55 protein-coding genes (1 of these 55 cut by a window edge) are annotated in these 56,639 nt (G+C 49.8%); 26 read left to right on the top strand and 29 right to left on the bottom strand.

Annotated elements, in window-relative coordinates:
• On the top strand, positions 1-757 hold the 3' portion of the coding sequence (locus AB2U10_RS03155) for a M1 family metallopeptidase (RefSeq protein ID WP_367914139.1). Its footprint begins 1,559 nt before the window's first position; only the last 757 of its 2,316 coding nucleotides appear in the window; its start codon lies beyond the left edge, outside the window; the stop codon is at positions 755-757.
• Between the two features lie 60 nt (positions 758-817).
• The gene (locus tag AB2U10_RS03150; protein ID WP_367914138.1) at positions 818-1,624 is read left to right on the top strand and encodes a restriction endonuclease; all 807 of its coding nucleotides are present in this window, start codon (positions 818-820) and stop codon (positions 1,622-1,624) included.
• Position 1,625: 1 nt separating this feature from the next.
• Here AB2U10_RS03150 and AB2U10_RS03145 read toward each other — a convergent pair whose 3' ends face one another.
• Positions 1,626-2,465 (bottom strand): LysR family transcriptional regulator, encoded by an 840-nt coding sequence (locus tag AB2U10_RS03145; protein ID WP_367914137.1) that lies wholly within the window; start codon positions 2,463-2,465, stop codon positions 1,626-1,628.
• 188 nt (positions 2,466-2,653) lie between these two features.
• On the opposite strand from AB2U10_RS03145, the gene hppD reads away from it, so the two are divergent.
• From hppD to AB2U10_RS03125, 4 genes are read left to right on the top strand one after another with little or no spacing between them, the layout of a single operon-like run.
• Positions 2,654-3,778: a 4-hydroxyphenylpyruvate dioxygenase gene (hppD, locus tag AB2U10_RS03140; RefSeq protein ID WP_367914136.1), complete on the top strand. Its 1,125-nt coding sequence runs from the start codon at positions 2,654-2,656 to the stop codon at positions 3,776-3,778.
• A gap of 21 nt (positions 3,779-3,799) precedes the next feature.
• A complete protein-coding gene (locus tag AB2U10_RS03135) occupies positions 3,800-4,957 on the top strand; it encodes a homogentisate 1,2-dioxygenase (RefSeq protein WP_367914135.1) in 1,158 nt (385 codons plus the stop codon).
• A 51-nt stretch (positions 4,958-5,008) separates the two neighbouring features.
• Entirely contained in the window at positions 5,009-6,205 is a 1,197-nt protein-coding gene (gene fahA / locus AB2U10_RS03130; RefSeq protein ID WP_367914134.1) for a fumarylacetoacetase, read from the top strand.
• Between the two features lie 30 nt (positions 6,206-6,235).
• Entirely contained in the window at positions 6,236-7,108 is an 873-nt protein-coding gene (locus AB2U10_RS03125) for a flavin reductase family protein (protein ID WP_367914133.1), read from the top strand.
• 142 nt (positions 7,109-7,250) lie between these two features.
• Here the strand turns inward: AB2U10_RS03125 and bla are convergent, their stop codons facing one another.
• From bla to AB2U10_RS03105, 4 genes are all read right to left on the bottom strand, one after another.
• On the bottom strand, positions 7,251-8,120 hold the full coding sequence (gene bla, locus AB2U10_RS03120; RefSeq protein WP_367914132.1) for a class A beta-lactamase, subclass A2: 870 nt from the start codon (positions 8,118-8,120) through the stop codon (positions 7,251-7,253).
• 206 nt (positions 8,121-8,326) lie between these two features.
• Positions 8,327-9,190: a cation diffusion facilitator family transporter gene (locus tag AB2U10_RS03115; RefSeq protein ID WP_367914131.1), complete on the bottom strand. Its 864-nt coding sequence runs from the start codon at positions 9,188-9,190 to the stop codon at positions 8,327-8,329.
• 68 nt (positions 9,191-9,258) lie between these two features.
• The gene (locus AB2U10_RS03110; RefSeq protein WP_367914130.1) at positions 9,259-9,999 is read right to left on the bottom strand and encodes a glycosyltransferase family 2 protein; all 741 of its coding nucleotides are present in this window, start codon (positions 9,997-9,999) and stop codon (positions 9,259-9,261) included.
• Positions 10,000-10,096: 97 nt separating this feature from the next.
• Entirely contained in the window at positions 10,097-10,813 is a 717-nt protein-coding gene (locus AB2U10_RS03105) for a pyridoxine 5'-phosphate synthase (RefSeq protein ID WP_367914129.1), read from the bottom strand.
• A gap of 69 nt (positions 10,814-10,882) precedes the next feature.
• Here AB2U10_RS03105 and AB2U10_RS03100 point away from each other — a divergent pair, with 69 nt between their 5' ends.
• The 3 genes from AB2U10_RS03100 to AB2U10_RS03090 are packed head-to-tail and all read left to right on the top strand — an operon-like array spanning position 10,883 to position 13,151.
• Positions 10,883-11,332: a GatB/YqeY domain-containing protein gene (locus AB2U10_RS03100; RefSeq protein ID WP_367914128.1), complete on the top strand. Its 450-nt coding sequence runs from the start codon at positions 10,883-10,885 to the stop codon at positions 11,330-11,332.
• A gap of 3 nt (positions 11,333-11,335) precedes the next feature.
• Entirely contained in the window at positions 11,336-11,878 is a 543-nt protein-coding gene (locus AB2U10_RS03095) for a CvpA family protein (RefSeq protein WP_367914127.1), read from the top strand.
• A gap of 43 nt (positions 11,879-11,921) precedes the next feature.
• The gene (locus AB2U10_RS03090; RefSeq protein WP_367914126.1) at positions 11,922-13,151 is read left to right on the top strand and encodes a porin; all 1,230 of its coding nucleotides are present in this window, start codon (positions 11,922-11,924) and stop codon (positions 13,149-13,151) included.
• A gap of 13 nt (positions 13,152-13,164) precedes the next feature.
• Here AB2U10_RS03090 and AB2U10_RS03085 read toward each other — a convergent pair whose 3' ends face one another.
• Entirely contained in the window at positions 13,165-14,037 is an 873-nt protein-coding gene (locus AB2U10_RS03085; protein WP_367914125.1) for an ATP-grasp domain-containing protein, read from the bottom strand.
• An 88-nt stretch (positions 14,038-14,125) separates the two neighbouring features.
• The gene (locus AB2U10_RS03080; RefSeq protein ID WP_367914124.1) at positions 14,126-14,281 is read right to left on the bottom strand and encodes a hypothetical protein; all 156 of its coding nucleotides are present in this window, start codon (positions 14,279-14,281) and stop codon (positions 14,126-14,128) included.
• Positions 14,282-14,323: 42 nt separating this feature from the next.
• On the opposite strand from AB2U10_RS03080, the gene AB2U10_RS03075 reads away from it, so the two are divergent.
• Positions 14,324-14,587 carry a DeoR/GlpR family DNA-binding transcription regulator gene (locus AB2U10_RS03075; protein ID WP_367914250.1) on the top strand — a complete coding sequence of 88 codons (264 nt, stop codon included), beginning with the start codon at positions 14,324-14,326 and terminating at the stop codon, positions 14,585-14,587.
• 143 nt (positions 14,588-14,730) lie between these two features.
• On the opposite strand, the gene alaS is transcribed toward AB2U10_RS03075, so the two are convergent.
• The 3 genes from alaS to AB2U10_RS03060 all read right to left on the bottom strand — a co-directional run bounded on the left by alaS (position 14,731) and on the right by AB2U10_RS03060 (position 18,884).
• A complete protein-coding gene (gene alaS / locus AB2U10_RS03070) occupies positions 14,731-17,403 on the bottom strand; it encodes an alanine--tRNA ligase (protein WP_367914123.1) in 2,673 nt (890 codons plus the stop codon).
• Positions 17,404-17,564: 161 nt separating this feature from the next.
• Positions 17,565-18,479 (bottom strand): ribonuclease Z, encoded by a 915-nt coding sequence (locus AB2U10_RS03065; protein ID WP_367914122.1) that lies wholly within the window; start codon positions 18,477-18,479, stop codon positions 17,565-17,567.
• Between the two features lie 3 nt (positions 18,480-18,482).
• A complete protein-coding gene (locus tag AB2U10_RS03060) occupies positions 18,483-18,884 on the bottom strand; it encodes an STAS domain-containing protein (protein WP_367914121.1) in 402 nt (133 codons plus the stop codon).
• A 154-nt stretch (positions 18,885-19,038) separates the two neighbouring features.
• On the opposite strand from AB2U10_RS03060, the gene glgB reads away from it, so the two are divergent.
• The gene (gene glgB, locus AB2U10_RS03055; protein ID WP_367914120.1) at positions 19,039-20,973 is read left to right on the top strand and encodes a 1,4-alpha-glucan branching protein GlgB; all 1,935 of its coding nucleotides are present in this window, start codon (positions 19,039-19,041) and stop codon (positions 20,971-20,973) included.
• Between the two features lie 109 nt (positions 20,974-21,082).
• On the opposite strand, the gene AB2U10_RS03050 is transcribed toward glgB, so the two are convergent.
• The 4 genes from AB2U10_RS03050 to AB2U10_RS03035 all read right to left on the bottom strand — a co-directional run bounded on the left by AB2U10_RS03050 (position 21,083) and on the right by AB2U10_RS03035 (position 25,445).
• A complete protein-coding gene (locus tag AB2U10_RS03050) occupies positions 21,083-21,964 on the bottom strand; it encodes a DMT family transporter (RefSeq protein ID WP_367914119.1) in 882 nt (293 codons plus the stop codon).
• Positions 21,965-22,162: 198 nt separating this feature from the next.
• Positions 22,163-23,842 carry a GMC oxidoreductase gene (locus AB2U10_RS03045; RefSeq protein WP_367914118.1) on the bottom strand — a complete coding sequence of 560 codons (1,680 nt, stop codon included), beginning with the start codon at positions 23,840-23,842 and terminating at the stop codon, positions 22,163-22,165.
• Between the two features lie 11 nt (positions 23,843-23,853).
• Positions 23,854-25,017 carry a mannonate dehydratase gene (gene uxuA / locus AB2U10_RS03040; RefSeq protein WP_367914117.1) on the bottom strand — a complete coding sequence of 388 codons (1,164 nt, stop codon included), beginning with the start codon at positions 25,015-25,017 and terminating at the stop codon, positions 23,854-23,856.
• A gap of 8 nt (positions 25,018-25,025) precedes the next feature.
• Positions 25,026-25,445, bottom strand: coding sequence for a hypothetical protein (locus AB2U10_RS03035; RefSeq protein WP_367914116.1), 420 nt, complete (start codon positions 25,443-25,445; stop codon positions 25,026-25,028).
• A 169-nt stretch (positions 25,446-25,614) separates the two neighbouring features.
• Here AB2U10_RS03035 and AB2U10_RS03030 point away from each other — a divergent pair, with 169 nt between their 5' ends.
• The 6 genes from AB2U10_RS03030 (at position 25,615) to infC (ending at position 32,821) form a co-directional block, all read left to right on the top strand.
• Complete coding sequence (locus tag AB2U10_RS03030) at positions 25,615-26,025, top strand: EVE domain-containing protein (protein ID WP_367914115.1); 411 nt, start codon at positions 25,615-25,617, stop codon at positions 26,023-26,025.
• A complete protein-coding gene (locus AB2U10_RS03025) occupies positions 26,015-27,514 on the top strand; it encodes a hypothetical protein (protein WP_493820143.1) in 1,500 nt (499 codons plus the stop codon). The genes AB2U10_RS03030 and AB2U10_RS03025 overlap by 11 nt, the downstream gene beginning before the upstream one ends.
• Positions 27,515-27,524: 10 nt before the next feature.
• Positions 27,525-28,994 (top strand): hypothetical protein, encoded by a 1,470-nt coding sequence (locus AB2U10_RS03020; RefSeq protein WP_367914113.1) that lies wholly within the window; start codon positions 27,525-27,527, stop codon positions 28,992-28,994.
• Between the two features lie 75 nt (positions 28,995-29,069).
• Positions 29,070-30,245: a tetratricopeptide repeat protein gene (locus AB2U10_RS03015; protein WP_367914112.1), complete on the top strand. Its 1,176-nt coding sequence runs from the start codon at positions 29,070-29,072 to the stop codon at positions 30,243-30,245.
• A 5-nt stretch (positions 30,246-30,250) separates the two neighbouring features.
• Entirely contained in the window at positions 30,251-32,203 is a 1,953-nt protein-coding gene (gene thrS, locus AB2U10_RS03010) for a threonine--tRNA ligase (RefSeq protein ID WP_367914111.1), read from the top strand.
• Positions 32,204-32,275: 72 nt separating this feature from the next.
• Positions 32,276-32,821 (top strand): translation initiation factor IF-3, encoded by a 546-nt coding sequence (gene infC, locus AB2U10_RS03005; RefSeq protein ID WP_493820141.1) that lies wholly within the window; start codon positions 32,276-32,278, stop codon positions 32,819-32,821.
• Between the two features lie 27 nt (positions 32,822-32,848).
• Here infC and AB2U10_RS03000 read toward each other — a convergent pair whose 3' ends face one another.
• Both AB2U10_RS03000 and mgrA read right to left on the bottom strand, forming a co-directional pair.
• Entirely contained in the window at positions 32,849-33,376 is a 528-nt protein-coding gene (locus AB2U10_RS03000; RefSeq protein ID WP_367914109.1) for a hypothetical protein, read from the bottom strand.
• Positions 33,377-33,402: 26 nt separating this feature from the next.
• On the bottom strand, positions 33,403-34,389 hold the full coding sequence (gene mgrA, locus AB2U10_RS02995; RefSeq protein ID WP_367914108.1) for an L-glyceraldehyde 3-phosphate reductase: 987 nt from the start codon (positions 34,387-34,389) through the stop codon (positions 33,403-33,405).
• Between the two features lie 81 nt (positions 34,390-34,470).
• Between mgrA and AB2U10_RS02990 the strand changes: the two genes are divergently transcribed.
• Positions 34,471-35,739 carry a replication-associated recombination protein A gene (locus AB2U10_RS02990; RefSeq protein ID WP_367914107.1) on the top strand — a complete coding sequence of 423 codons (1,269 nt, stop codon included), beginning with the start codon at positions 34,471-34,473 and terminating at the stop codon, positions 35,737-35,739.
• Positions 35,740-35,824: 85 nt separating this feature from the next.
• Here AB2U10_RS02990 and AB2U10_RS02985 read toward each other — a convergent pair whose 3' ends face one another.
• From AB2U10_RS02985 to AB2U10_RS02950, 8 genes are all read right to left on the bottom strand, one after another.
• A complete protein-coding gene (locus AB2U10_RS02985; RefSeq protein ID WP_367914106.1) occupies positions 35,825-36,343 on the bottom strand; it encodes a hypothetical protein in 519 nt (172 codons plus the stop codon).
• Between the two features lie 41 nt (positions 36,344-36,384).
• Positions 36,385-37,332, bottom strand: coding sequence for a glycosyltransferase family 2 protein (locus AB2U10_RS02980; RefSeq protein WP_367914105.1), 948 nt, complete (start codon positions 37,330-37,332; stop codon positions 36,385-36,387).
• 2 nt (positions 37,333-37,334) lie between these two features.
• A complete protein-coding gene (locus tag AB2U10_RS02975; protein ID WP_367914104.1) occupies positions 37,335-38,036 on the bottom strand; it encodes a tRNA1(Val) (adenine(37)-N6)-methyltransferase in 702 nt (233 codons plus the stop codon).
• Complete coding sequence (locus AB2U10_RS02970) at positions 38,036-38,650, bottom strand: ribonuclease H1 domain-containing protein (protein ID WP_367914103.1); 615 nt, start codon at positions 38,648-38,650, stop codon at positions 38,036-38,038. Before AB2U10_RS02970 ends, AB2U10_RS02975 begins: the two co-directional genes overlap by 1 nt.
• Positions 38,650-40,413, bottom strand: a complete 1,764-nt coding sequence (locus AB2U10_RS02965; protein WP_367914102.1) for a D-alanine--D-alanine ligase family protein — start codon at positions 40,411-40,413, stop codon at positions 38,650-38,652. The genes AB2U10_RS02970 and AB2U10_RS02965 overlap by 1 nt, the downstream gene beginning before the upstream one ends.
• Before the next feature lie 93 nt (positions 40,414-40,506).
• Positions 40,507-40,758 (bottom strand): NifU family protein, encoded by a 252-nt coding sequence (locus tag AB2U10_RS02960; protein WP_367914101.1) that lies wholly within the window; start codon positions 40,756-40,758, stop codon positions 40,507-40,509.
• A 40-nt stretch (positions 40,759-40,798) separates the two neighbouring features.
• The gene (locus tag AB2U10_RS02955; protein WP_367914100.1) at positions 40,799-41,257 is read right to left on the bottom strand and encodes a CAP domain-containing protein; all 459 of its coding nucleotides are present in this window, start codon (positions 41,255-41,257) and stop codon (positions 40,799-40,801) included.
• A 195-nt stretch (positions 41,258-41,452) separates the two neighbouring features.
• Entirely contained in the window at positions 41,453-42,637 is a 1,185-nt protein-coding gene (locus AB2U10_RS02950; RefSeq protein ID WP_367914099.1) for an OmpA family protein, read from the bottom strand.
• A 162-nt stretch (positions 42,638-42,799) separates the two neighbouring features.
• Between AB2U10_RS02950 and AB2U10_RS02945 the strand changes: the two genes are divergently transcribed.
• The 4 genes from AB2U10_RS02945 (at position 42,800) to AB2U10_RS02930 (ending at position 47,488) form a co-directional block, all read left to right on the top strand.
• Positions 42,800-43,777 (top strand): GSCFA domain-containing protein, encoded by a 978-nt coding sequence (locus AB2U10_RS02945; protein WP_367914098.1) that lies wholly within the window; start codon positions 42,800-42,802, stop codon positions 43,775-43,777.
• A gap of 106 nt (positions 43,778-43,883) precedes the next feature.
• Positions 43,884-44,987: an Mrp/NBP35 family ATP-binding protein gene (locus tag AB2U10_RS02940; protein ID WP_367914097.1), complete on the top strand. Its 1,104-nt coding sequence runs from the start codon at positions 43,884-43,886 to the stop codon at positions 44,985-44,987.
• A gap of 55 nt (positions 44,988-45,042) precedes the next feature.
• Positions 45,043-46,110: a helix-turn-helix domain-containing protein gene (locus AB2U10_RS02935; protein ID WP_367914096.1), complete on the top strand. Its 1,068-nt coding sequence runs from the start codon at positions 45,043-45,045 to the stop codon at positions 46,108-46,110.
• A 97-nt stretch (positions 46,111-46,207) separates the two neighbouring features.
• The gene (locus AB2U10_RS02930) at positions 46,208-47,488 is read left to right on the top strand and encodes a DUF2268 domain-containing putative Zn-dependent protease (RefSeq protein WP_367914095.1); all 1,281 of its coding nucleotides are present in this window, start codon (positions 46,208-46,210) and stop codon (positions 47,486-47,488) included.
• Between the two features lie 51 nt (positions 47,489-47,539).
• On the opposite strand, the gene AB2U10_RS02925 is transcribed toward AB2U10_RS02930, so the two are convergent.
• Positions 47,540-48,235: an ABC transporter ATP-binding protein gene (locus AB2U10_RS02925; protein ID WP_367914094.1), complete on the bottom strand. Its 696-nt coding sequence runs from the start codon at positions 48,233-48,235 to the stop codon at positions 47,540-47,542.
• Positions 48,232-49,716, bottom strand: a complete 1,485-nt coding sequence (locus tag AB2U10_RS02920) for a DUF5687 family protein (protein WP_367914093.1) — start codon at positions 49,714-49,716, stop codon at positions 48,232-48,234. The genes AB2U10_RS02925 and AB2U10_RS02920 overlap by 4 nt, the downstream gene beginning before the upstream one ends.
• Before the next feature lie 263 nt (positions 49,717-49,979).
• On the opposite strand from AB2U10_RS02920, the gene AB2U10_RS02915 reads away from it, so the two are divergent.
• Positions 49,980-52,283 carry a ChbG/HpnK family deacetylase gene (locus tag AB2U10_RS02915; protein WP_367914092.1) on the top strand — a complete coding sequence of 768 codons (2,304 nt, stop codon included), beginning with the start codon at positions 49,980-49,982 and terminating at the stop codon, positions 52,281-52,283.
• A 7-nt stretch (positions 52,284-52,290) separates the two neighbouring features.
• Positions 52,291-52,800, top strand: coding sequence for a DUF1905 domain-containing protein (locus AB2U10_RS02910; protein WP_367914091.1), 510 nt, complete (start codon positions 52,291-52,293; stop codon positions 52,798-52,800).
• 88 nt (positions 52,801-52,888) lie between these two features.
• Here the strand turns inward: AB2U10_RS02910 and AB2U10_RS02905 are convergent, their stop codons facing one another.
• The 3 genes from AB2U10_RS02905 to AB2U10_RS02895 form a co-directional block, all read right to left on the bottom strand.
• Complete coding sequence (locus tag AB2U10_RS02905) at positions 52,889-53,779, bottom strand: serine hydrolase (RefSeq protein ID WP_367914090.1); 891 nt, start codon at positions 53,777-53,779, stop codon at positions 52,889-52,891.
• Between the two features lie 143 nt (positions 53,780-53,922).
• Entirely contained in the window at positions 53,923-55,161 is a 1,239-nt protein-coding gene (locus AB2U10_RS02900; protein WP_367914089.1) for an RNA polymerase sigma factor, read from the bottom strand.
• On the bottom strand, positions 55,154-55,486 hold the full coding sequence (locus AB2U10_RS02895; RefSeq protein WP_367914088.1) for a YciI family protein: 333 nt from the start codon (positions 55,484-55,486) through the stop codon (positions 55,154-55,156). Before AB2U10_RS02895 ends, AB2U10_RS02900 begins: the two co-directional genes overlap by 8 nt.
• A gap of 219 nt (positions 55,487-55,705) precedes the next feature.
• Here AB2U10_RS02895 and AB2U10_RS02890 point away from each other — a divergent pair, with 219 nt between their 5' ends.
• Complete coding sequence (locus AB2U10_RS02890; protein ID WP_367914087.1) at positions 55,706-56,083, top strand: MauE/DoxX family redox-associated membrane protein; 378 nt, start codon at positions 55,706-55,708, stop codon at positions 56,081-56,083.
• A gap of 33 nt (positions 56,084-56,116) precedes the next feature.
• A complete protein-coding gene (locus AB2U10_RS02885; protein WP_367914086.1) occupies positions 56,117-56,461 on the top strand; it encodes a TfoX/Sxy family protein in 345 nt (114 codons plus the stop codon).
• Positions 56,462-56,639: the final 178 nt, after the last annotated feature.

Below are 56,639 nucleotides of genomic sequence, written 5' to 3'. Positions count from 1 at the left end.
TATGGGAAGGGAGCTGTTCGACTTTGCCTTTAAAGAATATGCTACCCGGTGGGCCTTCAAGCACCCTACACCGGCCGATTTCTTCCGCACCATGGAAGATGCATCTGCAGTTGACCTCGACTGGTTCTGGAGAGGGTGGTTCTATGACATTGAGCCGGTAGATATTTCCATAGAAGATGTGAAGCATTACATGCTGAACGATAAAGACCCGGAAAGGGTCGCGAAAGAAAAATCAGCTGCTTTTGACCGCGACCTGGACGATATTTCCCGGAAAAGGAATAAGGAAGAAGGACTGAAATATGCGGTGGAAGCCGATACCAGCCTGCTGGATTTTTACAACAAATGGGATCGCTTTGCCGTAAGTGAAAAAGAAAAAGCCGACTTTGCCCGCTCAAAAAGCAATGAGCAGCAATACCATTTTTACGAGATCAACTTCAAAAATATCGGCGGGCTGGTGATGCCGCTGATCATTGAGTGGGAATATACCGACGGTACGAAAGAAGTAGAGCGGATTTCTGCCTATATCTGGAGGAAAAACGAGAACGAAGTGACCAAGGTATTTGCCAAAGCCAAAGAAGTGAAAGCCGTGAAGCTGGATCCTTACCGGGAAACAGCCGACATTGATGAAGACAACAATGTATGGCCGAGAAATACATCAAAGGTAAGCCGCTTTGAAGCTTTCCGGATGTCGGGTGTTCCTAGAGGCGCCTCTACAGGCGGTAACCCGATGCAGCAGGCAAAAGCTGCCCAAAAATAAGGAAGGACAACCGGGGCTTTCAGTGATAAGGCCCCGGTTACCTGAACCTGTTCAATTCCAATGAAATTACTGAAAGATAACGGGGAAGAAACCGTCTTTGATGAAAGCCGGTTCAAAACGTCTCTCCTGAAATCAGGAGCCCCCGAATACCAGGTAGATCATGTCCTGGAAGAGATCCTGGGCAGGATGTACGAAGGCATGAGCACCCGCCAGCTGTACCAGTGGGCGCATGAGCTGCTCCGGAATTACTCCAATGCCTATGCCGCCCGCTACAGCCTGAAAAAAGCGCTCATGAAGCTGGGGCCTGCCGGCTATTACTTTGAAAAGTGGATCGCCAAATTCCTGGAAAACCTGGGATACAAAACCCTGCACAGCAAGCATATCCCCGGGCATGCGGTCACCCATGAAGCCGATGTGATCGCCGCTAAAGACGGGCAGCTGATATGGATAGAATGTAAATTCAGGAATACCAGTGAGGCCCGGATATCGGTTACTACCCCCATGTATGTGCTGTCGCGGGTGAAAGATATTTCGGACAAAAAATACCGGTTCTGGGACGAGGAAATGGAGTTTACATCGGGCATGCTGGTGACCAATTCCTACTTTACCCAGGACAGCATCGATTTCAGCAGGTATTACGGGCTGGAGCTCCTCTCGTGGGATTACCCCGCCGGCCATAGCCTGAAGAACCTTATTGACCAGAAAGGGCTCTACCCAATCACCTGCCTGACTACCCTTAACGAAGAGCAGATTGCTGCTTTGCTGCGTAAAAACATTATCCTGGTCAAAGAGCTGCAGGAGCAGCCTGACCTGATCCGTAGCGCAGCCCTGCGCGAGGAGATCGCCGGCTTGCTGAATCCTTCCTGAATCAGGTCCGGGCCAGGATATGGCAGATCCGGATATCACCGAAAACGGTATTCTCCAGTGATTTCACCAGGATACCCGGCTCAGCGCTGAAATCAAAGAGCGAAGGGGCAAAGCCTATGCCGTTATTGAGGCCTACCAGGCTGATAAGCAGGTTAAGCGAGCTGACCTCCTGGATGATCTGCCGCTGGATGCCCAGTGCGTGGCACCGGTCTTCTATCTCTTTGTATACGGGGTGAACCTTCCGTGAAAGCTCTATCCATTTCCCGTTCTTCAGAAGATGCTCTACGGGCACCTCCCGGCCGGCCATAGGGTGGTTTTTGGAGAGGATAAGTGACAGTCCGCCGGTTTTCAGTATTTCATACTTCAGCGTGGGATGAATAACCGGGTAAAGGGTAAGTCCCTGGTCAATTTCCCGGTCCAGGAGCGCATCCTGAACTTCCAGGTAATTGTCGTACTCATGGATTGAGATCTCCGTATAGGGCCGGGCACGGCTGAAGGCTTCTATAAACTCCACGATCCGCTCTTTCAGTAAAGCCTTGTAAACGCCCAGCCGCAAAACCTGGTTCTGCCGGGCTATCTGCCTTGTGGTTTCTTCCAGCCTGCCGGCCTGCAGCAGGAGCTTCCTGGCTTCGGCCAGGAAATGTTCGCCTGCCGGGGTCAGCTTTACCTTGCGGTAGTTTTTCCGGGCGGTGGTGTCCAGTAGCTCCACGCCCAGGTTCTCTTCCAGCAGCCGGATCTGCTGGCTCAGCGCGGGCTGGGAAATAAAAAGCTGCTCGGCGGCCCGCCCGAAATGCTGCTTATCTGCTACCTCAACAAAATATTTCAATTGCCGTAGTTCCATTGGTTTAAACCATATAAGGCATATAAGTTTGTTAAAACCATAAAGTCATATAAGGCATATCAGATTAACTATATATGACTTATATGCCTCGTATGGTTTATCATAAGTAAAACTTATTACAAAGTAAGTAAATTATATTGGACAAATACCATAATATGTGGGAATTTTACAAGAAAATTCAATCTCCAATGGAAACTTTAGCAGCCGAAGAAGCACCTGTAACCACCGACTTCCTGCCCTTGAAAGGCACCGATTACGTAGAATTGTACGTAGGAAACGCCAAGCAGGCGGCTTTTTACTACGAAATGGCTTTTGGCTTTAAAACGGTGGCCTATGCCGGGCCCGAAACAGGACTGAAAAACAAGGTCTCTTACGTGTTGCAGCAGGGCAAGATCCGGCTGGTGCTCACCGGAGACCTGAAAGGAAATACGGAGATTGCCGAACATGTTAAATGCCACGGCGACGGGGTAAAAGTGCTGGCCCTTTGGGTAGACGATGCCCGGAAGTCGTTTGAAGAAACCGTGAAGCGGGGTGCTGTGCCGGTGCATGAGCCCCGGGTGCTGAAAGATGAATACGGTGAAGTGGTGACGGCTTCGATCCGTACGTATGGCGATACCGTACACACATTTGTAGAGCGAAGCCGGTATGACGGCCCTTTCCTGCCGGGGTATGAACCCTATGAAAGCCTGACCTTTAAAGGTGATGTGGGCTTGCAGTACATTGATCACTGCGTGGGAAATGTGGAGCTGGGCGAAATGAACGAATGGGTGAAATTTTACGAAGACGTGCTGGGCTTCAGGTTGCTTATTACATTTGACGACGAAGATATATCTACCGAATACTCCGCCCTGATGTCGAAGGTGGTTTCGAACGGCAACGGGTACGTGAAATTCCCGATTAACGAGCCGGCCGACGGCAAACGGAAGTCGCAGATTGAAGAATACATTGAATTTTACAACGGTGCAGGGGTACAGCACCTGGCGGTAGCTACAAACGACATCGTGGAAACCGTATCCCGCCTGAGAGCCAACGGGGTGGAGTTCCTGGAAGTGCCCGATACCTACTACGAAGACCTGACCGAAAGGGTAGGGATCATCAGGGAAGACCTGAAAGAGATCAGGGACCTGAATATACTGGTAGACCGCGATGAGGAAGGTTACCTCCTGCAGATCTTTACGAAACCCGTTACCGACCGGCCCACCATGTTTTTCGAGATCATCCAGCGCCGCGGGGCTACTTCTTTCGGTAAAGGGAACTTTAAAGCCCTGTTTGAAGCCATTGAAAGAGAGCAGGCGAGAAGGGGAAATTTGTAAAACGTTTGTCATAGAATTCATATGCCTGTCTATCATAAATCAGGAAAAATACCGGCCAAGCGCCATGTACAGTTCAGGAAACCGGACGGCGGCCTGTATTACGAACAGCTGTTCGGCACCATCGGGTTTGACGGCATGTCTACCCTTATGTACCAGGTTTACCGGCCTACCATGGTAAAGGAGATCCTGGGGGAAAAAGATGTCAGGCCCCAGGTCGCCATAGAAAAAGGGATCAAAGCCCGCCTGCTCAAAGGATTTGAGGTCAGCCCGGAAGACGATTACCTCGACAGCCGCAAAGCCCTGCTCGTGAATAAGGATATCCATATCGGCCTGGCTGCTCCACGGAAGTCGCTCCGCAATTATTTTTACAAGAATGCAGATGCTGACGAGCTGCTTTTCATTCACCAGGGGAGGGGTACCCTGCGTACACAGCTGGGGAACATCCCTTTTGAATACGGGGACTACCTGGTCATTCCGCGCGGAATTATATACCAGGTAGACTTTGATACGGAAGATAACCGCCTGCTTTTTGCAGAAAGCTTCCACCCCATATATACGCCCAGGCGCTACCGGAACTGGTTCGGGCAGCTGCTGGAGCATTCGCCTTTCTGCGAGCGTGATTATAAGCTTCCGCAAGACCTGGAGACCCACGACGAAAAGGGTGATTTCCTGATAAAGATCAAAAAAGAAGGCGTTTTGTATGACATGCTTTACCCTACGCATCCTTTTGATGTGGTAGGGTGGGACGGCTACAATTATCCTTACGGTTTTTCGATTCATAATTTTGAACCCATTACCGGCAGGATTCACCAGCCGCCTCCTGTTCACCAGACATTTGAAACATCGGCATTTGTGGTTTGCTCGTTTTGTCCCCGCATGTACGACTACCACCCGCAAAGTATTCCGGCACCCTATAACCATTCCAATATTGACTCAGACGAGGTGCTGTATTATGTAGACGGCGATTTTATGAGCCGGAACAATATCGAAAAAGGGCACATCACCCTGCATCCGGGCGGGATTCCACACGGTCCCGCACCGGGTGCCTATGAGCGGTCTGTGGGCCAGACCGAAACACACGAGCTGGCTGTGATGATTGACACTTTCCGCCCCCTGAGCCTGACCGCTGAAGCGCTCCGGATTGACGACGGGAAATATTATCGGTCATGGTTGGAGTGATTCGGCCTTCTTTTTCGTTATATATTTACCAGCTATGTCTCAAACCCGTCTATGAATTTTTCTACGGATACTATTCCCTTTGGGATTTTTTCTTTCGGAGAGTCTAAAAAATGCCTGGCTACGGCCGTGGATGATAAAGTGGTGGACCTCTCTTTCCTGGCCAATGAGGGCCTCTTTGATGACCTCGATATTCCACGGCCCGTTTTCAGCCAGCCTTACCTCAATGACTTTATTGCCTTGGGCAGGAAAAAGACCAATGCGGTGAGAAGCTTACTTCAGAAGCTGCTGAAAAATCCTACCCCGGAGATTATGGAGGCCTATTTTTACTACCAGCGGGTAGACCTGCACCTCCCGGTAAAGGTGGGCGACTATACCGATTTCTACTCTTCCGAGCAGCATGCCTATAACGTGGGAGTGATGTTCCGCGACCCGGAGCAGGCGCTTTTACCCAACTGGAAACACCTGCCCGTGGGTTACCACGGCCGGGCCAGCTCTATCTTTGTATCGGGGACCCCGTTTCACCGGCCGAAAGGACAGATCAAACCTGCCGGAGCGGCTTCGCCGGTCTTTTCTGAAACCCGCCGGCTGGATTTTGAGCTCGAAATGGCCGCTGTTATCGGGAAGGCCAATGCACATGGCGAACCGATTCCTGTAGATGAGGCGGAAGAATATGTTTTCGGGTTCCAGCTGTTTAACGACTGGTCGGCCCGCGATATACAGGCCTGGGAATACGTGCCGTTAGGGCCTTTCCTGGCCAAGAACTTTTTTTCCTCCGTTTCACCCTGGGTGATCCCTGTAGAAGCGCTTGAACCGTTCAGGGTGGAGGCGCCACAGCAGGACCCCGAAGTGCTGCCGTACCTGCAGGCTAAGAACCGCAACCAGTTTGACATTCACCTGGAAGTGCTGCTTACTACCGCCAATGGAGTAGAGAAAGTAATCAGCCGCTCGAATTTTAAGCACCTGTACTGGACCGTCCCCCAGCAGATTGCCCACCATACCGTTACCGGCTGTAACCTGCAGGTTGGTGACTTGCTGGCCTCCGGCACGATCTCGGGCAGGGAGCCCGGCAGCTTCGGATCTATGCTGGAGCTGACCTGGGGCGGAAAGAACCCTATTGTGCTGGAAGACGGCACGGAAAGGGCATTCCTGGAAGACGGCGATACGCTGACGATCCGCGGCTATGCGGAAAAAGGCAATATACGCGTAGATTTCGGCGAGGTAAGCAATACCGTTTTGCCGGCCAGGTAAGACGGTTGCTCCTAATAACCCAACATTTTTATGAAAACCATAGACCCCAAAGAGGTTTCCACGGCTGAATTTCATTCGTACCTGCTCAGCTCTGTGGCTCCCCGGCCCATTGCTTTTGCCAGTACAACAGACCGGGAAGGAAACGTTAACCTGAGCCCTTTCAGCTTCTTTAATGCATTTGGAAGTAACCCGCCCACCCTGGTGTTTTCTCCCAACAAGCGGGTGCGGGATAACAGCGGGAAAGATACGCTGAATAACGTTTATGAAGTAGACGAGGTGGTCATCAACATGGTTGACTACAGCATGGTGGAACAGGTTTCACTGGCCAGCTGCGAATATCCCAGGGGCGTGAACGAATTTATCAAGGCCGGGTTTACCCCGGTGTCTTCCGTAAAGGTAAAACCGCCCCGGGTGGCTGAATCAAAAGTAGCTTTTGAATGCAGGATCAGGCAGATTGTAAGCCTGGGTGACCAGGGCGGGGCTCCCAACCTGGTGATCTGCGAAGTGCTGCTGGCCCATGTTTCCGAAGAGCTTTTGGATGAAAACGGCCGGATAGATCCGCTGAAAACCGACTGGGTGGCACGAATGGGCGGCGACTGGTATTGCCGGGCTTCGGGAGAGGCTGTTTTTGAGGTGGCAAAGCCCAATGTTCAGGTGGGAGTAGGCGTAGATTGTATCCCGGCGTTTATCCGGGATAACCCGCTTTTTACAGGAAATGACCTGGGCCGGCTGGGCAATATCCACCGTTTACCGGATAGCAATGAAGTAGGCTCCTTTAAGCAGGAGCATGCCTCGGGAGAGTATCTTGCCCTGGCGAAGCAGCTCCTGGAAAAACAGGAAGTCAGGGCCGCCTGGTGCGCGATCCTGGCTTTACAATACGAACAGGGAAAATCCCAGGCATAGAATGGACGTTTTCATCATTATTCCTGTTTAAAGTCTGAAGATTGATCCTGTAAACATATACTAATGTAGATTTAAAATCCAGGCAACAGAGCTTCCCACTCTCATTTTTAAGGGTAATTTAATCTAGCGGGTCGCCAGGAAATTATCGGGCGGTAATAACCTTCGCAATATCCGCTATTATCTTTTCATTGACCTCGTCGCTTTCCTGTGACTCAGTGACGAAGACGGCAATGATGTACGTGTGACCGTCAGGAAGCAGGATAATTCCGGCATCGTTGGTAGCGGCAGACAGGCCTTCGGCATTGCGGCCGGAAGTTCCGGTTTTGTGGGCTACCGTTGCATCCGCCGGTACCCCGGCTTTAAGGCGCTTTTTGCCGGTAGAAGAATAAGCCATCTGGGCCCAGAGAAAGTCATGCATGTTTCCTGAAAGAAACTCGCGCTGGTAGAACTTCTTAAGTATTTCTACTACGGATACCGGGGTAGCCACGTTCCGGAACTGGGTTTCCCAGTCCTGGTGCATTTCTTCTTCATTGACCTCAATCCGGGTACCGGAAATGCCTAAGGAACGGATATAATCATTGACGGCTCCGGGGCCTCCTACACGGCGGAGGAGGATGTCGCAGGCGTTATTGTCGCTGACCGATACCATGTAGTAAATCAGGCTGTCGAGGCGCATGCTCAGATCTTTTTTGCCGTGTTCGTCGCGTAAAGGGCTCCAGGTATTTTCGAGGATCTCTGAAGACCGGATCGCCACCTGCTGATCCAGGTGAAGCTTTCCCTGGTCTACTTCATCCAGCACTTTGGCAGCAATATGAAACTTAAAAACGGATTGCAGCGGGAAATTCTCCCGGCCATTGATTTCGGTGAGTTCACCGGTTTTCATGTCCAGCACGGCCACACCCACCTGCAGCTTTTTATCTTTAACCAGGGCATTCAGCCGGTCTTCCAGCTGCTCTTTACGGGAGCAGGAAAACAGGGAGAGGGAAATGAAGAGAAGGGGTAATATTTTCATCTGTATAAAATTTTAGCTTTCAGCCTTCAGCTATCAGCCGCAGCGGCGGAGCGCTTATTCATGGGCCGGTTGGTGTGCCCGACTTCTGATAGCTGATAGCTGACTGCTCATGGCTATTTCATGGTATATGTTAATTCGGAGTGGTAAGTTCCGGGTAATGAGTTAAAGCCGCTGGTTGCCCATTATTCACTACCCGGAATTCACCGCTACTTATCCGGTTCAATATGTATTAAAACGTTTTCTATGGAAGGAATCTTTTCCAGCAGGGTATCTTTTAACCGGTGAGCAATATCGTGCCCCTCTTTTACGGTTAAGGTTCCTTTGACCATGGCGTGCAGGTCTACGTGGTATTTCATGCCTACTTTACGGATATACAGCTTTTCGGTATCTTCCACGCCTGTAACTCCGGCTGAAACACAGCGGATTTCGATTTTCAGTTCGTCGTAATTCTGCTCATCCATGATCTCCCCCAGGGCCGGCCGGAAGATCCGGTAGGCATTATAGGCAATCAGGACAGAGGAAAAAAGGGCGGCCCAGTCGTCGGCTGATTCGTAGCCTTTTCCCATAATAAGGGCAATGGAAATACCTGTAAAAGCGGCTACTGAAGTGAGCGCATCGGCCCGGTGGTGCCAGGCTTCGGCTTTCAGGGAAGAGCTGTTGCTTTTAATCCCGTTTTGCATTACCCAACGGTAGGAAAGCTCTTTCCAAAGGATAATTCCGCCCAACACCCATAAGGTGAAGGCATGGGGAGCTTCATGAGGAACCCGGATGTTGTTGATGCTTTGCCAGGCAATAACGAAAGCAGATACCAGCAGGAAAACCACAACCAGGAAAGTGATGAGGGGTTCGGCCCGTCCGTGTCCGTAGGGGTGGTTTTTGTCGGCCGGCCGGCTGGAATATTTGATTCCGAGCAATACCAGCAGCGAAGCAAAAATGTCAGACGTAGACTCAATGGCGTCAGCGATTAAAGCATACGAATTGCCCAGCACCCCGGTTACCCATTTGATAATGGCCAGAAGAACGTTAGAAAGGAGGCTTAAACGGGTGGTCTTTAGTGCTGACCCTGACATACACCAATTGTTTTGCCAAAGGTAGGCTTTATTGCCGGTATTTGCACGATACGAAAGCCCCGAAAGTCTTACCGGAAGATCTTTTCGTTGATCACGTTTTTCCGGTGCAGGAAATATTTGACGGAAGTTTCCAGGCAGCCCAATCCATAGATAACGCTTCTCCGGAAATTGATGGAGGAAGCCTCTTTGAAATATTTTGTAGGACAGGTCACTTCTCCTATTTCGTAGCCCTTATTGAAGATCTGGCACAGCATCTGGTTGTCAAAAACAAAATCATCGGAATTCTCTTCGAAATTAATGTTCCGGAGAACATCTGCTGAAAAGGCGCGGTAGCCGGTATGGTATTCTGAAAGCTTCTGGTTGATGACCAGGTTCTGCATAAAAGTAAGTACCCGGTTGGCAACGTATTTATAGAGGGGCATGCCTCCACGCAGGGCCCCGTTGCCCAGGATACGCGAGGCCAGTACCACCGGGTAGAGCTCGCTGGCAATCATATACGACATCACGGGGATCAGCCTGGGCGTGTATTGATAGTCAGGGTGAAGCATGATGACAATATCTGCACCCAGCTCCAGCGCTTTTTGATAGCAGCTTTTCTGGTTTCCGCCGTAGCCTTTATTTTTTTCGTGGGAAACAATGTGCTTAATGCCCACTTCCCGGGCTACTTCAATGGTGTTGTCGCGGGAAGCATCATCTACCAGGACTACCTCATCGACCAGGTCGAACGGAATTTCACTGTATGTCTTTTCTAATGTGGCAGCAGCATTGTAAGCGGGAAGAACTACTACTATTTTTTTATTGAAAATCATAAAAATCCTGCTTAGGTAATTCCGGTAAAGTTAGTAAAAAAAGTATTTACTATTGCCTTACAAAGAATTATATCAGGCGGGCGGTTTTATAATGCCTTTAATTCAGTTTGCGCAGGTACATCTGTATGGTGTTCTCCAGGCCGTAATAGAGGGCATCCGAGATCAGCGCGTGGCCTATGGATACTTCCAGCAGGCCAGGAATGTTTTTGTGAAAGTATTCCAGGTTTTCCAGGCTGAGATCGTGGCCAGCGTTCAGGCCTAGGCCTGCTTTCTGAGCGGCTTCTGCAGCTATGATAAAAGGTGCTATGGCCTTTTCAGGGCTTTCTGCAAAGCCGGAGGCATACGATTCCGTGTAAAGCTCTACCCGGTCGGTACCGGTTTCTGCAGCTGCTTCTACCATTTCGGGTACGGCATCTACGAAGATCGATACCCGTATGCCTTCTGCCTTGTACATTCTGACCAGCTCCTTTAATTTTTCCCGGTGCCGGATCGTGTCCCACCCGGCGTTGGAAGTGAGGGCACCCAGGGCGTCGGGTACAAGGGTCACCTGCTCCGGTTTTACGGTCAGCACCACTTCCCGGAAACGGCCTTCGGTAGGGTTCCCTTCGATATTGAATTCGGTGCTTACCTGTTTTTTCAGGTCAAATACATCCTGGTAGCGGATGTGGCGCTCATCAGGCCGGGGATGAACGGTGATGCCCTGGGCACCGAACCTTTCGCAATCAGCAGCTACCCGGAGGAGGTCAGGTACATTACCGCCCCTCGAATTTCTTAATGTGGCTATTTTATTGATATTGACCGATAATTTTGTCATTTTTGTAATCCCGAATTAATACACCAAAATTAAGGGTTTTATAAGTGTAAATACCAAAACAAACGGATAATGTCATTAAAAGTAACGATTGATGCAGATATAAAGGCTGCCATGCTGGCCAAAGATCAGGTAAGACTTTTAGCACTGAGAGATATTAAAAAGGCCATTTTGCTGGAAGAAACCAAACCGGGGGCCAACGGGCAGATCACCGAGGCCGATGAGCTGAAGCTCCTTCAGAAAGCAGTGAAGCAACGGAAAGATTCGGCTGAAATTTATAAGAGCCAGAACCGGCAGGATCTGCTCGATAAGGAGCTGGCCGAAATAGCCATTATTGAAGCCTACCTGCCGGCAGCTATGTCTGAAGAAGAGCTGGAAGCAGCCGTTAAAGCCATTATTGAGAAAACAGGGGCGAAGTCGCCCGCAGAAATAGGGAAGGTAATGGGGGTAGCCTCCAAAGAGCTGGCCGGTAAGGCTGAAGGACGTGCTATCTCTGAAATGGCTAAAAAGCTCCTGGCGTAATTTATGTCGGTATTTGACCTGATTCTCTCTGTTCCTATAGCCATAGGGGCATTTAACGGGTACAGGAAGGGTCTCCTGATCGAGATTTTCGGTATAGCGGCTTTTATAGCCGCTATTATTATCGGTTTTAAGTTCCTGTACCTGGGGTCGGGCATTGTAGAGGATATCGTGGGAACCGACCGCTTAAAGTGGCTTTCACCCTACCTCAGCTTTTTTGTGGTTTTTCTGCCTTCCCTGTTCCTGATCCGCCAGGTAGGACTCCTGATGAAAAAGGCTATCCGTATTACATTCCTGGGTGTGCTGGACGGACTTCTAGGAGCTACGCTGGGTGCTGTAACGGCAGCTTTCGGGATCAGTATTTTTATATGGATCATCGAAAAAATCGGTATCCGTATTCCTGAATCTACCCTCGCTGAAAGTAAATTATATGACTTTATGAAAGGCTTTGCCCCCAGGATCATTTCACTGATCTCCGACTGGCTGCCGGGAGGAAACTGGATAGAATACCTGGAAGGGCTTAAAGAAAAATTCAGCACCAGTTCGTAAATCAATTGCACCACGAACGGGTTACCCGGAACGTTTTATGGATATGAAGATACTACCTGTTCTCCTGATCTCCCTGTTTGCCGCCGGCCCCCTGCTGGCGCAGGAAGATACAGAAGAGAAGAAAAGAAAGACCGGCCGGGAAGACAACGACCTGAAGCTATCGGTTTTGCCGTACTATAACTTTGGTAAGGGCTTGGGTATAACCTCGCCTGACAGCCTTTTTCAATTGAATATCCGGTTCAGAATGCAGAACAGGGCTGAGTTTGCCGAAGATGAGGAAGGCGAATCTTCGATAGGCGCCTATGTGAAAAGATTGCGCCTGCGTTTTGACGGCTACGTGGGCAGTCCCCAATTTTTGTATGCCATCCAGCTTTCTTTTGCACCGGAAGATGTGGGCGAGATTCACGATGGAGGAAACCTGAACGTGATACGCGACGCCGTCATCTTTTACCGCCCCAATGAGCTCTGGACGTTCAGCTTCGGGCAAACCAAGCTGCCCGGTAACCGGCAGCGGGTGAATTCATCAGGCGCCCTGCAACTGACCGACCGGAGCATTAACAATGCACGATTCAACCTTGACCGTGATTTCGGTATCCAGGTGCATAACCTGAACGAGTACAGAGACCGGTTTTCGTATAACCTGAAGCTGGCGGTAACAACCGGTAATGGCAGGAACACTACGGTAAAAGGAGATCAGGGACTTTCGTATACGGGTAAAGCAGAGCTGTTTCCATTCGGCGCGTTTGCTCATTCGGGCTCTACGTTTGAAGGAGATATTCAAAGAGAAAGCCGGCCTAAAGTGCTTTTGTCGGCAGCCTATAATTACAACGACAGGGCCCTGAAATCACAGGGAGTTCTGGGGGAAGAGCTTTCAGAAGCCAGAAGCCAGAGCAGCTGGCTGCTTGACGCCATGCTGAAGTACCGGGGATTTACCGGCATGCTGGCGTATATGGACCGGAGCGCCAAAGACCCGCTTATACAGGCTGCCGGGGCTCCTGAATATGTATATGTGGGGCACGGAACAGACTACCAGGCCAGTTATCTGTTTCCTTCCGATTACGAGATCATAGGGCGCTTCAGCAGGCAGAAGGCGGGGCATGCTATACAGGTATATACACCCGATCAGAATCAGTATACACTGGGACTTACGCGGTATATCTGGGAGCATGCGTTTAAATTCCAGGCAGAAGCCTCGCTGAACCGGTACATACACCGGGATAACCGGGTCTCGAAAGACTGGCATGCCCGTTTTCAGGTTGAAATGGGAATTTAGAGCCGTGAATTTCCTATAATTTATCTTTCAACGCCCGGTAATAATTCTCCATTCTTCCGGGTACGTTATCTAGGAAGAGGTAGGGTTCAATCAGCTCCAGCTCCATCAGGTGGAAAATGCCCCCGATCACCACACCGTCTACCCGGGCATATAGGGTGTCAGCAGCGAAGCGGTTAACAAATGCAGCGGCCTGCTCTACCAGCCCGCCATCTGCTTCTTGGTAGCTCACTTTTCCCCCGAGGTAATGTTGCACCCTGAAATCCTGGTCTTTCGGGGTTTTCAGCAGGCTATGGCTGTATTTACCCCCGAAAAACAGGAGCGACCACTCGCCGTTGAGTATTTCTTCTACAAAAGGCTGGATCATGTAGGCTTCCTCTTTCAGCCAGGTCTGGATCAGCGGAACCAGCTCGGGAAATTCCTCCGGCGTGACCAGCACCGTGTTCTTGGCCCCGGCGCTGATACAGGGTTTGATGACCAGGCGCGGGGTATTGAGCTCTTTGAAATAATTGTGTTGCGGGTCAATGATGCTGCCCTTTTCAAGATAGCGGGTAGGAATGGCGGGAAGTCCCGAATCGAGCACATCTTTCAGATAATGCTTATCACTGTTCCACCTGACCACTCCGGCAGAATTGAATACCCGTACTCCCTGTTGTGCCAGGGTGTCCATCCAATTCAGAAACCCGGTGTACTTTTCGTGGTAATCCCAGGGAGATTTAAGGATAACGAGGTCATAAGCAGTCCAGTTTACGGCCGGGTCATTCCATACTTCCCGGTGAATGTCCAGCCCCTTGCCGCTTAAAAAATCAAAAAGGTCCTGGTCTTCATCCCGTACGGTGCCGTTATTGTATTTTTCCTGAATCTGGTAGCCGATCAGTGCGAGTTTCATATTGTATCTTCTATATCAAAACCCAAATATACCTTAAAAACCTCACGGGGCCACACTCTGGCCCTCCGTGTATGAGAAGGAGAGGTTGCTACAGCTCAATATTCAGGATATTTGAAACAATGAATACCCGGTCCCTGGTCTTTAGAAACTCTTCCATCATAATGGTATTATCCGGTTGGAGTTTTCCTTTGAAAACCTGTTTTCCGTTATGAAATACCGCGACCTTATCTTTGTAATTGACCATGTCCTGAGACAGGTATAGCTTCAGGCTTTTTACCCTTGATACATAGCTGACGTTTATTTTATGGGAAACTGTGCTGTAGACAGTAAATTAGGTACTTCAGCGGTATTCAGGGCAGATGCCGAAGTGAAGCAGGCTATGATAAAGTCCTCTAAAAAAATTATAGCACTGGCAGACCAAAGCAAACTTGGGCGCACAGAAGCATTTAAGGTTGCAGATCTTGAGAAAATAGATGTCCTGATAACAGATCTGGCAAGTAATGATATTCAATTAGAGGGCTTTCGGAATTCAGGATTACAATTGGTATAATATCCGCCTGCCATTTTTGAATTTCTCAAGGTCACATATTGAAAGGTTATACATGAATTCTGCAACAGGAACATTTAACTGCTTTCAATATAAACAGGATAGGCAGATCTAATTTAAAAACCATGAACGCTGCATGCCTATGACTACCCTACCACAGCCACCTTCGCCGCCTCAATGGCATCATCCAGTCCCTTGATATCGCTGCCGCCGGCAGTGGCAAAGTGGGGCTGGCCGCCGCCGCCGCCCTTCATGAGTTTGGCTACTTCACGAATGATGGCCCCGGCATTCAGGTTTCTTTCTTTGACTACATTTTCATCAATGAGAATGGCCAGGTTGGGTTTGTCAGCGACCACTGCACCCAAAATAACCACCGGCTTACCCATGTTCTGCTTCAGGCCGAAAGCCAGCTGCTTCAGGGCATCGGCATTTGGCACATTGACCCGCTGGGCCACCAGGTTCATGCCTTTGATATTTTCCACCTTGCTCAGCAGGGCTATTTTTGCCGCCTGGATGGTGGCGTTCTCAAAGGTCTCAATTTTCTTTTGTAAAACGGTGTTATCGGCTTTTAGCTGTTCTACAGCTTTGAGCACGTCATTCGACTTCAGGATTTCTTTCAGCTCATTGATCAGGTCCGATTGCTGCCGTAGGAGCTCCAGGGCCTTCACCCCGGTTACGGCCTCCACGCGTCTTACGCCGGCTGAAACCGATCCTTCTGAAACAAAACGGAACATCCCGATCTCACCGGTGGCGTTCACGTGGGTACCCCCGCAGAGCTCCACCGAGAAATGGGGATCAAAGGTGATCACCCGCACAAAATCACCGTATTTTTCACCGAAAGTGGCAGTAGCACCCAGAGCCACGGCATCGTCAAACGGTACATTGCGCTTTTCGTCGAGTGCAATATTTTCCCTGATTTTGGCATTGACAATGTCTTCTACCCTCCGTAGCTCTTCGTCGGTTACCTTGGCAAAGTGGGAGAAGTCAAAACGGGTCACTTCGTCGTTCTGGTACGAGCCACGCTGAATAATATGGCTGCCCAGCACTTCTCTCAGGGCGGCCAGCATCAGGTGGGTAGCCGAGTGGTTTTTCTCGATATTGGTTCTTCTTTCCGTATCAATTTCCGCCAGTACTTCTGTGGGCCCGGTAAGGGTGGCCAGCACTTCAGCGGCATTTTTATCTTTTACAATGTGCAGGAAAAGATCATTTTCTTTTTTGGTATCGGTTACGCGAAACCGGTGTTCTTTTCCGTCGGCATTCAGGGTGATGGTACCGGTATCGCCCACCTGGCCGCCCATTTCGGCGTAGAAAGGGGTTCTGTCCAGTACCAGGTGAATCTCCTGCCCGGCTTTGGTTTTGCTGATCCTGTATTTCATCAGCTGTGCCGGCGCGGCGGTCAGCTCGTAGCCCAGGAACTCCACGCCGTCGGTATCGCCCAGTTCCACCCAGTCGGCCGCCTCTTTTTCGGCATCCTTCCGGCTGCGGGCCTTTTGCTCTTCCAGGGCTTTTTTATAGCTTTCCTCATCAATGGAGAACCCTTTTTCTTTGGCGATAAGCGCCGTTAAATCTACCGGGAAACCAAAGGTATCCGAGAGCTCAAATACGGTTTCACCCGATAGCACTTTAGAGGTGTTTTTTTCCTGGAAAATGGCGTCCAGTCGTTTCAAACCCTGTTCCAGGGTACGTAAGAAGGTTTTTTCCTCTTCTTCCACCACCTTGCTCACAAATTCTACCTGGGCCTGTAATTCGGGAAATACGTCGGCAAATTGCTTTGCCAGCACAGGCACCAGCCTGCACATAAAGGGCTCCCGGAAGTTCAGGTAAGAATAGCCGTAGCGCAGGGCCCGGCGTAAGATGCGGCGAATGACATAGCCGGCTTTGGCATTAGACGGGAGCTGCCCGTCAGCAATGGCAAAGCTGACTGCCCGCAGGTGGTCGGCAATAACCCGCATGGCCACGTCCACGTAGTTGTCGGCGGTGAGTGTTCCGTTAACCCCGTATTTCTGGCCGGATAGCTCTTCAATTACCCGAATGGTATTTTGAAATAAGTCGGTATCGTAATTGGATTTCTTGCCCTGGATAGCCATACAGAGGCGTTCAAAGCCCATGCCCGTATCCACGTGCCGTTCCGGCAGCGGGATCAGCGAGCCGTCGGCTTTGCGTTCGTATTGCATGAATACGTTATTCCAGATCTCCACTACCTGCGGATGGTCCCTGTTCACCAGCTCTTTGCCGCTTATTTTACTGACCTCTTCCGGATCACGCAGATCTACGTGGATCTCCGAGCAGGGGCCACACGGACCGATATCGCCCATTTCCCAGAAATTATCTTTTTTATTGCCCAGAATAATCCGGCTTTCATCGCCGATGATCTCCTTCCAGATATCAAAGGCCTCCTGGTCGAAAGGTACTCCTTCTGCCTCATTTCCTTCAAAAACCGACACGTAGATCCGGTCTTTCGGAATTTTATATACTTCCGTCAGCAATTGCCACGACCAGCCCAGCGCTTCCTTTTTAAAATAATCACCGAACGACCAGTTGCCCAGCATCTCGAACATGGTATGGTGGTAGGTGTCAAAACCCACTTCCTCCAGGTCATTGTGCTTACCGCTTACCCGCAGACATTTTTGTGTATCGGCGATTCTCCGGGCAGGAGGTGTTCCGTTTCCAAGGAAAAAATCCTTGAACTGGGCCATTCCCGAGTTATTGAACATCAGGGTGGGGTCGTTTTTGGCTACCAATGGAGCCGACGGAACGATGAGATGTCCTCTTTCTTCAAAAAAATCTAAAAATGCCTTACGTATCTGGTGCGATGTCATTACTGGAGCCGGAAATTTTATATTTCACAAAAATAGCTGTTTTTCGCGAAATAGCATCACCTTAAGAGGCCTTCCCCATGAATTACAATATCTTTCTCCGGGGCGGATTACCCCTGAAACAGGTTGTTTTTAAAGATACCTACTCTTTAAAGGATAGACTTTTAGCGTGAGGGTACCGCATACACCCGCCCTTCTTCTGCCAGCACCGTATCCGGGAATACGGCCCGGGCTTCGGCCAGGAAATGATCAAGCACCTTATACCGGGAAGAAAAATGGCCTATTACCAGCTGCTTGACGCCGGCTCTGCGGGCAATATCTGCCGCCTGGGCGGCCGTACTGTGAAAAGTGATCTGTGCCCGGTTCGCCAGCTCGTGGGTAAAAGTGCTTTCGTGGTACATCAGGTCGGCATTCCGGATGTATTGCACAATCTCCGGGTCATAAATGGTGTCGGAGCAGTAGGCCAGCTGCCGGGGCGGTTCGGGATCGGCCGTGTAGTCGCGGTTAAGGTAAATTTTGCCGCTGAGCTCGTCGGTAACATCCAGGCCTTCTTTCAGCATCTTGAAATAGGGAAGGGGGAAATCGGCCGGGAGCTTTTCGGCCAGGATCTTCCGGGGAGCCGGTTTTTCAGCCACCAGGAACCCGGTGCACGGAATCCGGTGCCGGAGCGGAAAAGTGCTGATGCCGATTTTTTCATTGGAGAAAACCTCTTCCGGCATTACCGGGTTGGTGCTACGGAAATCAAGCGTGTAATTCAGGAATGCCTGGCTGTATTTAAGCTGTACACTGAGAATTTCATCCAGCCCGTGCGGACCGATCAGGATCAGCGGCTCGGTACGCCCGGTGTTGTTCAGGGTGTTGATCAGCGCAATCAACCCGTAAAAATGATCGCCGTGGAGGTGAGTGATAAGAATATATTTAAGCCGGGAAAAACGAACTTTATAGCGCAGCATCTGGAACTGGGTTCCTTCGCCGCAATCAATCAGGATACTCTCGTTGCCCAGGTCCAGCAGGGCAGACGAGGGCCTCCGTTCAACGATCGGAGTGGCAGAGCCGGTACCTAATATCGTTAATTTCAAAAATCAGTAATCGTTTTCTTCTCCAAACTCATTTTCTTCTCCCTCGTCGTATTCGTTGTCCTGTAAGTTCATGTAAATGGCCTCAATGGCCTCGTCTACCGACGAAAGCATCAGGAGTTCAAACTGCGAGTTATCGGCTATAATATCGGTGAGGGTGTCGTTATTGACCACGGTCACGAATAATCCTGACTCACGCAGCGCAATCTTGTGCACTTTGTCAAAAAGAATTACCCCGGAAACAGCAAGAGAAGAAACCTTGTCAAGATCAACAATAAAATTTATCCTGCCTTCAGATGAATAGAGTCCCGCTACCGCTTTTTCCAATGCTGCCGAAGTGCTGTCGTCAAAGATAGAAGACCCGGGTGTGAAAATGACGTACTCGTCTGTTTTTTTTATATTGATCATATCCTCTTATAAATAGCAGGCCCTGAGGTGCTGTATCGGCCGGTTAATATATCAAAAATCGAAAATTATGCCCGAAAAAAAAATTCTCAGAACGAATAAATGTTTTGAAAAGCTGAAAAGTTTTCTCTTTTTTGTAGAAAATATCACTTTTCTAATGGCGAAAAAGAAAGATGCTCCGGCCGCAGCTCCGAAGTTCAAAAATGTAGAACCCTATTCCCTGTTTTCTGATTTTGATATAAGCCTTTTTAAATCAGGAAAGCATTACCGGCTGTATGAAAAAATGGGGACACACGTTTTGGAACACGAGGGTGTAGTGGGCACGTACTTTGCGGTTTGGGCACCCAATGCCCGCTCAGTGAATGTCATTGGAAATTTTAACGGATGGGATCATAACAATCACCCGCTTAATCCCCGTTGGGACGGCTCCGGCATCTGGGAAGGCTGGATTCCGAACATCGGTAACGGAGAAATTTTCAAATACCGTATCGTATCCGGTAATCACGGCATAATTTCTGAAAAAGGCGATCCCTTTGCCCTGCGGTGGGAGGAATCGCCCCGAACCTCTTCGGTGGTCTGGGACACCTGGTACGAATGGAAAGATAAAAGCTGGATGAAAAACCGGCGGGAGAACAACAGCCTCGATTCCCCGTTTTCTGTTTATGAAGTTCACCTGGGCTCCTGGAAACGGGATCCCGCAGAGCCCGACAGGAAGCTGAATTACCGGGAAATTGCCGATACCCTGGTGCCCTACCTCAAAGAAACCGGGTTTACCCATGTGGAATTCATGCCTGTAATGCAACACCCTTATGAGCCTTCGTGGGGGTACCAGATCACGGGCTATTTTGCGGTAAGCAGCCGGCAGGGTACCCCGCAAGACTTCATGTACCTGGTAGAGCAGTTGCACGAGGCAGGGATAGGCGTTATCCTCGACTGGGTGCCTTCGCATTTCCCCGGCGATGCCAACGGTATCTTCCGCTTTGACGGTACGGCGCTGTATGAGCACGAAGACCCCAAAGAAGGATACCATCCCGACTGGAAATCGTATATTTTCAATTACGGACGATACGAGGTTCGTTCTTTCCTGATCAGCAATGCCCTGTTCTGGCTGGATCGTTTCCATGCCGACGGCCTGCGTGTGGATGCCGTGGCATCTATGCTGTACCGCGACTACTCGCGCCAGGAAGGCCAGTGGGTGCCCAATATCTTCGGAGGAAGAGAAAACCTGGAAGTCATATCGTTATTTAAAGAGCTGAACGAGGAAATTTACCGTTCGTTCCCGGATGTACAAACCATTGCCGAAGAGTCTACGGCTTTTCCGGGGGTTTCACGACCGGTGTATACCGGCGGACTGGGTTTTGGTATGAAATGGATGATGGGCTGGATGAACGATACCCTGAAGTATTTTGCAAGAGACCCAATGTACCGCAAATGGCACCAGAACGATCTGACTTTCAGCATGGTGTATGCATTCAGTGAAAACTTTATGATGCCGCTGTCGCACGATGAGGTGGTATACGGAAAGGGGTCATTGCTGACCAAAATGCCGGGCGATGCCTGGCAGAAATTTGCCAACCTGCGGCTGCTGTTCTCCTACATGTTTACCCACCCCGGCACCAAGCTTATCTTTATGGGAGGCGAATTCGGGCAAATGCGGGAGTGGAATTTTGAGCAAAGCCTTGACTGGCACCTGCTCGACAGTGAGAGCCACCGCGGAGTGAAAGACCTGATAAGTGATCTGAACCAGCTGTACCGGTCGGTGCCGGCGCTGCACCTGAAGCAGTTTGACCCGGGGTGTTTCCAATGGATCGACGCATCAGATACCAACAACTGTGTGGTGAGCTATATGCGTAAAACCACCAACGGAAACGTGGTGATCGTACTGAACCTCACGCCCGTGCCTCATTACGATTACCGGGTAGGTGTACCGGAAGAGCGGGAGTATAAGGAACTGCTTAACTCCGATCTCAAAAAGTACGGCGGCTCAGGGGTCAGCAACCCCAATATTTACCTGGAAAAGGTAGCCAGCCACGGTTTTGAGCAGTCGGTGCAGCTGAGCCTGCCGCCGCTGGGGGCAGTAATTATCGGGTAAGAGCCGGAAGTGAAAAGATAAAAGTGAAAAACTAAAAGTTATGGAACATCAGTATTTTAATAAGAATGTTCCTTAATTTTTAACTTTTAGCTTTTCACTTTTCACTCTCTTATTGTAGCCCTTTTTTACGCCTTTTCATACTTATTACCGTCTGCAGAACCACCGAGGCCATCACCAGGAAAAGCCCGGCATAAAAGGAAGCATTCACCTCTTTGGCTTCCTTAAAAATAATAAAGGCCAGCACAATAGCATATACCGGCTCCATATTGAAGGTCAGGTTGACCGTAAAGGCAGGGATCTTCCGCAGGGCTTCTGCAAAAAGAATATACAGGCCAACCGTACAGAACAGCGCCAGCATAAGTAAATATACGGTATCCTTCAGATCAGGAATAAGGTAATCGGTAGGGAAAAGATACAGGTAAAACGGTAACAGCAGGGTCAGACCTATCGTGCCACCCAGTATTTCATAGAAGTTGATCACTTTCGAATCGTATTTTTTTACCAGCTTTTCATTGAAAATGGTGAAAAGGGCAGCAAACACAGATGAAATCACCCCAAGTACAACACCCGTCTGGTGGGAAGTGTCAAAGTGGAAGATCAGCCCGATACCGAAAATGGTAAGAAGGCTCAACAGCAATTCAGAGACTACAAAAGGGCGTTTATTAATTACCGGAACCAGGAGGGCGGTAAAGCAGCTGGTTAGCGCATAACATACTACACCAATAGAAACGTTGGAATATTTAATGCTTCCGTAAAAAAACAGCCAGTGAATGGTGATGATAAGGCCTATGAAGGCAATATTGAGCTTGTCTTTCCAGGATTTCGGATGCGGGGCACGGGTGAAATGTACGATCAGGAACAAAGCTACCGACGATATCAATACCCTGTACCAGGTCAGCAGACCTTCATTCAGCGTGATCAGCTTACCAAAAATACCGGTAAATCCGGCGAGGATCACAGCGATATGAAGGAGTAAATAAGGATGTCTCATGAGGACGGAAAATATACCCTGTTTTTATTTCGGCTGCAAAATTCTGTAAATTAAACCAGATTGCAGTGAAAAAATCAGGAAGAAAATTGAATAGTTCGTGATAAGCTGCTGGAAAAATGCCTGTTCCGGGCCGAAGGTAGGCCTGCTATTCACCTGGTTCCGTGATTCGGGATCTGCCGGCCGGGCCCTGGCGGGGCATCACAAATTCCCCCGCTTCATTTCCGCCACCGCAAAATCTGCCGCTCTCGCAGCGAGGGCCATATAGGTCAGAGACGGGTTAACGTTAGACGAAGATACCATGGCGGCACCGTCGGTAACAAATACATTCGGGGCGTTCCAGACCTGGTTATGAGCGTTCAGAACCGATGTTCCCGGGTCTTTGCCCATGCGGGCCGTACCCATTTCATGCACGCTGATGCCCGGGGCCGATTTCTGGGTTTCGTAGGTACGGATGTTCTTCAGGCCGGCGGCTTCCAGTATTTTTATGCCTTCTTCCACCATACAGTCTTTCATCCTGTATTCATTTTCTGTTAAGGCGGCATTGAACCGGATCACCGGCAGTCCCCAGCGGTCTTTTTCACTGCTTAATGTAAAATGATTGGATTCAAAGGGCAGAATCTCCCCAAACCCCTGCAGGCTGAAAACCCAGGGGCCCAGGCGGGTATACTCTTCTTTGATCTTTGCACCGAAAGCCTCATCGCTGCCGGCTGGGCTGCGGCCGGCTCCGCCCTGGTACCCAAAGCCCCTCAGGAAATCACGTTTGTCATTTCCTATGTTTACAAAACGGGGAATATAGATGCCGTTAGCCCGTTTGCCGAAATAATAGCGGTCTTCAAAACCTTCAAAAGTACCCTGTACGGCCAGCGACTTGTGGTGATCCATGATGTTTTTTCCCAGCTGGCCGCTGTCGTTGCCCAGGCCGTCGGGATGCGTACGAGAGGTAGACTGCATCATGATCCAGGCGGTATTAACCGCGCTGGCATTCAGGAAAATAAGCTTTCCGTAATAAGCTGTTTCCTCTTTGGTTTGCTGGTCAATGGCCCGCACACCGGTAGCGCGGCCTTTTGCGTCATCAAAGATCACCTGGTACACGATCTTATCGGCAATAAGCGTGAGATTGCCCGTCTGCTGTGCTGCGGGCAGGGTAGCCGACTGCGAGCTGAAATAGGCGCCGTACGGGCACCCGCGCATGCAGCGGTTTCGGAATTGGCAGGCTGTGCGGCCCAGGGCCAGCTGTTCATGGGTGGGCCGGGTCAGGTTGGCCACCCGCCCGATGGTCATTTTCCGCCCTATGTTTTTTTGCAGCCGGGCCTTGACCTCCCGCTCCACACAGTTCATTTCCATGGCCGGCTGAAACTCTCCGTCAGGCAAAAAATCCCAGCCCTCCTTCTGTCCGCTGATGCCGGCAAACTTCTCCACGTAGCTGTACCAGTGTGCCAGGTCTTTGTAACGTATGGGCCAGTCAATGGCTATGCCATCACGGGCATTGGCCTCGAAATCGAGGTCAGACCACCGGTACGACTGCCGTCCCCACATGAGCGATCGCCCGCCGGTCTGGTAGCCGCGTACCCAGGTAAATGTTTTTTCTTCCTGGTAAGGGAAATCCACGTCGCGCGTAAAAAAATGGCGATGCTCCTCGTTAGCGGTATAGCCGGTTCTGACATTGGCCCAGTAATCGTGCCGGGTCTTCAGATCCATCCGGCCGCGGTGGGGCAGTTCCCATACCTCGGCCATGGCCGTGGTATAATCTTCGCGATGCTTTACTTCTCTTCCCCGCTCCAGCAGGAGCACCTTCAGCCCCTTTTCCGTTAATTCTTTAGCTGCCCAGCCGCCTGACAGGCCGGAGCCTACCACTATGGCATCAAACGTTTCTTTCACTACCCTGTTTTTTATTCTCCTAAAATACCGGTTTCCAGTCCTCTGAGCTCAGCCAGGCCCCGCAGGCGGCCGATGGCCGAATAGCCCGGATTCGATGTTTTATGAAGGTCATCCAGCATCTGGTGGCCGTGATCAGGCCGGAACGGTATCGGCGTGCTTCTTTTCCGGTTCTCTTCGGTCAGGGCTTTCATCACCCTGTACATGTTGACGTCGCCGTCCAGGTGGTCGGCTTCGTAAAAATTACCGGTTTCATCTTTTCTTACATTGCGTAAATGCGCAAAATACACCCTTTCTTTTACCCTGTCGAAAATCCGCAGGATATCGCCGGCATTTCCGGCACCCAGTGAGCCCGTACAGAAGCATACCCCGTTGAAGTCAAGGTTCACGGCGCTCAGCAGGTAGTCGAAATCCTCCCATTTGCTCACTATCCGGGGCAGGCCCAGGATAGGGTAGGGCGGATCATCGGGGTGAATAGTGAGGTAAATGCCGTTTTCAGTGCAGGTCTGAGCTATATTTTCCAGGAAAAACTTCAGGTTTTCTTTCAAACCTTCTTTGCCCAGCTCTTTATATACCGCTATGCTTTTGAGCAGGTCTCCGGGCTCAATGTCTTTTTCACCGGGAATTCCCATCAGGATCACCCGCTGCAGTTCGGCGAGGTCGCGTTCGGTATATTGGTTGTACCGCCTTTCTGCCTGGGCCAGGATCTCAGGGTTGTAATCCTCAGCGGCTTCTTCACGCTTCAGGATATAAAGATCAAAAACAGCCAGGTCTATCCAGTTGAAATACAGGGCCTTCGCTCCGTTTTTCATTTCCAGGTCGAGGCGGGTGCGGGTCCAGTCCAGCACCGGCATGAAATTGTAGCACACGGTGGTGATACCGCAGGCGGCCAGGTTTTGCAACGACTGGTTGTAATTGGCCAGGTATTTTTCATAATTGCCTGTCCGGGTTTTAATGTCTTCATGTACCGGAACGCTCTCTACCACCGACCATACCAGCCCGGCCGCTTCAATTTCCTGTTTTCGTTGCCGGATGTCTTCCACGGGCCAAACTTCCCCGTGGGGAATGTGGTGCAGGGCCGTAACTATGCCGGTAGCGCCTGCCTGTTTAACATCCTGTAAGGTGACGCCGTCGGCCGGGCCGTACCAGCGCCAGGTTTGCACAAGTTTTTTTACCATAGTAATTATTATTCGAATATCCGCAGTATGCTCGTATTGATGTTAAAGGTGGTGTTGTACCGGGTAAGGTTGGCAGAGGTGCCGCTCTTTACTTTTCCCTGGTAATCGAATACGGTGTTATCCTTGCTGCACCTGAACGTATTGTCATTTGCATTGAAGGTAAGCGCAGTGCTGGCATCGTTGGGGCAATAGGCCGATACGGCTGCCCAGTTGTTCACGTCAAGGCGTGCAATGATCACCTTTTGCTGGGTGGCTATGGCCGACCCGCCCGCTTTCTGCAAAGCCGTATACGGAGACTGGCTGATATTTATGCTGAAATCCAATCCCGGTGAACCGACAGGGGTGGGATCCGGAATTTCGGTTTCACCACACGACTGAAACACCAGGGCAAGGATAAACAGACCATAAATCTGGCAATATTTTTTCATTGGAAAGAAACTATCAGGTACTTTAAACGTTAATTCGAATACCCAAAAATCATTAAAAAAAATGAAATTAGGGTTTCCCGGTAAGTATTTTTTCATAAAACGGGATGTTCTGCTAAATTTACGATATGAATCGGCAACGGTTCGCAAGAAAAGTTAAGACAATACAATTATGAATTACTGGCTGGTAAAATCAGAACCTTTTAAATTTTCATGGGATACTTTCGTTAATAAAGGAGGTGACATGTGGGACGGCGTACGGAACTACGCGGCAAGGAACAACCTGATGGCCATGAAAACCGGCGACCAGGTATTTTTCTATCATTCGAATGAAGGACTGGAAATAGTGGGACTGGCCAAAGTAGCTAAAGAGCATTACCCTGACCCGACCGCCGACGACCCGCGCTGGGTGGTGGTAGACCTCGTACCGGTGAAGAAGCTGAAAAAGGCGGTAAGCCTGACGCAGATCAAAGCAGACCCCGTGCTGAAGGAAATGGCCATTGTCAGGCAGTCGAGGCTGTCGGTAAGCCCCGTGACACCTACTGAATTTGACCGCGTAATGGATCTGGCTGATGAGAATTAAAATTCTTTTTGCTTTACTTTTTTGTTTTTTTACAGGCTTCGGCCAGCATGTGTTAAATATACCTGTATCGGGCAACAGTAGCCAGGTCAGGGCCGTAAACCTTCGGGAAAGCGGGATTATTGTGCTGGATAAATCTTCGGAAGGGATTCTTACTATCCGGAAAGTGGATACCGCCCTGAATGTGGCCTGGGAAACACAAGCGGAAATACCGGGTAAAGCAGCCTTCATTGACGAGTATTTTGACGGCAGGTTCCTCTATATTATCCTTGAGCCGAAAGAAGGGCGGAGCTTTATTATCCTCAAAATATCATCTGCTTTTGCAGCCTACCAGCGGTTTGACTTTCCCCTGACCAAAGGCTTCCAGTACGGGTTCTTTGCGGCCAATGACCAGGTTATCTGCCTCGGGGGAGCCGTAAAGACGGAGCCTTTTATTGCTATCCTGCCGACCATTCCCGGCGCTTCACCCAAGTTTGTCAGCGGCAGCGCCAAAGGCACCATGGAGCTCCAGGCCCTGCATGTAACAGAAAACGCTATCCTTACCGCATTTATTAATAATGTAAAAAAGACCAACCAGATCATTGTCAGGGAGCTGGATTATACCGGCAAAGTGCTGCACAGCCGTAACCTGGTGGCCAAAGACGATCACGTATTCCTGTCTGCAAAATATTTTGAAAACCAGGACAAGCGCCTGCTGGTAGGCAATTACGGCACCGGCAAAGCCCCGGCTAACGGTTTGCAAAGCTCACAGGGGATTTTCCTCGCCGATATGGATAACGCCCGGATCAGCTATTACGGGTTTGCCCGGTTTGAGAACCTCTTCGGCTTCCTGAATGACAGGCAGAAGGAACGGCTCGACAAGCAGGTGGAAAAAAAGAAGAAAAAGGGCAGGGAATATACCTTTGATTACCGTCTTTTTATCAGCGGGCTTCAGTTCAAAGACGGGCAGACCCTGATTGTGGGTGAGATCTTTCAACCCGAATACCGGAACCGCAATTACCCCGGCCTGTACGGGCTCTCGCCTTTCTATTCCAGCATGTACTGGGGACGGCCGCTCTACAATTATTACTGGTTGAACAGCCCGTTTTACGGGTATAATTACCGGAATGCCCAGGTTTTTGACGGCTTTAAATACCTGGAAGGGGTGATTTTTGCAATTGATAAAGACGGTAACCCGGTATGGGATAATTCGTTTCCCTACAAAAACCTGAAATACTATGAGCTGGCAACCCACCTGAAAGTAAGCAATGCGGCCGATCATACCATGGCCCTGTACAGCGTAGGCTCCAGGCTGAAGGTATCGGAAATAGACGGCAGAGGAAATATCCTGCAGTCTAATGAGTTTGACCCGGAGTCGCTGGAGCTCCAGTTCAGGAATAAGAAAGCAGAATTTTCTAATTTTGAACATTGGTATGACAATGTTTACTTTAACTGGGGAGTGCATAAAAGCGGCGGAAGCAACACGTGTTTTATCCAAAAGCTGACCCCCTAGAAACGGAGCTATGAAACGGATTTTGCTAAGTACTTTCCTGGTGCTTCTGTTCCCCGGCCTGAGGGCACAGGTGCTGCGTTCGGCTACGATTGAGGTAGTGGGTAGCCCCGGCTGGTACAGGGCTATTTCGCTGAAGCAGGAGGGGGTGGTGATGCTTATCAAAGAAGACCAGACCCGTTTTAAAGTGGTAAAGCTGGATGCCGGGCTGAATAAAATATGGGAGGAAGATCTTTTTCTCGATACCGAAAAAGCCCCGGCAGCTGTAACGCTCCATGACGGCCGGCTTACCCTGATGTTCTCGGAAACCTCGGGAATGTATTACCAGCTGATCGATTTTGACCTTAAGAACGGGGAGTACCTCAGGAAAGGATTTGAGATACGGGAGTTTTTCCAGGACAACGGCCTGATCATGTACCCCAACAAGGCCCTGCTTACCGGGGTGAACGGGCAGGGAATGGCCTGGTTTATCTATGATTTCAATACCGATACCGGCAGGCTGGTGCAGACCGCGCTGCCGGGCAAGATAGAGATCGGGGATGTGCAGAAGGAGGCAGACGGCACCCTGAATATTCTTGCAGTGGAGAAAACCATTGGCTACGCCAATGAAGCCAGGAAGAAAGGCGAATACGTGAAGAGCTCGCAGGTGATCGAGGTCAGGCTCGATACCGCCGGACAGCTGTTAAGCCGGAAGAATGTGGTACCTGACGGCGGGCGTTTCCCCGTATCCGGCGTCCGTCAGAACGGCTGGGTAAGCGGGATCTACCAGCAGCCCGACGGCCGGAAAGGGATGTATTTCTCCCTCCTGAAAGACGAAAAAAACATCCCGGTATTTTACCGGTCGTTTGAAGAGCTGACCAGTGACCAGGCAGAAGGAAAGCAGAAAGAAAAGTTTTTGAAAAATGCTCAATGGCTGCCTCTTCCTCCTGTGGCCGGAGCCGGAGAAATTTATGTGGGCGGGGTGTTTTATACGCCTAAATTCAGGAGCATGACCACAGACCGGGGGTATGACCTGTACGGTAACCGCCTTCGTACAGATCACCGCGAGGTATTTGCCGGGCTGGAATTTACCACTGCCCGGATCTTTGGCCTGGACGGGGACGGGAAGGAGCTTTTCGGGAATACGATAGCCGTAAACCAGCTGCTGGGGCAGCTGACTGCCCCGCTCAGCATCAATACCGCCGGGGCTGTGGCCTACATCTCTAACGGGAATGTGCTGGTAAAAAACTTCAATATCGGCTCGCGCCCCATTGCCTACCAGCTGACCGATGACAAAGGCGACGGCTCGCCTTACGTGGCCGGCTACCGCCAGGTGCTGCACTGGTACGATAATATTTTCCTCGGGGTGGGAACCCAGAGCCGGGTGGAAGCCCAGCAGGTGGCTCCCGCTGCCGGTAAAAAGAAAAAGAAGCGCTCTATTCCGTACACCCAAACCCGCAAAACGTACTTCCTCACCTCTATTTCAGCCGGAAAGCCGGAATGACCGCAAAGAAAAGTTTGAACCGTTTTGTTTCATTCTTAGTTAAAAAATTAGGAATTTTGCGTAATTTCAGCTTTTATGAGGTATTTTCTGTTTCCGGCGATTCTTTTTCTCCTGGTGGGGTGTTCCGATACTTCCCGGGACGAGTACGATATTCCCGGTAAGCTGGAAAGTACCCACGAGAAGCAGATGGAGGTGATCCTGGAGAAATTATCGGAAAGCATCAAGTCAAACCCGAGCAACCCGCTGAACTATTTCAAGCGGGCCTGGTGGCAATACGGCGAGGGAAATTACGATGAAGCCCTGATCGATATTACGCGGGCAGAACGGCTGAGCCCTAACTCGGGGGAAATCCTGTTCCTGAAAAGTGCAATCCTGTACAAATCAGGCAAAGAAAATGCGCTTGAAAATGCCTTGTATGCCGAAGACCAGGATTTTGTATCGCCCGACCTGTATACCCTTATCGGTAACCTGTATCTCGACAAGCGGAATTTCGGAAAGGCGGAAGAGTACTTTCGTAAGGCAGAGAACATCTATCCGTACAATTCGGACCTCTTTAATGGCAAAGGCAGGTATTACGCCATGCTCAGGGATACCGTAACAGCCGTTAATTTTTTCAAGCGGGCCATCCATACCCGGCCGGGTGTTTTTGAGTATTACGACGACCTGATCAAAATTTACGGGAAAGCCCGCCAGATCGACTCGGCTCTGCACCTCAATGAAATGGCCATTGCCAAATTTCCGGATAAAAAAGAGCTGCTTTACAACAAAGGGCTTATCCTGGAAAATGCGGGCCTGCTCGACAGCTCGGCGGGTATATACCGGCAGTTTCTTAAGGTGGAACCGGAAAGGTTTGACGTATATGAACGGATAGGGAATATCTATTTCCGCAAGAAAAACTATCCTGCGGCTTTCATTACATACAACAAATGGGCCGAGCTGGATAACGACAACCCCATGCCCCGCTTAAAAGCGGCGCGCAGTTATATTGCCCAGGATAACCTTCCGGCCGCCAAATATTACCTGGTGAAATCGCTGGAGAAATACCCGGGTAACGCCTTGCTGAAAGCCGAGCTGGATGCCGTAAATTACCGGATAGAATCAGGCGCCCTGCGGTCTTACACGCCCTCCGGGGCTGAGAATTATAACGAGAAAGACAAAGAAGACGAAAGGGTATTTGACAGATCGTTGGAAATCAATACCATACCCAAGAGAAAAACAACTTTAATCAGTAGAGATTCTACCAGAAATTAAAAATAATGAATATAAAAATTACACTTCCCGATGGAAGTATCCGGGAATTTGAACAAGGGGCTACCCCGTATGATGTAGCGCTGTCTATCAGTGAAGGACTGGCCAGGAATGTGCTGGCCGCCAGGGTAAATGATAAAGTAGTGGACCTGAACACCCCGCTTACCGAAGATTCCACCCTTTCTTTGCTGACCTGGAATGACACCGAAGGGAAATCCGTATTCTGGCATTCTTCCGCCCACCTGATGGCAGAGGCGCTGGAAGCCCTGTATCCCGGTGTAAAGTTCTGGGTGGGGCCACCGCTCGAAAACGGTTTTTACTACGATGTGGATACCAACGGAACCCCCATTTCTTCCGACGATTTCAAGAAAATAGAAGATAAGATGCTGGAGCTGGCCCGGCAGAAAAATGATTTTGTGCGGATCCCCATCGCGAAAGCCGATGCGGTGAAATATTTTGGGGAGAAGGGTGACGAGTACAAGCTTGACCTGCTGGAGGGCCTGGAAGACGGGAACATTACCTTATACCGGCAGGGCAATTTCACCGACCTTTGCCGCGGGCCGCATATCCCGAATACCGGGTTTATCAAGGCCGCCAAGATTATGAACGCCGCGGCAGCTTACTTTAAGGGAGACCAGAACAATAAGATGCTTACCCGCGTTTACGGGGTAACATTCCCCAAGGCGAAAGAGCTGGAAGAGTACCTGAACTTCCTAGAAGAAGCAAAACGGAGAGACCACCGGAAATTAGGTGCTGAGCTCGATATTTTCACCTTCTCCGATAAAGTAGGAAAGGGCCTGCCGCTCTGGCTTCCGAAAGGCGCCATGCTGCGTGAAAGGCTGGAAAACTTCCTGAAGCGGGCGCAGCTGCGGTCGGGGTATCTCCCGGTAGTGACCCCGCACATTGGCAGCAAGCAGCTGTATGTGACTTCAGGCCACTGGGACAAATACGGGGAAGACTCTTTCCAGCCCATCAAAACGCCGGAAGAAGGAGAAGAATTCCTGCTGAAGCCCATGAACTGCCCGCATCACTGCGAAATCTATAAGTCAAGGCCCCGCAGTTACCGTGACCTGCCGCTTCGCCTGGCCGAGTTCGGTACCGTATACCGCTATGAGCAGAGCGGGGAGCTGCACGGCTTGACCCGGGTGCGCGGCTTTACACAAGACGATGCCCACATTTTCTGCGCCAATGACCAGGTAGAAGAAGAATTCAAAAAGGTGATTGACCTGGTGATGTACGTTTTCAAATCGCTCGGGTTTGAAGATTACTCCGCCCAGATCTCGCTGCGCAGTCTGGAAGACCGGAGCAAATACATTGGCTCTGACGAAGACTGGGAGAAGGCCGAGTCGGCGATTGTCAATGCTGCTGCTGAAAAAGGGCTGAACACCGTGGTAGAATACGGTGAAGCTGCTTTCTACGGGCCTAAGCTCGACTTCATGGTGAAAGATGCCCTCGGCCGTAAATGGCAGCTGGGAACCATACAGGTAGATTACAACCTGCCGAAAAGGTTTGAGCTGGAATACACCGGTTCAGATAACCTGAAGCACCGTCCGGTGATGATCCACCGGGCTCCGTTTGGCTCTATGGAGCGTTTTATTGCTATCCTGCTCGAAAACACGGCCGGGAACTTCCCGTTCTGGCTTTCGCCCGAGCAGATTGCGGTATTGCCTATTTCGGAAAAATACGAAGACTTTTCCAACGAGGTCTTCCTTATCCTGCAGGAAAATGATATCCGCGGATACATTGACTACCGCGCCGAGAAGATCGGCCGGAAAATCCGGGATGCCGAGATCAACAAAGTGCCCCTGATGCTGATCATCGGTGAAAAAGAAGCAGAAGAAGGCAAAGTTTCAGTACGGAAGAAGGGCGAAGGAGACCTGGGTACTTTTACCGTGCAGGAGTTTATTGAATTTGCTTCTAACGAGATAAATAAAAATATTCCGAAATTTGGCGGAAATTAAAAACTTAATAATAACTTTGGTCGGTTTTCTGAAAAGGAAAACCGACTTTTAAGACATTGTATGGCAAAAAACATGAGAAGACCGTTTCGTCCGCCGGTTAGAAAAGAGGACGAGCACAGAATAAATGAAAAAATCCGCGGCGTACAGGAAGTGAGGCTGGTAGGTGAAAATGTAGAGCAGGGGGTGGTTCCCTATGCCAGGGCCATGGAAATTGCACGGGGACAGAACCTGGATCTGGTGGAGATCGTTCCTAATTCCGCACCCCCCGTTTGTAGAATTGTAGATTATTCCAAATTTAAATACGAACAGAAAAAGAAGCAGAAAGAGCTGAAGGCCAAGCAGGTGAAAACGGTCATCAAAGAGATTCGTTTTGGCCCGCAGACCGATGATCACGATTTTGAATTTAAGCTGAAGCATGCGGAGAACTTCCTGAAAGAAAACTCCAAAGTAAAAGCTTACGTGCATTTTGTAGGCCGCCAGATCGTATTTAAAGACCAGGGCTTCAAATTGCTGGAACGCTTCATGGAAGCCCTGTCAGAGCTGGGTAAGCCCGAAGCACCTCCAAAGCTGGAAGGCAAGCGGCTGAATGTAATTATTGCACCCAAGCCCAAGAAATAAAAAACGCCGTAAGGCGTTTTTTTATGATTACTCTTCCAGGTGCAGCGCTTTGGCTACCTGGTTGTAATTCTTCACATCAAGACCGGCTACCAGCTCTGATGAGGAAATGGCCACTACTTTAAACTTTACATTATCGGTAGGAGGCGGGGTATAAGCATCATCATCCTGGAAAATAAAGCTGATAACCCCGGTACCGTAGGTGAAGAAGCTATGACTGTTATATAAAACAGGTTCCTGTTTATCGTTGTAATAATAGTTGGTAAAGGTAAAGGGCATAGGGATATATAGACCGGGAGCATCCTGTATATAGCACAAGACAACTCCGGAATTGAAAATATCCGCAGTAATGATGGAGCACTGCTTTTGAGCTTCGAAAAGGTATCCGTCGCCCTGCCAGTCAGAGGGAGTTACGGTAATGATCTGGGTTTTCACGTTGGCATTTCCGTCTGTACCGTCCTTTCCGGCGGGCCCTTCGGGTCCTTCCACTTTACATGAAGCAAGCCCGAACACGATCGCTAACGTAAGTATACCGGGTAAAAATTTGAAACCATTCATATGTATTTGTTTTATAATCGATAAGGTTAAGAAAGGATACGATCTATCTGTTGAAGTTCATCGGCAGAAAAGTCCTTGTTCTTCAATGCCCCCAGTGAGTCGAGCAACTGGGCTGTTCTGCTGGCACCGATAAGCACAGACGTCACTTTATGGTCTTTCAGCAGCCAGGCAATGGCCATCTGGGCCAGCGATTGTCCCCGTTGCAGGGCCAGCTCATTCAGTTGCCTTACTTTTCTCAGCGTAGCCTCATCTACCTGGTCTGCCTGCAGAAAACCGGTTGATTTGGCAGCACGCGAGTCTTCCGGTATTCCTTTAAGATACTTATTGGTCAGCAGGCCCTGTGCCAGGGGCGAGAAGGCAATACACCCGGTACCCGAAGCAACAAGGGTGTCGAGAAGCCCCTCTTCTGGTTCTCTCACCAGGAGAGAGTATTTGGGCTGATGGATCAGGCAGGGCGTTCCCAGCTCCTGCAACACCTTCAGCGCCGCTTTGGTCTGCTCTTCGTTGTAATTGGAAATACCCACATACAGGGCTTTTCCCTGCCTGACCAGGCTGTCAAGCGCACCCATGGTTTCTTCCACGGGGGTATCGGGATCGGGCCGGTGGGAATAGAAAATATCCACATAATCCAGCCCCATGCGTTTCAGGCTCTGGTCGCAGCTGGATACCAGGTATTTCCTGGAACCCCATTCCCCGTAAGGGCCGGGCCACATATGGTAGCCTGCTTTGGAGGAGATAATGAGCTCATCGCGGTAGGGTTTGAGATCGCGGGCCAGGAGGCGCCCGAAGTTTTCTTCGGCCGATCCCGGTGGCGGGCCGTAATTGTTGGCAAGGTCAAAGTGGGTGATGCCACGGTCAAAAGCCGTAAGCAGGATATCCCGGTAATTTTCATACACATCTACACCACCGAAATTATGCCAGAGGCCCAATGAGATTTCGGGGAGTAGTAAACCGCTTTTCCCGGTTCTCCGGTAGGGAGTTTGCAGGTAGCGGTCAGGGTTTGGTAAATACATAGGCAGGGGTAAATTATCTTTCTCAAATATACGTTTAATCAGATGGATTTGTTTGCTGAAAGCTATAATTTTGGGTAAGATATGAATACTTCCATTCCTTTAGCAGAAAGAATTCGTCCGAAAACCCTGGACCAATACATCGGCCAGGAGCATATTCTCGGCAAAGGCAAACCCCTGCGGGCCGCCATTGAATCAGGGGTATTGCCCTCTATGATTTTCTGGGGACCTCCCGGCGTGGGCAAGACCTCCCTGGCGTTGCTGATTGCCGAAGTTACCAAACGGCAGTTTCATAACCTCAGCGCTATTTCTGCCGGGGTGAAAGACCTGCGGGAAGTGATTTCAAAGCCTTCCGGGTTATTTCCTCCTGTTTTGTTTATTGATGAGATCCACCGTTTCAATAAATCGCAGCAGGACGCCCTGCTGGGTGCGGTAGAAAAAGGCCGTGTTACGCTCATCGGTGCTACTACAGAAAACCCCTCTTTTGAAGTGAATTCGGCGCTGTTGTCGCGGTGCCAGGTGTATATCCTGGAAGCCTTCGGAACAGAAGAGCTTGCCCGGCTGATGCAAAGAGCCATTTCAGAAGATGAGATCCTGGGAAAGCTGAATATCGGGGTAAAGGAAACGGACTCCCTGTTCCGGATGAGCGGCGGCGACGGGCGCAAGCTGCTCAACCTGCTGGAGCTGGTGGTGAATGCCCAACAGGGGAAAGACCCGGTGGTGATAGATAATGAAATAGTGGAGGCCCTGGCTCAGAAGAGCTTTGCCCGCTACGATAAATCAGGGGAGCAGCACTACGATATTATTTCGGCTTTTATCAAATCGATCCGGGGTTCTGATCCCAACGGTGCCTTGTACTGGATGGCCCGCATGCTGGTGGCCGGCGAAGACGTGAAGTTCATTGCCCGCCGTATGCTGATCTCTGCATCAGAAGATATCGGGCTGGCCAATCCTACGGCCATGATGGTGGCCAATGCCTGCATGGACGCCGTGATGAAGATCGGTTACCCCGAAAGCCGGATTATCCTGTCGCAAACGGCGATTTATCTCGCCACTTCACCCAAATCCAATACGGCTTACCTGGCCATTGAAGCAGCCATGCAGCTGGCGGAGAAAACGGCTGACCTGGCGGTACCCATTGACCTGAGAAATGCCCCGACCCGGCTGATGAAGCAGATCGGGTATGGGAAAGGGTACAAATATTCCCATGATTTTCCCGGGAATTTTGTACGGCAGAACTTCCTGCCGGAAGAGCTGAAAGGCTTAAAAGTATACGAGCCGGGTATAAATGCGCGGGAAAACGAGATCAGGAAATCACTGAAGAATTGGTGGGACGATTGGTACGGCTATTAAAAAAAACGAACGTGCCCTTTTGAGGCACGTTCCGTATCTTCAACCGGGTAGGGAATAATCTCCGCGCCCTATACTACCGGAAATCTTACCGGGTAAATGTGAAAACCGCGTTAATCGAGGTGATCAGCGCCAGCATCTGGGTGTTTTCATCCGATTCGTCCAGCTTGTCATACGCTTTCATTAATTCAGCCAGTTCTGCTTTGGTAAATACCAGCACCATTTCGGTCTCATTTGAGCTCTGTATTTTCAGCTTTACGGGCAGGTAATCGTCGTATAGCTCACTGTATACGTGCAGAGTCATTGCATCGCTGGTCAGCTCATAATCCGACTCATAGGTTTTTCCTTTCACTAACAGGTCATCAATACTATCGGTCAGCACCAGGTTGGTAGAGAACTTATTGTTGCTTTTCAGCTCTATATAAACATTGTCATCTTTGTAGTCGATGATCTCGTCGTTATCCCCAAACAATGACTTAACTGTAAGATTAGCTGTAGCCAGGTTCCATTTGCCTTCTACGTTGGCAGAGGGTGCAGGATCATCGTTTTTGCTGCAGGAAGTTAATGCGGATACAACCAGGAGGGAGTAAAAAAGTAGTTTTTTCATGAAATAAATAAAAATTAAAATTGATAATTACGATTTATGGTTTACACCCGTTCTGCAATGATGTAATCGTCTTTTCGGGCGTTGTTCCGGGCAAAAAGCTCACCCAGGAAACCGGCAAGAAACATCTGTGAGCCGATAATGGCTGCCGTAAGGGCCAGGAAGAACAGGGGGTTGTCGGTAACATTGCGGTAAGGCTGGTGGGCGTAGATGCTGTAGAGCTTTTCCCCGATAAGGAATGTGGCAATAGCCATGCCCCCTACAAAGGCCAGCACACCGAAGAGCCCGAAAAAATGCATGGGGCTCTTCCCGAAGCGGTTAACGAACGTAATGGAAAGCAGGTCAAGGAACCCGTTGATAAAGCGTTCAATGCCAAATTTGGTGTGCCCGTATTTGCGGGCCTGGTGCTGAACCACTTTCTCGCCTATTTTCCCGAAGCCGTTCCATTTGGCCACTACCGGTATGTAGCGGTGCATCTCGCCGTAAATGACCATATTTTTAGTCACCCGGCTGTTGTACGCTTTCAGCCCGCAGTTCATGTCGTGCAGGTGAATGTCATGGATATAGCGTGTGGTGGCATTAAATAATTTGGTGGGCAGTGTCTTGGTGATCGGATCATACCGTTTCTGCTTCCATCCTGAAACCAGGTCAAAGCCGTCTTCGGTGATCATCCGGTACAGCTCCGGGATCTCGTCGGGGCTGTCCTGCAGGTCGGCATCCATGGTAATGACCACTTTACCGGCCGCTTCGTTAAAGCCGGTTTGCAGGGCAGCGGTTTTCCCGTAGTTTTTAGAGAACCGGAATCCTTTCACTTCCCGGTTTTCCGTTGCCAGCTTCCGTATGATCTCCCATGAGCCGTCATTGCTGCCGTCATCCACAAAGAGTACTTCGTACGTAAAAGCATGATTATCCATTACACGCTTGATCCAGGAGTGAAGCTCCCGGAGAGATTCAGCCTCATTGTACAGCGGTATAACAACGGAAATGTCCATAATTAAAAGATGAGATAATAGTCTCTCAGCAACTCCGCAAAGATACTACTATATTTATCGTTTTCATAAATTATAATTTCCCTGGGGGCGGGGTTTCCCGGTTTGCTGCGGGAAAAAACAACGATTTCACGGAAAACCGGCTTTGCTGCATTGTGGCGGATCGCGTACCGTTCCTGCATATAGAGCGAGTTTTCTGCAGCCTCCCGGATGAACCGCTCCATTTCAAACGGCGGGAGCAGGATCCACAAAACCCCTTCACTGGCCAGTAACCGGGCTGAGGTGGCCGCCAGCTCACGAAAAGACAGCCCTGTGGCGTGATGGGCTATGTTTTTGTACCGGTCAGGCGACTTCAGCCGGTCTTCATAAAACGGCGGATTACAGAAAACCAGGCCGTAGGTCTGCCGGCTGGCCCGGGCAAAGTCCTGGATCGTCTCCTCGTGCAGCCGCAGGCGTTCACGGAAGGGGCTGTTCATGAAATTTTGTGCAGCATCAGCGGCAGCACCCGCATCTACTTCTACGGCATCAACAGATAACCCGGGGTGTCTTTGGGCCACCATGAGGCTCAGTAAGCCCGTTCCGGTACCGATATCTAGGGCACAGGTGGCCCCGCCTGAGCCGATCAGCGCTCCGAACAGGCACGAATCGGTGCAGACCTTCATGGCAGCGTTTTCCTGGATAACGGTAAATTGCTTGAATCTGAACATTATTTTCTTCCGAAATCAGCCGGGTTTTCGCCCCACCATTCGGTTTCCCATTTGAGTATGCGGTTCGGATAACGATGGGTCCTGAGCCAGGTTTCGGCTCTTTCCAGCAGCTCAAAGAGCTCACCGTTTCGCGGGGTCTGTTCCAGTTTGGTATTGGCTTTTTTCTTGCTCACCCATGAAATGGCCGTTCGCGAGTCGGAGAAGACGGGCGCATCAGAACCGTGCTTATGCAACAGGGCCAGGGCATGCACAATGGCCAGAAATTCGCCGATGTTGTTGGTGCCGTCATAAAACGGGCCCCGGTGAAACACCTTTTTGCCGGTCAGGAGATCTATGCCCTGGTATTCCATATCGCCGGTTTTGGTATTCCAGGCCGCATCTACCACCCAGGCCGGGTAGTGGGGGCGGGGGATCCGCCCGGGGCCGGCAGCAGCAGTTTCTTTCGGCTTTATAGATTGGTAAAACCCTTTTTTCAGCGCACCTTCGGCTTCTTTTAAGGTCTTGAATGATTTGTACTGAGCACCTTCAAACCCTTCTATACTTTTTTTGCAGGAATCCCAGTCGTTAAGAATACCGGTAGTCCTGCCTTTCCACACCACGTAGTACTTTGCCATTAAAGGATAGCCAGCTCGTTATTTTTACAGATGAAAAGGGTTCTGAATGTCTGGCTGAAGTCGGTATCGGAAATCTTGTGGACCGAAAAGTCTACCTTTCCTACATAAAATTCACGCAGCTGCCTGGTTTTTTCTATGTTTTTGGTAATAAAAGGATGCCGCGGAGTGCCGATAGCCGTGCCGAACTCGTTGATATCCGGCTTAAACATCAGGTTCAGCGGAATCAGGTACTTGGAGCCGTTCAGCGCAGCACAAACCGGGATCGGCTCATATTCTTCACTGCCGCAGTATTCGCTGTATTTTTTCCGGGCAAGAGCGTATTCATCGTCGTTTTCACCAAAAAGGATAGCCAGCTTTTTCCGCGGGCCCGTGGTGTTGATGCGGTTGGTCAGGTTATTCAGCAGGTTGCTGAGCTCATAACGGTTTTTGCCGGCCCGGATTCTTTCAATCAGCGACTGGCGGATAAAATACGTAATGGCGTCTGTAATATTGAAGCCTACTTCTGCCATTTGCTTGAAGATGAACGAGCTGGGCGACATCCCCGGAAGGGTGTTGGGGTCGTGCAGCAGCACTTCTCCGTCTTCGGTAATAAAGCCGTCAATACGGCAAACCACGCTCATGCCCGTAGCCTCGAAAGCATTCAGCACATCGCGGTGTATTTTCTCCAGGTTTTCATCGCTGGTCTTTACCGGGATCCGTTTTTTGCTGACGGTAGATTTGTATTTGGCCTTGAAATCAAAGGTGGTGGTATCTCCGTATACCTCGGCAGGAGGCAGCGCTATTGCATGGCCGTTATCGTCCTGGATCACACCGCACGAGAACTCCTGGCCCGATATGAACTCTTCTATCAACACATAATCTTCTGCATTTACGCTGGTCAGCAGCGCCGAATCGTTTTTAGCCAGGTGCTCGTTCAGCTTTTTAAGCAGGACGGCGGGGTGGTAGATCACCTCGTCGTTAAATACCACGGGAAAACCGATGCCCTCGTCGAGGTTGCTTATTTTTTCCATCAGGTTTTTCTTGCGGCGGGTAGAAAGCCGGTCCCAGTCTTTCCGCGAAATAATGGTTTCAAAAAAGCATTGTGACATGGCCCTGGAAAATTCTTCCAGGCTGCGTTTTTTGACAATGGCCACACCGATAGAAGAGCCCTGGTGAGGCGCCTTTACCACCAGCGGGAAGCCCAGTTGCCCGATCAGGCGGGAAAAAAGCTTGGAACGGTCGGCCTCCAGCCATTCTTTCTTGCTGACGGTGGTGTATTTCTTCTCCTGGCCGGTAGCATAGGCCATCAGCCGGTTCTGGAAAGGCTTATTGATGCCTATGCCGGATCCGAGAATGCCCGGACCCATATACGGGATGTTTAGCCACTCAAAAAGCCCCTGGATGCTGCCGTCTTCGGCATAAGGCCCGTGCATGACAATGAACGCAAAATCAATAATTCCTTTGAGGTCTTCGGGCTTGACCTGTGACCCTATCTTGTAAATAAGCTTGTAAAGCTGTGAATCTTTCAGGGGGCCTAATGACTCGATGTATACTTTGTAGCCGTTATTCTGGTTTTTGGATGGATAAAAGCTCCGGATATCCGGCTCATTCAGAATGGCCTCATCTACCCGGATAAAATTGCCCAGGCTGTCTGTGAAAATAAGCACAGGATCGAAATAGCGCTTATCAATGTGCTCATAAGCGGTCCTTCCTCCGAGAAATGAGATTTCCCGTTCTCTTGACTGCCCTCCGAAAAAGATCCCGACTTTAAGCTTTTTATTCATGTTTATTTTGAGGTTTACCGTAGCGTGTGTATTAATGCAAAAAGTTGCCCTCCAGAATAATCAAAGGCAACCCTGCAATAAATTGTTTACTATTCAGTATGTATCAACCGCCACATTTACAGCTTCTACGCTTTTAATTTCCGGAACATTCTTTAAAATGGCTTCTTCCAACCCGGCTTTAAAGGTCATAGACGACATAGGGCAACTGCCGCACGAGCCGATAAATTCCAGTCGCACAACGTGATCATCGGTAATTCCCAGTACCCTGACGTTCCCGCCGTCAGCCACCAGGTAAGGCCTGATGTTATCTAAAGCCTGCTCAACTTTTATTAGTAAATCTTCCATCTCAAAAACCATTAGTACTACAATATTACAAATTTATTCGTTATTTAGTTTGTCTGGTACCAAATAATTGTGTGTAATACCCTTTATAAATACCTACACCCATTTCACTGACTGTATTGTTCATCAGGTTTTTACAGTGGCCCGGACTGCTCTTCCAGGCCGTCACTACCTCATGAACAGTGGGCGTATACCCTTTGGCGGCAAACAGGTTTTCTGCAAAGCTCCTGTAGTTGTAGCCCTGCGCCCTGAGGCGGTCGGCCGGAGATTTCCCTTTTTTGGAAAAATGAGAGAAATAATTGCGGGTCTGCATGTCCTTACTGTGCAGGAAACCCGTTTTTTCGAGCGTCACGTTCCAGGTTACGGGTTGGGCGGGGCCGAAATACTCCCCGCCGCACCGACATCCCTCTGCACGAATGGCATTTACTTCCCGCAGGAATTCCGCGCGCGCATCAGGACTGGTTTGAAAAGCAAAAAGAATAACCCAAAGAATAAGTGGCATAGACAGCATGTTGTTTCCCGGGGAATATAACGACTTTCTTCCCTGTATATTCTTCCTTTCCCCCGTGTATATCTAAACCGGGGGTATCCTGCGTTTAAAAAAAATGGAAACCCCAGAAGAGTTTCCATTTCAATGTTTCTCACAATATTTATAGAGTTTTATCCTGACGTGTTTATTAGTTATCCCGGATTAAAGTTATTTGCTGATAACCTTAATTTTTGTAAAATCTTCACCTATGCCGCCCGATACCGCATCAATCCGGATGGGATCAATGCCCTTGGCGGTCAGTATTCTTTTAACGAAAAAAGCCCGCTTATTATTGAATGCTTTTTCACCTGACCCTGAAAAGGCTGTGATCTTGATCTGCAGCTTCGGGTTATTTTGCATTAAAGCACCAATACTGTCTGCCAGTGCCGACGAAGCCGGCTGAAGAGAAACGGAATCGGGTACAAATTTAATCGATTTTAAGTCAAACTCCTGTCCTGCGGGCTCACCCGGGTTCAGGATATATGTTTTGAAGGCGGTGAAATCGTCTGCAACGGAAGCGGCGGCATTTTCCACAGGCGCAGTGGCCGATGAGTCGACCTCCGCTAAAGGTTCAACACTCTCTACAGGAACCTCTTTTTTGGCAAAAAAGTTCAGGTCGCCGTTCTGGGTATAGTAATAGTATAGTCCGCCACCAATGGCCAGGATCCCGATGATCAGCCCGATGATCCAGCCGTTGGAAGAAGATTTTTCAACAACGGTATCGGTATAGTCGGGAGCGGGCACAGGTTCTTTTCCGGCAACTTCGGCTTTTTCCTTTTTGGGGCTGTACGGCCTCACGGTCATCAGGTCGTGCAGGCCCAGCGAAGGAATCATTTTTTCCAGGAGGGGCTCCGGGATAGCATTCAGGAGCGGCTCATGATGCTGTCTCAGGAGGCTGATCATCTGGTCCTTATCCCATTTGCCGTTGTTAATGTCTTTCTGGAACAGCGAAATAATTACGTTGGCAACAATATCAGATGCTATGGTGGTAGTGGCTTTGCTGACGCCTGAATACGTGCTGATCATGCTCAGCAGGGGGCTTTTATATGCGGGAAATACCTGCGATATGATTTTTGAGCCGTCGGTTTCAATCTTTTTCAGCACCGATTCCTGGCTGAAAATACTGGCCAGGTTAGCGGGCAGGTTCACCCGTTTTGCGTTTTCCTCAATCTGGTTAAAAAGCATCCCGGCACTCATATCACTGTATGTTTTCCGGATCATCCCTGCCAGCAGGGTATAAAATACTCCTTTAACGGTAACGTTGAGGTCACCGTGTGTTGTTGATGTGTAAGATTTGAATTTTTCAATAAATTCGTCGTTGACGATTTCATCAAAACTCTCAAATAAATTCATATGGAAGCTTATTTTTGTATTTGCAAGCTGCAAAATTAAAAATATTTCCCCGTGCAATGTATTTTTACTTTTATTTATTTGCTGTTAAGGGATAATGTTTCCTTTTTTAATCCTATTTAAACGGGTAACCGGCCGCCGGAACCCGGTATTCTTGTACATAACATGAAATTAAGAACCGTTACAGATCCCCCCGTTTTTGATTTTAAGCTGAACTACGGGTCGGGGATAATCACTTTGGGATCCTGCTTTTCGGATGTGATCGGGAATTACCTGCAGCAACGTAAATTTTCCGTACAAAGCAATCCTTTCGGTACCGTTTACAACCTGAAATCGGTTGGTGATGCCGTTGGAAACGCTATTGACGGCAAATGGCCGGATGAGCGCCGCATAGTGAGCCGCGACGGGTTGTTTTTTCACCTGGATTACCATTCGGAATTTTACAGCGATACCCCGGAGGGGCTGACAGACAGTATCCGGAAGGCCGGGCAGGGTTTCAGGGCATTTTTACCGGAAGCAGAGTTGCTGATCATTACCCTGGGAACCAGCCGGGTGTATGCCTGTGAAGGCGAAACCGTGTCTAACTGTCACAAGCTGCCGGCTGCCCGCTTTGAAAAACGCCTCCTGGGCATAGAGGAGCAACGGCAATTGCTTGACCTCCTGGTAAGCCGGCTTCGCAGCGTTAATCCCGGTCTGAAGCTGATGCTTACCGTTAGCCCGGTACGGCACATCAAAGACGGGATACCGGAAAACAGCGTGTCGAAGGCCATTTTACGCCTGGTGTGCGACGAAGCCGTAAAACGGTATTCCAACACCTGCTATTTTCCTTCTTTCGAAGTAATGATGGATGACCTGCGGGATTACCGCTTTTATAAGCCTGACCTGATCCACCCCGATGAGGTAGCCGAAAACTATATATGCGGGCTCTTCATGAACAGTGTGATGGAGGCAGAGGCGCTTAAAATTGCAGATGAATGGGATAAGGTACGGCTGGCCATGCGCCACCGGCCGCTTAATCCCGGCAGCGCGTCTCACCGCTCATTCCTGGTGAAGCTGCTGGCAAAAATTGAAAGCTTTCGCCTGTTTTTTGATGTTCAGGAGGAATGCAGGGAACTGGAAAGGCGCCTGGATGAGGGTATCTGAGGAAGCTTTTCTGCTATCGGGAAAAGGATTAAAGGCATGGGAGAACTTCCTTTGCCCTGAGGCTGTTCTACCTATATAAGCAAGCGAATGATTTTTATATTAACCAATGGGTGAGTTTTCAATCACAAAAGAAAAAATACTGGCCGCATTAAGTACGGTAGAGGAGCCGGATCTCAAAAAAGACCTGGTCACCTTAAATATGATCAGGGAGGTGGAAGTGAGTTTAGACCAGGTAAAATTTACCGTGGTGCTGACCACCCCGGCCTGTCCTTTAAAAGAGCTGATTAAGCAACGGTGCATTGAAGCGCTGCAGAGAGACCTGGGAACAGGGTTTGAGATCATCATCCATATGACCTCGAACGTAACGGCCAATGCCAATAAAAGCATTATGTTGCCGGGGGTGAAAAATATTATTGCCATTTCATCCGGCAAAGGCGGTGTAGGAAAATCGACCGTAACCGCTAACCTGGCCATGGCGCTTAAAAAAGCGGGTGCCAGGGTGGGTATCCTTGATGCCGATATTTCAGGGCCCTCTATCCCCATTATGTTCGGGGCAGAAGATATGCAGCCGCTGGTAGCGCCCAGAGACGGGAAGAACTACATAGCTCCCATTATGCAGTATGGCATCAAAATGATCTCCATCGGCTTTCTTACGCCGGCAGACAGCGCGGTGGTCTGGCGCGGGCCTATGGCCAGCCAGGCCTTACGGCAGTTTTTCGGGGATGTAGACTGGGGCGAGCTCGACTACCTGTTGCTGGATATGCCTCCCGGCACCAGCGATATTCACCTTACCCTGGTACAGACCGTGCCGGTTTCAGGCGCAGTGGTGGTGACCACCCCGCAGAAAGTGGCGGTAGCCGATGCCACCAAAGGCGGATCGATGTTCAGCCAGGGAAATATCAACGTACCGGTGCTGGGCGTCATCGAAAACATGTCGTATTTCACCCCGGCTGAGCTTCCGGAGAACAAATATTATATCTTTGGCGAGGGCGGCGGACAGCAGCTGGCCGATAAGCTGGGGGTGGAATTGCTGGGGCAGCTTCCTATTGTTCAGAAGATCCGGGAAGGGGGCGACGAAGGCCGGCCCATTACCATGGATGACCACGAGCTGGTTACCACGGCCTTTATGGACGTTGCCGAAAAGCTGGCCCAGAAGATTGCGATACGCAATGCGACCATGCCGGTTACGGAACCGGTGATGGTGAATTGAGTGAAAAGTGAAAAACGAAAAGCGGCGTTCGCTTTTGGTTTTAAACGGTTGGGGTATGAATAATCTGAATGATACCATTCTGCTGGTTGCATCTGCTCAGGGGGCGTTGTTGTTCCTGGGATTACTCTCTAAAAAGACCCGGTACCGGATCTCGAACATTTCGATAGGGATGGTCGTTTTTGTCATTACCGGTACCATTCTCTTTTCCTGGGGCAGCGCTACCCGGTACAATAACTCGGAAAATGCATTCCCGTTTTGGGTATTTCAATCGTATTGGTTGCTGCCTCTGGCGTTCTGGCTGTTTCTGGAAGTCAACACCAATGCCCGTTTCAGGTTTAAAAAGAAGCTTTACCTCCTGTTTCTTCCGGCGGTCACAGACATCGCTTTTCAGTCACTGATCGCCTTTTCGCCCTCTGCCCGGAATTCATCACCGGGCCTCCTGTTAAGATCCGGAATCTGGTTTTTCTTTTCTGAAATACTCCCGTTGATTTCCGCAGTTATTGTTTTTGGGGTATACCTGGCAAAGCTTTTACGGTTAAAACGAAAGGTGGAGGAATCATCCGGCCACTATTCCGGCTTTAAAAGAGTTTTTTGGATATATGGCTTCCTGGCCGTGGTACTTGCGGTGTGGGTAGCATCTGCTTTTTACCTGGTTCCGTTCAAAATAGTAGAGATCGTGCTGGTCAGCCTTGTATTTTTATTGGGTTATGTGGCCTATTTCAAGCCTGATTTTTTTGAAATATCGTATAGGCATTTCAAGCCGGTAGGGCCTGTCTTTCATGCCTTTAATGATGATGATGAGATTTTAAGGCTTCGCAAAGCCTTCTGTGACGATCGCATATACCTGAGGTCTAAATTAACCATAGCTGAGCTGGCAGATGAACTGGAATTACCGGTAAAATACATCAGCTACCTGATCAGCTGTCATCAGGGCAAAAATTTCAATGACTTTGTGAACGCTTTCCGGGTCAGGGAAGTGATTTCGAAAATGGCAGACCCGAAAGAAAAACATAAGACTTTATTAGGGATGGCGTTGGATTCCGGGTTCAATTCCAAATCCAGTTTTAACCTTGTCTTTAAAAGACATACGGGAAAAACACCCTCTGATTTCTTTAGAAAATAGTGCCAAAATCCGGATTCCGGACGTCTAAAAATCAATACTAAGCGCTAACCGGCGTGATGAGAGTATAGTTTTGAGCCTGATCAAACTATTGAATACAATGAAACCGGTACGCATTTTCTCTTTTCTTTTACTGGGCGCGCTTTCTGCCTGTGGGCAAACGGCAGCTATACCTTTACAGCTCGATAAACGCTATGAAAACATACGGGTAAGCCGGGCAGATACACTGGTTTATACCATTCGGTTAAACGAAGAGCAGGGATACCGGTTTTCAATATACCAGAACGGGATAGCCGTTTACTATGCCCTTTCGGAGAAGAACCAGATTGTATTTGAAAGCAATTATCCCGATGACATTACCGGTTACGAAAGGTTTGAATACTGGCCGCAGAAATCAGGAGAATTCAGGCTGACCATTTACAGGTTTGATGATCCGGAGAACACTGACTCGGGAGCCATAAATGTGCTTATTAAAAGTTTTTCGGATGAAGAAGCCCGTCTCAGGCGACGAATACGGGACGAATTAAAGATAGAAAACGCCAGAAATGTGACCACCATTGATATTGATCATTTTTGGACGGCGTTTGATAAGCTGAAAGATTGCAGGCGTTACGAAGATAGTGTGGAAGTCATTCAGAAAGAATACCTGGATAAGGCTACCAACGGGCTGATCGATTTTATACAGGCAAGAGAATTTACGGCTGAAAAATTTGTAGAAGTCATTGCTGAGAACACAGATTATTACAGATCTGTTCGGGAAAGCACATACCGGGTCAAAGAGATGGAACCGATTATTGATGAGGTTTTTAAACGTTTTAGCGAACTGTACCCGTTGTTCAGGCCGTTTAAGGTATGTTTTGCGATAGGTATAAAAAATACCGGGGGAACCGTATCTGACCGGTTTGTTTTAATAGGTACCGAAGTGGCTATTTTTCAAAACCAGGAGGAAGACACGATAGGAAAATTAAAAAGGATGGTGGCCCATGAATGTGTTCATACCCAGCAAAAGCCGTACGCAGATCCAGGAGCAGTCAAATGCCGGCTTCTTTATCAATCCATACGGGAAGGAGCCTGTGATTTTCTGGCAGAGCTGATCACCGGGAATGAAAATATAAATGTGTATGGAAGAGCGCACGAAAGCGAGCTCTGGACCTCGTTTAAGAATGAATTGTGTAACCAGGACATAGGCAGTTGGCTATACAACGGCTATCTTGTTCAAAATAAACCGCCTGATCTGGGGTATTATATAGGTTATGAAATTTGCAAAGCCTATTACCATAGCAGAGATGACAAAAGCAATGCAATTTCAGAAATCATCGGGATGGATGACCCCCTTGATTTCCTGGTTAAAAGCAGGTACGATCAAAAGGTGAAAAATTAAGGTCTGAGAATGTGCGATTTGAAGCCTCAGCTTTCAAATCGCACAGAATGCTCATACGGCAAAAAACGCCTCCAGCTCCTTCAGCGTCTCTTCAGAAGTGGCCAGGTCTTTGACCACCTCCCCTTTGTGAAGGGCCACGATCCGGTTAGAGACCTCTACCGTATGGAGCAGGTCGTGGCTCGAAACCAGGATGGTGACCTCCGGGTCATCGGCCAGCTCTTTGATGATCCTCTTCAGGCGGATCTGCGTGGTGGGGTCGAGGTTGGCGAAGGGCTCATCCAGGATAATCACCTCCGGCCTGCCGATGAGCGTGGCAATGATCCCCACTTTTTTCTGGTTGCCTTTGGAGAGGTCGCGAAGGTACTTTTTGCCGTTCAGGATCTCATCGTTGAAAAACTCCCGGTATTTGTCGAGCAGGGCGTCTACGTCTGCTTTGTTCTGGCCGCGCAGATCACCAATAAAATAAAAGTATTCTTCCGGGGTAAGGTAACCGATCAGGAAGCTCTCATCGATAAAAGCAGACGTGAAGGGCTTCCAGTCCTCGCTGGTATTGACCTGTACTCCCCGGTTCATGATATGGCCCGTAGTGGGCTGGATGAGGTCAAGGAGCAGGCTGAAAAAAGTGGTTTTCCCGGCGCCGTTATTGCCTACCAGGCCAAAGCTCTCGCCTTTGGGAATTATAAGATCCTGTATATTTAAAACGGTAGTTTCACCGTATTTTTTAGATAAGTTAATGGCTTCAATCATGCTTCCTGCTGTTTAAATCCGTTGATTGCTTCGTATTTTCTTTCCTGGTAGACCCGGGTGATCATGGCCAGCACGGGGCTGTTAAAGGCCAGGCCAATGATGCCTATGCCGCCCAGCACCAGGTTAGCCGTGGCGGGATTGGTTATTTTGTAAACCGTATACCAGATCAGGATAGGCACCAGCATAACCGGCAGAGCCACCAGCCATTGCGCAGCGCCCGTACCCTGGTAATTCAGGAATACGCTTTTCTCGAGGTCAATTCTTTTCTTATTGAAAGCGCCTGCAAGCAGCAGCACCGGGATATTGATGCCCACGTTGTAAACGGCTGCCGCCAGGTGGGCAAACACAATATCAATGCCGAAATAGGCATACGGTAAAGTACCGAGAAACAGCACAAAAACCGACAGGTACATCAGGGCAGCTTTTGAGCGCAGGTATTCTTTTAAGGGGATATTCTGAGCCATCATCAGCGGGTAGTAGGTGCTGTCCCAGGCCGGGATAAACTGGCCGAAGTTGATCATAAAAATACCGGTCATAAAAATACCCAGGAAGATCCGCCAGACCGGCATACCGGAATAGGCGTCATTGGTGTAAAAAATGAGTCCGTAGGCCAGCATCATAACGGCCATGTACAAAGTACTTTTGGGACGTTTGTTCCGCCAGAGCAGCTTAATGTCCAGCTTGATGAAAGGGGCCAGCGGGCCAAACCTGTCCAGCCAGCCCAGGTTCAGGGCCTTTGCTTCGGTTACTTTTGACCTGAGTGAGGCATCAAGGTAAAATTTATCCCTGAGCGTAACGTAATTCCACAGGTACAGCGCTGCGGCCAAAAGCAGGGGCAGCAGGGCCAGTACCGGATAATCCGGGATCCGGTCTGCCGCTCTCCCGGTGTACCGGGTGATGCTGAAAATACCGAGGTATTCCAGTACGGCCAGGATCACCGCAACCAGCAGGTAAGGAGTAAGTTGCCGGATGTTATCGGCAAATTTTTTCTTCAACAGGAAATTACTGAAATTTACCGACATCAGCAGCCCGAAAATAGCCGTTAACCATACCGTAGCCTGGAATGACGTTAGCTGTTCGTTCCTGACGCAGGTAACGGCAAAAGGCACAAAAACCAGGAGCGCCAAAAGATTGTAAAAAGAAAATATGCTTTTGAGCAGCACATAATGGATCACGGTATTGCGTTTCACCGGCTGCACCATCAGCGGTTTGATGTTCAGCGTAGGGAGCGTTTGCAGGAAAAAGCGCATAAACAGCTCCATCACTATCCATACAATCAAAGCACTGTTTACCGCGTTAAACGGGCTTTTGTCAGCTATATTTTCAGAAAGAATAGGAAACAGGGCAAAGCCCAGCAGCAGGCAGCAGGCCAGCATGTAAAAGCCCAGGAAACCCAGCAGGATTTTTACCGCTATTTCCTGGCCCATACTTGACGACCGGGTGAAAGCGTTCCATTCCAACTTGAGGAAGCGTATAAACATAGGCGTTTCAGGTTAAGTGTTTACAATAATAAAATGATTCGGGCAGAAAACACATATTTTCGGGATAAATGGTGTGAAACTAATTTGGAAAGTTAATTTTACCTGCTGTTTTATCAAAATTTCAACCTGGAATATGAAATAGCCATGAGCAGTCAGCTATCAGAAGTCGGGCACACCGGGTGACGTATCACCAACCTGCCCATGAATAAGCGGTCCGCCGCTGCGGCTGATAGCTGAAGACTGAAAGCTAAAATTTTATACAGATGAAAAGAATACTTTTACTCTTGCTGGTTACCGTTACGGCGGTAGCCCAGAAATTTCCCCGCGCTGTTCCCGAATCGGAGGGCGTATCTTCGCGGCAGATCAGTGAATTTATACAGGCCTGGGAGGATGACCCGGCGCATGAGCCGCACAGCTTCATGGTGCTGCGGCACGGCAGGGTTGTAGCAGAGGGATGGTGGAAGCCGTTTGGCGCCGATGAGCCCCATACCATGTATTCGGCCAGTAAAAGCTTTACGGCTACGGGTATCGGCTTTGCGGTGCACGAAGGAAAGATCGGACTGGACGATCCCGTGCTTTCTTTTTTCCCGGGAGAAGGACCCGTAAACCCGTCGGATAACCTGAAAAAGCTGCGGGTGAGAGACCTGCTCACCATGAGCGCCGGAAACGACCAGGAACCGCGCTACATGCAGCTGGAAGACAACTGGGTAAGCGCTTTTCTGCGCTCTAATTATAGCTATGAGCCGGGTACCCGTTTTATGTACAACTCCCCGGCCACCTATATGCTTTCGGCCATTCTTCAGAAAGTGACCGGCGAAAAGCTGTTGGATTACCTCAGGCCCCGCCTGCTCGTACCCCTGGGGATCACCGGGGTGGACTGGGAGGTGGATCCTCATGGCATCAATACCGGCGGCTGGGGACTGCGGTTGAAAACCGAAGACATGGCGAAGTTCGGCCAGCTGTTTTTGCAGAAAGGAAAATGGAACGGGAAGCAGGTATTGCCCGAAGAATGGGTGAAGCAGGCCAGCACTGCACAGATTTTTCCGCCGGAAGGACACCGGGAGAACAGCGACTGGCACCAGGGATACGGTTTCCAGATGTGGCGGGGCCGTCATCAGACATTCAGGGCCGACGGTGCTTTCGGACAGAACATTATTGTGCTGCCTGAAAAAGATGCCGTGATCATTACCACCGGCGAGAGCACGAATCTGCAGGGACTGCTGAACCTGATCTGGGACAAGCTGCTGCCCGCTTTTAAAGATGGAAAGCTGAAGAAAGACCCGGCAGGTTACCAGGCCCTGGCAGAAAAATCAAAAAATCTTTTACTGGCCCCTCAGAAGAGCGAAGTTACCGGCAATACGGCATCGGCGAACCTGGTTTTCATCCAGACGCCTTACAATGCCCTGAAAGGACTTAAGCTGGAAAGAAAAAACGAAGACTTGGAGGTTACTTTTGTGACCGACTCCGTGAACCATACGATTCCTTTTTCGGACGGGAGATGGGCGCTGTCAGAAACTACCCTGAAAGGCCCTTACCTGGTGGCCGCGGCCAGGGCCAACCGCAGCGTTATTCCCCGGTATAAGGTGGCAGGGTCTTACGGGTGGAAAGATTCCCACACACTGGTGCTGGTTCTGAAGTATTACGATACCATGCATACCGAAACCATTACCGTTCATTTTAACGGGGAAGAAGCTGATGTAAGCTTCAATGATATAACGACCGGCGGGCCCAAAACGTATAAAGCGGTGGAAGACCGCAGCCAGGGTTCCTCGCCGAGGCTTATCCTGCGGGGCGATGACATGGGCTATTCGCATTCGGGTAACCTGGCCCTGCTGAAATCGTCGCAGCAGGGAATCCAAACCTCCATAGAAGTCATAGCAGCGGCACCCTGGTTTCCTGAAGCGGTGAGAATGCTGCAGGAAAACCCGGGCATTGACGTAGGGCTGCATTTTGCCATTACCAGTGAATGGGATAACGTGAAGTGGAGGCCACTGACAGAGGCAAAGAGCCTGCGCAACGCCGACGGGTATTTTTACCCCATGATCATGAAGAACAGCTATTACCGCGGGCAGGCCATCATGGATCATGCTTTTGAGCTCCGGGATATCGAAGCGGAGCTCCGGGCGCAGATCGGGCTGCTGAAGAAGCATATACCGCGGGTTAGCCACATTTCCGGGCACATGGGCAGCACCATGTTTACCCCCGAGGTAAAGGCCATGGTCAGGAAGGTAGCGGCTGAATACGGCCTGCCGGTGGTAGATTCAGATGCACTGAAGGATTTCGGTATAGAATACATCTGGATCGATTCCCGGAATAAAAGCAGCGAAGAGCGCATTGACGCGTTTATCCGGCAGCTGGATAAGCTGGAGAATCATAAAACGTATGTTTTCCTGGAGCATCCCGGCCTGGATAACGAAGAGCTGCGGGCCATACACCATATCGGCTATGAAAATGTGGCAGAAGACCGGCAGGCCGTGACCGACCTGTTTACCAGTGAGAAGGTAAGAAGAGCCATTTACCGGAAGGGGATCCGGCTGTTGAGCTACCGGGAAGCCCTGGACAAATGAAAAAGGGATGGTAACCTTTGAGGCGATCATAGAACGAACATGGCAGGAGGGTGAAAAGTACGGCTGGACCTATGTGATCATTCCTGCGCCTGTAGCGCAGCTGATCAACTCTGGTGTGAAGACTGTGTACCGGGTGAAGGGGCATATAGGCGGGCATCATTGCCGGCAGGTAGCGCTTTTGCCTTACGGGGAAGGGAACTATATTTTACCACTGAATGCCGCTATGCGGAAGGATATAGAGCAGGGAGTGGGAGAGACGATACAGCTTTCGCTGGAGGCGGACCCGGAAGAGCCGGCCATGTCGACAGAGCTTTTGGAGGCTTTATCGTACGATACCGCAGCCGAAAGCTTCTTCCTTTCACTGAGTAAAAGTCACCAGCGGTATTATTCCAATTGGATTGATTCGGCCAAAACCTTTGAAACCAAATCCAGGCGCCTTGCGATGACCGTAGAAGGCTGTGCCCGGGGGATGGATTTCGGAAAGATGATGCGCCATTTTAAAAAGAACCCGCTGTAAAGGTTACGGAGAGTCATAAGAAAGAAACTCTTTGAAGATTAACCCGCCCGAAAAGAGACCTTATCTTCTTTGCACCGGTTCCTGGCGTTTACGGTATCCGTGCAAAAGGACTGAACCTGTGCTTCGGCTCGTAATAATTCCAGATGATATTGGCCAGCTTGCGGGTCAGTACTTCTGCTTCGTTTTCGTAGGTCCAGCTCTGGTCTTTGTTGTTTTTGGTGAGTATGCAAAAAACAATATCGCCGCCGGGCGCGTTCGCCAGCACCACTTCGCCGCGGGCCTCGTCTACCGAGCCCGTTTTGGAGATCGTGCTGAACTGAGACGGCAGGCCCGAAAGCGAGCGCTCGTTATAGAACTGGTTTTTCAGGTAGCGGTACATTTTGTCGGAATGCCGGGCATCAATGACCTTGCCCTGCCGGATGAGCGTGAAAAGCCGGGCCATTTCCCGCGGGGTCGTTTGCCCCCAGCCGTATTTTTCCCAGATGGCCCTGCGCCCCTCTGTCCTCGAATTGACCCGGGTATCGGTCAGGCCGTACCCGTCCATCAGCCGGTTGATGGTCAGTCCGCCGCCGGCAAGCTCCTGCAGCCAGATAGAAGCCACGTTGTCGCTGTAGGTCAGCATCAGCGAGATCATGGTCGACAGGTCGGTTTTGGCGCTGTCTTTATAAAACTGCATCAGTCCCGAGCCCCCGTATTCGCGTTTGGCATCGTAGATAAACTCATCGGAAAGCTTTAATTCCTGGTCGGCTATTTTCTGAAATATGCCTGCCAGGATAGGAACCTTCACAATACTGGCGGTAGGGAAGACGGTATCGGCCAGGATGGCCACTTCCTTGTTCTTTCCGAGGTGGTGCACGTAAACGCCGATATCGCCCCGGAAATTCCGGGTTTCCTTTTCGATCAGCGCTTTGAGCTTTTTGTCCTCCTTCTGGGCAAAGGTGAGGAGGGGAAACAGGATGAGTGCCAGGAGTATTCTCATACAATAAAAGGTTCAGGGGGCAGCGGTAGAAAGTGCCTCTGCCGGGTTAAAAACAGGATTATTTCCATAAAAGTAAAAACAAAACCCGGTTAGTTCAAAAGGCGGGCGCTTCTTTTATGAAATCCGGAAGGAGGTTTCCGGTATCAGGGGTTACCGGCGGCTTCGGCTGCTTGCGTGATTTTATCGTTCAGCCAGGTCCGGTCTGTACGGTTGGAAGTATGAAGCAGTGCCTGTGTATAATTTTCAATGGCGGCATCCCATTGCTTTAAACGGGAGAAGAGATAGGCCCGGGTACAAAAGAAGGCAAAGGCGGTTTCGGTAGTGACCGGCAGTTTTTCCGTTTCTGAAATGAGCTCATCCAGCGGCCGGAAGTGGCTCTCGGCCACCACCCGGTTCAGCTCTACGGTCACCGAACGGGCATCCAGCAGGCGGTACAGCACGGCAAGGGTCTTCCAGTCGGTTTGCGCATAGCTGTCTGAAAGACAGTGAATAGAAGAAATCAGCGCTTCGAGGTAATACCGGCTCAGGTGATGCCGGTTGTTTTTTGCTTTCTGCAGGTAGTGGTGGCCTTCAGCAATGAGCTCGCGGCTCCATAGGCTCCTGTCCTGGTCTTCGAGGCTGATCCAGGTACGGGCAGAGGTCCTGGCCGGGAACCGGGATGTATTGAAAAACATCAGTGCCATCAGGGCATTTATTTCAGGTTCACCGGTCCTGTAATTCAGGATCAGTCGGCCTAAGCGCATGGCCTCGTAGCACAGCTCATGCCGGATGCTGCCGTTTTTACCCGACGTTTTGTATCCTTCATTAAACAGGAGATAAACAATGGTCAGCAAATGATCATAGTCAGCCTGATCCGGGTTGAGGGGGGATGCATACCAGCTGTCGTTTAGGGTTTTGATCGTTTCCCGGCTTCTGAGAACCACCTTCTTAACGGCGTCGGTTTTCATCAGCAGGGCATGGGAAATTTCCCGGTAACCGAACCCGCAAAGATAATAAAGCGAAATGATCAGCTTATTCCGCTCCGAAAAGGAGGTTCGGGAAAAGAAGACCAGTAACCGGAGCAGGCTGTCTTCCAGCTCCCGGTTACTGTACTCTTCTTCTGAATAATCCTGCTCGGGCACAAGGCTGACCTCAGCATTCAGGTGCCGGAGCTTATTGACCAGCTTGTTTCGTGCCACCCGGTACAGCCAGCCAAACGGGTTTTCAGGTACCCCCGAGAATTTCCAGGAAGTCAATGCGGCTTCAAAAGCCTCCTGTACGGCATCCAGGATATTTTCGATCTGGTGATACCCGTATTTCCCGGACAAATGAGAGACCATCTTTCCAAAGTTTTCCCTGAAAAGATGGCCGGTAAGCCCGTGAATATCGGCTTCGTTACTCATCTGTGTTGATGATCTCCCGTATTTCCAGGGTGGCTCCGCGTTGAAGGTCGGGACAGCCTTTGGCCAGCTCTCCGGCTTCTTCCAGGGAGTTGGCCAGCAGGAAATAATAGCCGCTGACACATTCCTTGGTTTCTACGTAAGGGCCGTCAGTGACCACCTGGTTTTTAAGGGTCAGCCCGCTGGCTTCCAGCGGGTTTCCTTCTTTGAAGTGCCCGTCCAGGCTTTCTATCCAGCGGATGTGCTCGCTGATGGAGGCCTGCATTTCTTCCACCGATAATTCACCGTAACCGGCACTTTCGCGGATGAGTAATAAGAATTCTTTCATATTGAATTATTTTATGATTTGAAGCTATGACAAACCAACGGGCCTTTCCGGGACAAGTTGACCGTTTTTTTATTCCTATTCAAATATAAGCATTCTAAATCCTTTAAACTAAGCTGTGGAATACCGGGGAATTACAGTTTCTTCGGAAAGAACAGATTCCAGCCCGTTCCTGGCAGATGTGCCCGATTATTTTCCTACATTTACATAAAACTTACCCCTGTGAAAAGAAAAATTTTAAATATCCTGTCGTGGCTGCTTGGTCTTTTACTCCTGAACGGCGGCCTGAATAAGTTCCTGAATTATATGCCCGTTCCGGAGAATCTGCCGGAAGCGGTGGCAAAAGACAATGCTGCTTTTGCGGAGATTTCCTGGCTGATGCCTTTGATAGGATCTGCAGAAATCCTGGGAGCCTTACTGATCCTGTTTCCCAAAACACGGGCTCTGGGCGCGCTGGTGGTGTTTCCCGTAATGGTAGGGATACTGCTTACCCATATTCTTACCGTTCCGGAGGGTCTCCCCATAGCGATTGTCATCTGGGCTATCCTGCTCTGGATCATTTACGATAAACGTGAAAAATACCTCCGTCTTATCGGGTAATGTTGTTGCCGGATTACGTTAAACGTTCAATATATGGCCTGCAGCGATCAACTGGCGAACCGGGTAAGAGAGTACCTGGCTGCCGTGGAGAGCATTGAAGTGGAGGAAAAGAGGATGTTCGGCGGACTGGCGTTCCTGGTGAACGGGAAAATGTGCATTAATGTCGGCGATGAGCAGCTGATGTGCCGTTTTGACCCCAAAATGACCGCTGAGCTGTCTGAAAGAACGGGCTTTTTGCCCATGATCATGAAAGGCAAAGAGCTGAAGGGCTATTGCTATGTGGACGAGACCGGTTTCAGGAATCCCAAAGATTTTGAGTTCTGGATGAAGCTCTGCCTGGATTTTAATGACCGGGCAAAGCCGTCGGGGAAACGTTAAATAAAGTTTCTTCTGTTACGCATTTTGTGAAATAGATTTAACCACATAGATTTTATAAAGAAGATCAAATCTATGTATCTATTGTGGTTTGGAAATAGTTCGTAACATGCGTTACTAAATAGATTTATTAACCACATAGGTTTTATAAAGAAGATCAAATCTATGTATCTATTGTGGT

Origin of the sequence: Leadbetterella sp. DM7 (assembly GCF_040829825.2) — a bacterium.
In the GTDB taxonomy this organism is placed as follows: domain Bacteria; phylum Bacteroidota; class Bacteroidia; order Cytophagales; family Spirosomataceae; genus Leadbetterella.
This window is presented reverse-complemented; position numbering and strand designations above follow the sequence as displayed.

What these genes read in the sequence shown, in the direction of transcription:
- AB2U10_RS02940 (WP_367914097.1), top strand. Translation starts at nt 43,884, where the DNA reads ATGGGTGAGTTTTCAATCACAAAAGAAAAAATACTGGCCGCATTAAGT.
- AB2U10_RS03100 (WP_367914128.1), top strand. Translation starts at nt 10,883, where the DNA reads ATGTCATTAAAAGTAACGATTGATGCAGATATAAAGGCTGCCATGCTG.
- AB2U10_RS02950 (WP_367914099.1), bottom strand. Translation starts at nt 42,637, where the DNA reads ATGAATTTATTTGAGAGTTTTGATGAAATCGTCAACGACGAATTTATT.
- AB2U10_RS02915 (WP_367914092.1), top strand. Translation starts at nt 49,980, where the DNA reads ATGAAAAGAATACTTTTACTCTTGCTGGTTACCGTTACGGCGGTAGCC.
- AB2U10_RS02960 (WP_367914101.1), bottom strand. Translation starts at nt 40,758, where the DNA reads ATGGAAGATTTACTAATAAAAGTTGAGCAGGCTTTAGATAACATCAGG.
- AB2U10_RS02945 (WP_367914098.1), top strand. Translation starts at nt 42,800, where the DNA reads ATGAAATTAAGAACCGTTACAGATCCCCCCGTTTTTGATTTTAAGCTG.
- AB2U10_RS03035 (WP_367914116.1), bottom strand. Translation starts at nt 25,445, where the DNA reads ATGAAAAAATATTGCCAGATTTATGGTCTGTTTATCCTTGCCCTGGTG.
- AB2U10_RS03115 (WP_367914131.1), bottom strand. Translation starts at nt 9,190, where the DNA reads ATGTCAGGGTCAGCACTAAAGACCACCCGTTTAAGCCTCCTTTCTAAC.
- AB2U10_RS02930 (WP_367914095.1), top strand. Translation starts at nt 46,208, where the DNA reads ATGAAACCGGTACGCATTTTCTCTTTTCTTTTACTGGGCGCGCTTTCT.
- AB2U10_RS02885 (WP_367914086.1), top strand. Translation starts at nt 56,117, where the DNA reads ATGGCCTGCAGCGATCAACTGGCGAACCGGGTAAGAGAGTACCTGGCT.
- AB2U10_RS02935 (WP_367914096.1), top strand. Translation starts at nt 45,043, where the DNA reads ATGAATAATCTGAATGATACCATTCTGCTGGTTGCATCTGCTCAGGGG.
- AB2U10_RS02910 (WP_367914091.1), top strand. Translation starts at nt 52,291, where the DNA reads ATGGTAACCTTTGAGGCGATCATAGAACGAACATGGCAGGAGGGTGAA.
- AB2U10_RS02970 (WP_367914103.1), bottom strand. Translation starts at nt 38,650, where the DNA reads ATGGCAAAGTACTACGTGGTGTGGAAAGGCAGGACTACCGGTATTCTT.
- bla (WP_367914132.1), bottom strand. Translation starts at nt 8,120, where the DNA reads ATGAAAATATTACCCCTTCTCTTCATTTCCCTCTCCCTGTTTTCCTGC.
- AB2U10_RS03105 (WP_367914129.1), bottom strand. Translation starts at nt 10,813, where the DNA reads ATGACAAAATTATCGGTCAATATCAATAAAATAGCCACATTAAGAAAT.
- infC (WP_493820141.1), top strand. Translation starts at nt 32,276, where the DNA reads ATGAGAAGACCGTTTCGTCCGCCGGTTAGAAAAGAGGACGAGCACAGA.
- AB2U10_RS03135 (WP_367914135.1), top strand. Translation starts at nt 3,800, where the DNA reads ATGCCTGTCTATCATAAATCAGGAAAAATACCGGCCAAGCGCCATGTA.
- thrS (WP_367914111.1), top strand. Translation starts at nt 30,251, where the DNA reads ATGAATATAAAAATTACACTTCCCGATGGAAGTATCCGGGAATTTGAA.
- AB2U10_RS02900 (WP_367914089.1), bottom strand. Translation starts at nt 55,161, where the DNA reads ATGAGTAACGAAGCCGATATTCACGGGCTTACCGGCCATCTTTTCAGG.
- AB2U10_RS03095 (WP_367914127.1), top strand. Translation starts at nt 11,336, where the DNA reads ATGTCGGTATTTGACCTGATTCTCTCTGTTCCTATAGCCATAGGGGCA.
- AB2U10_RS03015 (WP_367914112.1), top strand. Translation starts at nt 29,070, where the DNA reads ATGAGGTATTTTCTGTTTCCGGCGATTCTTTTTCTCCTGGTGGGGTGT.
- AB2U10_RS02895 (WP_367914088.1), bottom strand. Translation starts at nt 55,486, where the DNA reads ATGAAAGAATTCTTATTACTCATCCGCGAAAGTGCCGGTTACGGTGAA.
- AB2U10_RS03125 (WP_367914133.1), top strand. Translation starts at nt 6,236, where the DNA reads ATGAAAACCATAGACCCCAAAGAGGTTTCCACGGCTGAATTTCATTCG.
- mgrA (WP_367914108.1), bottom strand. Translation starts at nt 34,389, where the DNA reads ATGTATTTACCAAACCCTGACCGCTACCTGCAAACTCCCTACCGGAGA.
- AB2U10_RS03085 (WP_367914125.1), bottom strand. Translation starts at nt 14,037, where the DNA reads ATGAAACTCGCACTGATCGGCTACCAGATTCAGGAAAAATACAATAAC.
- AB2U10_RS03060 (WP_367914121.1), bottom strand. Translation starts at nt 18,884, where the DNA reads ATGATCAATATAAAAAAAACAGACGAGTACGTCATTTTCACACCCGGG.
- AB2U10_RS02985 (WP_367914106.1), bottom strand. Translation starts at nt 36,343, where the DNA reads ATGAAAAAACTACTTTTTTACTCCCTCCTGGTTGTATCCGCATTAACT.
- AB2U10_RS02955 (WP_367914100.1), bottom strand. Translation starts at nt 41,257, where the DNA reads ATGCCACTTATTCTTTGGGTTATTCTTTTTGCTTTTCAAACCAGTCCT.
- AB2U10_RS03150 (WP_367914138.1), top strand. Translation starts at nt 818, where the DNA reads ATGAAATTACTGAAAGATAACGGGGAAGAAACCGTCTTTGATGAAAGC.
- fahA (WP_367914134.1), top strand. Translation starts at nt 5,009, where the DNA reads ATGAATTTTTCTACGGATACTATTCCCTTTGGGATTTTTTCTTTCGGA.
- AB2U10_RS03050 (WP_367914119.1), bottom strand. Translation starts at nt 21,964, where the DNA reads ATGAGACATCCTTATTTACTCCTTCATATCGCTGTGATCCTCGCCGGA.
- AB2U10_RS02990 (WP_367914107.1), top strand. Translation starts at nt 34,471, where the DNA reads ATGAATACTTCCATTCCTTTAGCAGAAAGAATTCGTCCGAAAACCCTG.
- alaS (WP_367914123.1), bottom strand. Translation starts at nt 17,403, where the DNA reads ATGACATCGCACCAGATACGTAAGGCATTTTTAGATTTTTTTGAAGAA.
- AB2U10_RS03020 (WP_367914113.1), top strand. Translation starts at nt 27,525, where the DNA reads ATGAAACGGATTTTGCTAAGTACTTTCCTGGTGCTTCTGTTCCCCGGC.
- glgB (WP_367914120.1), top strand. Translation starts at nt 19,039, where the DNA reads ATGGCGAAAAAGAAAGATGCTCCGGCCGCAGCTCCGAAGTTCAAAAAT.
- AB2U10_RS03090 (WP_367914126.1), top strand. Translation starts at nt 11,922, where the DNA reads ATGAAGATACTACCTGTTCTCCTGATCTCCCTGTTTGCCGCCGGCCCC.
- AB2U10_RS02925 (WP_367914094.1), bottom strand. Translation starts at nt 48,235, where the DNA reads ATGATTGAAGCCATTAACTTATCTAAAAAATACGGTGAAACTACCGTT.
- AB2U10_RS02980 (WP_367914105.1), bottom strand. Translation starts at nt 37,332, where the DNA reads ATGGACATTTCCGTTGTTATACCGCTGTACAATGAGGCTGAATCTCTC.
- AB2U10_RS02905 (WP_367914090.1), bottom strand. Translation starts at nt 53,779, where the DNA reads ATGAGAATACTCCTGGCACTCATCCTGTTTCCCCTCCTCACCTTTGCC.
- AB2U10_RS02975 (WP_367914104.1), bottom strand. Translation starts at nt 38,036, where the DNA reads ATGTTCAGATTCAAGCAATTTACCGTTATCCAGGAAAACGCTGCCATG.
- AB2U10_RS03030 (WP_367914115.1), top strand. Translation starts at nt 25,615, where the DNA reads ATGAATTACTGGCTGGTAAAATCAGAACCTTTTAAATTTTCATGGGAT.
- AB2U10_RS02920 (WP_367914093.1), bottom strand. Translation starts at nt 49,716, where the DNA reads ATGTTTATACGCTTCCTCAAGTTGGAATGGAACGCTTTCACCCGGTCG.
- AB2U10_RS03000 (WP_367914109.1), bottom strand. Translation starts at nt 33,376, where the DNA reads ATGAATGGTTTCAAATTTTTACCCGGTATACTTACGTTAGCGATCGTG.
- AB2U10_RS02965 (WP_367914102.1), bottom strand. Translation starts at nt 40,413, where the DNA reads ATGAATAAAAAGCTTAAAGTCGGGATCTTTTTCGGAGGGCAGTCAAGA.
- AB2U10_RS03025 (WP_493820143.1), top strand. Translation starts at nt 26,015, where the DNA reads ATGAGAATTAAAATTCTTTTTGCTTTACTTTTTTGTTTTTTTACAGGC.
- AB2U10_RS03080 (WP_367914124.1), bottom strand. Translation starts at nt 14,281, where the DNA reads ATGGTCAATTACAAAGATAAGGTCGCGGTATTTCATAACGGAAAACAG.
- AB2U10_RS03110 (WP_367914130.1), bottom strand. Translation starts at nt 9,999, where the DNA reads ATGATTTTCAATAAAAAAATAGTAGTAGTTCTTCCCGCTTACAATGCT.
- hppD (WP_367914136.1), top strand. Translation starts at nt 2,654, where the DNA reads ATGGAAACTTTAGCAGCCGAAGAAGCACCTGTAACCACCGACTTCCTG.
- AB2U10_RS03145 (WP_367914137.1), bottom strand. Translation starts at nt 2,465, where the DNA reads ATGGAACTACGGCAATTGAAATATTTTGTTGAGGTAGCAGATAAGCAG.
- uxuA (WP_367914117.1), bottom strand. Translation starts at nt 25,017, where the DNA reads ATGGTAAAAAAACTTGTGCAAACCTGGCGCTGGTACGGCCCGGCCGAC.